The 55,916-nt window shown below is 72.0% G+C and carries 50 protein-coding genes (2 of these 50 cut by a window edge); 14 read left to right on the top strand and 36 right to left on the bottom strand.

All coding sequences use genetic code 11. The features are described from left to right. Nucleotides 1–39: the 5' portion of a hypothetical protein gene (locus IE109_RS02295; protein ID WP_189548692.1), read on the bottom strand. It extends 168 nt beyond the left edge of the window; only the first 39 of its 207 coding nucleotides appear in the window; it begins with the start codon at nucleotides 37–39; its stop codon lies beyond the left edge, outside the window. A gap of 91 nt (nucleotides 40–130) precedes the next feature. Continuing rightward, nucleotides 131–1,114, bottom strand: a complete 984-nt coding sequence (dapD, locus tag IE109_RS02290; RefSeq protein ID WP_189548691.1) for a 2,3,4,5-tetrahydropyridine-2,6-dicarboxylate N-succinyltransferase — start codon at nucleotides 1,112–1,114, stop codon at nucleotides 131–133. A gap of 448 nt (nucleotides 1,115–1,562) precedes the next feature. On the opposite strand from dapD, the gene IE109_RS02285 reads away from it, so the two are divergent. Continuing rightward, on the top strand, nucleotides 1,563–2,675 hold the full coding sequence (locus IE109_RS02285; RefSeq protein WP_189548690.1) for a DUF7847 domain-containing protein: 1,113 nt from the start codon (nucleotides 1,563–1,565) through the stop codon (nucleotides 2,673–2,675). Here IE109_RS02285 and IE109_RS02280 read toward each other — a convergent pair. The 9 genes from IE109_RS02280 to IE109_RS02240 all read right to left on the bottom strand — a co-directional run bounded on the left by IE109_RS02280 (nucleotide 2,665) and on the right by IE109_RS02240 (nucleotide 9,732). Next, complete coding sequence (locus tag IE109_RS02280) at nucleotides 2,665–3,030, bottom strand: VOC family protein (RefSeq protein ID WP_189548689.1); 366 nt, start codon at nucleotides 3,028–3,030, stop codon at nucleotides 2,665–2,667. The genes IE109_RS02285 and IE109_RS02280 overlap by 11 nt on opposite strands. An 82-nt stretch (nucleotides 3,031–3,112) precedes the next feature. Then, a complete protein-coding gene (locus IE109_RS02275) occupies nucleotides 3,113–3,451 on the bottom strand; it encodes a metal-sulfur cluster assembly factor (protein WP_189548688.1) in 339 nt (112 codons plus the stop codon). Next, nucleotides 3,448–3,912 (bottom strand): Fe-S cluster assembly sulfur transfer protein SufU, encoded by a 465-nt coding sequence (gene sufU, locus IE109_RS02270; RefSeq protein ID WP_189548687.1) that lies wholly within the window; start codon nucleotides 3,910–3,912, stop codon nucleotides 3,448–3,450. Before sufU ends, IE109_RS02275 begins: the two co-directional genes overlap by 4 nt. An 8-nt stretch (nucleotides 3,913–3,920) precedes the next feature. Next, nucleotides 3,921–5,177, bottom strand: coding sequence for a cysteine desulfurase (locus IE109_RS02265; protein WP_189548686.1), 1,257 nt, complete (start codon nucleotides 5,175–5,177; stop codon nucleotides 3,921–3,923). Then, nucleotides 5,174–5,938, bottom strand: a complete 765-nt coding sequence (sufC, locus tag IE109_RS02260) for a Fe-S cluster assembly ATPase SufC (protein WP_189548685.1) — start codon at nucleotides 5,936–5,938, stop codon at nucleotides 5,174–5,176. The genes IE109_RS02265 and sufC overlap by 4 nt, the downstream gene beginning before the upstream one ends. A 7-nt stretch (nucleotides 5,939–5,945) precedes the next feature. Next, entirely contained in the window at nucleotides 5,946–6,263 is a 318-nt protein-coding gene (locus IE109_RS02255) for a non-heme iron oxygenase ferredoxin subunit (protein ID WP_064073103.1), read from the bottom strand. Next, nucleotides 6,263–7,444, bottom strand: a complete 1,182-nt coding sequence (sufD, locus tag IE109_RS02250) for a Fe-S cluster assembly protein SufD (RefSeq protein ID WP_189548684.1) — start codon at nucleotides 7,442–7,444, stop codon at nucleotides 6,263–6,265. The genes IE109_RS02255 and sufD overlap by 1 nt, the downstream gene beginning before the upstream one ends. Before the next feature lie 141 nt (nucleotides 7,445–7,585). After that, a complete protein-coding gene (gene sufB, locus IE109_RS02245; protein ID WP_189548683.1) occupies nucleotides 7,586–9,001 on the bottom strand; it encodes a Fe-S cluster assembly protein SufB in 1,416 nt (471 codons plus the stop codon). Next, nucleotides 8,998–9,732 carry a helix-turn-helix transcriptional regulator gene (locus IE109_RS02240; protein WP_189548682.1) on the bottom strand — a complete coding sequence of 245 codons (735 nt, stop codon included), beginning with the start codon at nucleotides 9,730–9,732 and terminating at the stop codon, nucleotides 8,998–9,000. The genes sufB and IE109_RS02240 overlap by 4 nt, the downstream gene beginning before the upstream one ends. 293 nt (nucleotides 9,733–10,025) lie before the next feature. On the opposite strand from IE109_RS02240, the gene IE109_RS02235 reads away from it, so the two are divergent. From IE109_RS02235 to IE109_RS02225, 3 genes are read left to right on the top strand one after another with little or no spacing between them, the layout of a single operon-like run. After that, the gene (locus IE109_RS02235; protein WP_189548681.1) at nucleotides 10,026–10,952 is read left to right on the top strand and encodes an ABC transporter ATP-binding protein; all 927 of its coding nucleotides are present in this window, start codon (nucleotides 10,026–10,028) and stop codon (nucleotides 10,950–10,952) included. Then, entirely contained in the window at nucleotides 10,949–11,716 is a 768-nt protein-coding gene (locus IE109_RS02230) for an ABC transporter permease (protein ID WP_189548680.1), read from the top strand. The genes IE109_RS02235 and IE109_RS02230 overlap by 4 nt, the downstream gene beginning before the upstream one ends. 43 nt (nucleotides 11,717–11,759) lie before the next feature. Further along, complete coding sequence (locus IE109_RS02225; RefSeq protein ID WP_229890451.1) at nucleotides 11,760–12,740, top strand: COX15/CtaA family protein; 981 nt, start codon at nucleotides 11,760–11,762, stop codon at nucleotides 12,738–12,740. A gap of 89 nt (nucleotides 12,741–12,829) precedes the next feature. On the opposite strand, the gene IE109_RS02220 is transcribed toward IE109_RS02225, so the two are convergent. The 3 genes from IE109_RS02220 to IE109_RS02210 all read right to left on the bottom strand — a co-directional run bounded on the left by IE109_RS02220 (nucleotide 12,830) and on the right by IE109_RS02210 (nucleotide 15,377). Next, complete coding sequence (locus IE109_RS02220) at nucleotides 12,830–13,909, bottom strand: amidohydrolase family protein (RefSeq protein WP_189548678.1); 1,080 nt, start codon at nucleotides 13,907–13,909, stop codon at nucleotides 12,830–12,832. 69 nt (nucleotides 13,910–13,978) lie between these two features. Beyond that, nucleotides 13,979–14,341 (bottom strand): hypothetical protein, encoded by a 363-nt coding sequence (locus IE109_RS02215; RefSeq protein WP_189548677.1) that lies wholly within the window; start codon nucleotides 14,339–14,341, stop codon nucleotides 13,979–13,981. 94 nt (nucleotides 14,342–14,435) lie between these two features. Continuing rightward, a complete protein-coding gene (locus IE109_RS02210) occupies nucleotides 14,436–15,377 on the bottom strand; it encodes a heme o synthase (protein WP_189548676.1) in 942 nt (313 codons plus the stop codon). Between the two features lie 356 nt (nucleotides 15,378–15,733). Here IE109_RS02210 and tkt point away from each other — a divergent pair, with 356 nt between their 5' ends. Genes tkt through pgl form a run of 5 tightly spaced genes read left to right on the top strand, consistent with a single transcriptional unit; the run spans nucleotide 15,734 to nucleotide 22,363 of the window. Continuing rightward, complete coding sequence (gene tkt, locus IE109_RS02205) at nucleotides 15,734–17,821, top strand: transketolase (RefSeq protein ID WP_189548675.1); 2,088 nt, start codon at nucleotides 15,734–15,736, stop codon at nucleotides 17,819–17,821. A gap of 35 nt (nucleotides 17,822–17,856) precedes the next feature. After that, nucleotides 17,857–18,975 carry a transaldolase gene (gene tal, locus IE109_RS02200; protein WP_189548674.1) on the top strand — a complete coding sequence of 373 codons (1,119 nt, stop codon included), beginning with the start codon at nucleotides 17,857–17,859 and terminating at the stop codon, nucleotides 18,973–18,975. A 3-nt stretch (nucleotides 18,976–18,978) separates the two neighbouring features. Then, nucleotides 18,979–20,511: a glucose-6-phosphate dehydrogenase gene (zwf, locus tag IE109_RS02195; RefSeq protein WP_189548673.1), complete on the top strand. Its 1,533-nt coding sequence runs from the start codon at nucleotides 18,979–18,981 to the stop codon at nucleotides 20,509–20,511. Further along, nucleotides 20,508–21,584, top strand: a complete 1,077-nt coding sequence (gene opcA / locus IE109_RS02190; protein ID WP_189548672.1) for a glucose-6-phosphate dehydrogenase assembly protein OpcA — start codon at nucleotides 20,508–20,510, stop codon at nucleotides 21,582–21,584. Before zwf ends, opcA begins: the two co-directional genes overlap by 4 nt. Beyond that, a complete protein-coding gene (gene pgl, locus IE109_RS02185; RefSeq protein WP_189548671.1) occupies nucleotides 21,581–22,363 on the top strand; it encodes a 6-phosphogluconolactonase in 783 nt (260 codons plus the stop codon). Before opcA ends, pgl begins: the two co-directional genes overlap by 4 nt. A gap of 32 nt (nucleotides 22,364–22,395) precedes the next feature. Here pgl and IE109_RS02180 read toward each other — a convergent pair whose 3' ends face one another. From IE109_RS02180 to IE109_RS02110, 15 genes are all read right to left on the bottom strand, one after another. Continuing rightward, complete coding sequence (locus IE109_RS02180) at nucleotides 22,396–24,051, bottom strand: PH domain-containing protein (protein ID WP_189548670.1); 1,656 nt, start codon at nucleotides 24,049–24,051, stop codon at nucleotides 22,396–22,398. Next, nucleotides 24,048–24,506 (bottom strand): PH domain-containing protein, encoded by a 459-nt coding sequence (locus IE109_RS02175; RefSeq protein ID WP_189548840.1) that lies wholly within the window; start codon nucleotides 24,504–24,506, stop codon nucleotides 24,048–24,050. The genes IE109_RS02180 and IE109_RS02175 overlap by 4 nt, the downstream gene beginning before the upstream one ends. A gap of 46 nt (nucleotides 24,507–24,552) precedes the next feature. Continuing rightward, nucleotides 24,553–26,205, bottom strand: a complete 1,653-nt coding sequence (gene pgi / locus IE109_RS02170; protein ID WP_189548839.1) for a glucose-6-phosphate isomerase — start codon at nucleotides 26,203–26,205, stop codon at nucleotides 24,553–24,555. A 171-nt stretch (nucleotides 26,206–26,376) separates the two neighbouring features. Continuing rightward, a complete protein-coding gene (locus IE109_RS02165) occupies nucleotides 26,377–26,712 on the bottom strand; it encodes an RNA polymerase-binding protein RbpA (protein ID WP_003957010.1) in 336 nt (111 codons plus the stop codon). 110 nt (nucleotides 26,713–26,822) lie between these two features. Beyond that, nucleotides 26,823–27,053, bottom strand: coding sequence for a preprotein translocase subunit SecG (gene secG / locus IE109_RS02160; RefSeq protein ID WP_064073089.1), 231 nt, complete (start codon nucleotides 27,051–27,053; stop codon nucleotides 26,823–26,825). A 158-nt stretch (nucleotides 27,054–27,211) separates the two neighbouring features. Then, nucleotides 27,212–27,988 carry a triose-phosphate isomerase gene (tpiA, locus tag IE109_RS02155; RefSeq protein WP_189548669.1) on the bottom strand — a complete coding sequence of 259 codons (777 nt, stop codon included), beginning with the start codon at nucleotides 27,986–27,988 and terminating at the stop codon, nucleotides 27,212–27,214. A gap of 7 nt (nucleotides 27,989–27,995) precedes the next feature. After that, nucleotides 27,996–29,207 (bottom strand): phosphoglycerate kinase, encoded by a 1,212-nt coding sequence (locus tag IE109_RS02150; RefSeq protein ID WP_189548668.1) that lies wholly within the window; start codon nucleotides 29,205–29,207, stop codon nucleotides 27,996–27,998. Between the two features lie 121 nt (nucleotides 29,208–29,328). After that, nucleotides 29,329–30,333, bottom strand: a complete 1,005-nt coding sequence (gene gap, locus IE109_RS02145; RefSeq protein ID WP_189548667.1) for a type I glyceraldehyde-3-phosphate dehydrogenase — start codon at nucleotides 30,331–30,333, stop codon at nucleotides 29,329–29,331. 233 nt (nucleotides 30,334–30,566) lie between these two features. Next, a complete protein-coding gene (locus IE109_RS02140) occupies nucleotides 30,567–33,527 on the bottom strand; it encodes a M14 family metallopeptidase (RefSeq protein WP_189548666.1) in 2,961 nt (986 codons plus the stop codon). Between the two features lie 308 nt (nucleotides 33,528–33,835). After that, nucleotides 33,836–34,825, bottom strand: coding sequence for a DNA-binding protein WhiA (gene whiA, locus IE109_RS02135; RefSeq protein WP_064073084.1), 990 nt, complete (start codon nucleotides 34,823–34,825; stop codon nucleotides 33,836–33,838). After that, nucleotides 34,816–35,835 (bottom strand): gluconeogenesis factor YvcK family protein, encoded by a 1,020-nt coding sequence (locus IE109_RS02130; RefSeq protein WP_189548665.1) that lies wholly within the window; start codon nucleotides 35,833–35,835, stop codon nucleotides 34,816–34,818. The genes whiA and IE109_RS02130 overlap by 10 nt, the downstream gene beginning before the upstream one ends. After that, nucleotides 35,832–36,800 carry an RNase adapter RapZ gene (gene rapZ, locus IE109_RS02125; RefSeq protein ID WP_189548664.1) on the bottom strand — a complete coding sequence of 323 codons (969 nt, stop codon included), beginning with the start codon at nucleotides 36,798–36,800 and terminating at the stop codon, nucleotides 35,832–35,834. The genes IE109_RS02130 and rapZ overlap by 4 nt, the downstream gene beginning before the upstream one ends. Beyond that, complete coding sequence (uvrC, locus tag IE109_RS02120; RefSeq protein ID WP_189548663.1) at nucleotides 36,793–38,790, bottom strand: excinuclease ABC subunit UvrC; 1,998 nt, start codon at nucleotides 38,788–38,790, stop codon at nucleotides 36,793–36,795. The genes rapZ and uvrC overlap by 8 nt, the downstream gene beginning before the upstream one ends. Nucleotides 38,791–39,126: 336 nt before the next feature. After that, nucleotides 39,127–39,948 carry a hypothetical protein gene (locus IE109_RS02115; RefSeq protein ID WP_189548662.1) on the bottom strand — a complete coding sequence of 274 codons (822 nt, stop codon included), beginning with the start codon at nucleotides 39,946–39,948 and terminating at the stop codon, nucleotides 39,127–39,129. A gap of 5 nt (nucleotides 39,949–39,953) precedes the next feature. Continuing rightward, complete coding sequence (locus IE109_RS02110; RefSeq protein ID WP_189548661.1) at nucleotides 39,954–40,574, bottom strand: papain-like cysteine protease family protein; 621 nt, start codon at nucleotides 40,572–40,574, stop codon at nucleotides 39,954–39,956. Between the two features lie 222 nt (nucleotides 40,575–40,796). Between IE109_RS02110 and IE109_RS02105 the strand changes: the two genes are divergently transcribed. Beyond that, nucleotides 40,797–41,726, top strand: a complete 930-nt coding sequence (locus tag IE109_RS02105) for a hypothetical protein (RefSeq protein WP_189548660.1) — start codon at nucleotides 40,797–40,799, stop codon at nucleotides 41,724–41,726. A 281-nt stretch (nucleotides 41,727–42,007) separates the two neighbouring features. Here the strand turns inward: IE109_RS02105 and IE109_RS02100 are convergent, their stop codons facing one another. Then, on the bottom strand, nucleotides 42,008–42,436 hold the full coding sequence (locus IE109_RS02100) for a Rieske (2Fe-2S) protein (RefSeq protein WP_189548659.1): 429 nt from the start codon (nucleotides 42,434–42,436) through the stop codon (nucleotides 42,008–42,010). A gap of 122 nt (nucleotides 42,437–42,558) precedes the next feature. Between IE109_RS02100 and IE109_RS02095 the strand changes: the two genes are divergently transcribed. Then, nucleotides 42,559–43,824, top strand: a complete 1,266-nt coding sequence (locus IE109_RS02095; protein WP_189548658.1) for a PfkB family carbohydrate kinase — start codon at nucleotides 42,559–42,561, stop codon at nucleotides 43,822–43,824. 184 nt (nucleotides 43,825–44,008) lie between these two features. On the opposite strand, the gene uvrA is transcribed toward IE109_RS02095, so the two are convergent. Further along, nucleotides 44,009–46,999, bottom strand: a complete 2,991-nt coding sequence (uvrA, locus tag IE109_RS02090) for an excinuclease ABC subunit UvrA (protein ID WP_189548657.1) — start codon at nucleotides 46,997–46,999, stop codon at nucleotides 44,009–44,011. Between the two features lie 191 nt (nucleotides 47,000–47,190). On the opposite strand from uvrA, the gene IE109_RS02085 reads away from it, so the two are divergent. The 3 genes from IE109_RS02085 to IE109_RS02075 all read left to right on the top strand — a co-directional run bounded on the left by IE109_RS02085 (nucleotide 47,191) and on the right by IE109_RS02075 (nucleotide 49,972). Further along, nucleotides 47,191–47,874, top strand: coding sequence for a maleylpyruvate isomerase family mycothiol-dependent enzyme (locus tag IE109_RS02085; protein ID WP_189548656.1), 684 nt, complete (start codon nucleotides 47,191–47,193; stop codon nucleotides 47,872–47,874). Nucleotides 47,875–47,883: 9 nt separating this feature from the next. Continuing rightward, nucleotides 47,884–48,540: an MBL fold metallo-hydrolase gene (locus tag IE109_RS02080; protein ID WP_189548655.1), complete on the top strand. Its 657-nt coding sequence runs from the start codon at nucleotides 47,884–47,886 to the stop codon at nucleotides 48,538–48,540. A gap of 145 nt (nucleotides 48,541–48,685) precedes the next feature. After that, nucleotides 48,686–49,972, top strand: a complete 1,287-nt coding sequence (locus IE109_RS02075) for an MFS transporter (RefSeq protein ID WP_189548654.1) — start codon at nucleotides 48,686–48,688, stop codon at nucleotides 49,970–49,972. A gap of 13 nt (nucleotides 49,973–49,985) precedes the next feature. Here the strand turns inward: IE109_RS02075 and IE109_RS02070 are convergent, their stop codons facing one another. From IE109_RS02070 to uvrB, 5 genes are all read right to left on the bottom strand, one after another. After that, nucleotides 49,986–50,288 (bottom strand): hypothetical protein, encoded by a 303-nt coding sequence (locus IE109_RS02070; RefSeq protein WP_189548653.1) that lies wholly within the window; start codon nucleotides 50,286–50,288, stop codon nucleotides 49,986–49,988. 131 nt (nucleotides 50,289–50,419) lie between these two features. Beyond that, on the bottom strand, nucleotides 50,420–51,418 hold the full coding sequence (locus IE109_RS02065) for a TerC family protein (protein ID WP_189548652.1): 999 nt from the start codon (nucleotides 51,416–51,418) through the stop codon (nucleotides 50,420–50,422). Between the two features lie 245 nt (nucleotides 51,419–51,663). Beyond that, nucleotides 51,664–53,646, bottom strand: a complete 1,983-nt coding sequence (locus IE109_RS02060; protein WP_189548651.1) for a TerD family protein — start codon at nucleotides 53,644–53,646, stop codon at nucleotides 51,664–51,666. Nucleotides 53,647–53,744: 98 nt separating this feature from the next. Beyond that, the gene (locus IE109_RS02055) at nucleotides 53,745–54,323 is read right to left on the bottom strand and encodes a TerD family protein (RefSeq protein ID WP_189548650.1); all 579 of its coding nucleotides are present in this window, start codon (nucleotides 54,321–54,323) and stop codon (nucleotides 53,745–53,747) included. A 136-nt stretch (nucleotides 54,324–54,459) separates the two neighbouring features. Next, nucleotides 54,460–55,916, bottom strand: the 3' portion of a protein-coding gene (uvrB, locus tag IE109_RS02050) for an excinuclease ABC subunit UvrB (protein ID WP_189548649.1). The gene runs 682 nt beyond the window's last position; only the last 1,457 of its 2,139 coding nucleotides appear in the window; the start codon falls outside the window, past its right edge; its stop codon occupies nucleotides 54,460–54,462.

Below are 55,916 nucleotides of genomic sequence, written 5' to 3'. Positions count from 1 at the left end.
CGCGAGGAGGCCCGGGATGATGAGCCTGCCGATTTTCATATGATCCGTCCCTCGCCTCGCCGATTCGTACGATCGTGTGCGCCCTGCTTATCCACCCGAGTGGCGGAAAGGTTACGCACCCTCACACGATTCAGTTGTGGCTGTGGAGGATGTCGTTGAGTCCGCCCCACACCGCGTTGTTGGGGCGGGCCTCCACGGTGCCGGTGACCGAGTTGCGGCGGAAGAGGATGTTCGACGCGCCGGACAGCTCGCGCGCCTTGACGATCTGACCGTCCGGCATCGTCACGCGCGTTCCGGCGGTGATGTAGAGGCCGGCCTCGACGACGCACTCGTCGCCGAGCGCGATGCCGACGCCCGCCTCGGCACCGATCAGGCAGCGCTCGCCGACGGAGATGACGACGTTGCCGCCGCCGGACAGGGTGCCCATGGTGGAGGCCCCGCCGCCGATGTCGCTGCCGTCGCCGATGACGACGCCCGCGGAGATGCGGCCCTCGACCATCGAGGTGCCGAGCGTGCCGGCGTTGAAGTTGACGAAGCCCTCGTGCATGACGGTCGTCCCGGCGGCCAGGTGCGCGCCGAGCCGGACGCGGTCGGCGTCGGCGATGCGGACACCCTTGGGCGCGACGTAGTCCGTCATGCGCGGGAACTTGTCGACGCTGGTGACCTGGAGGTGCAGGCCCTCGGCGCGGGCGTTCAGCCGGACCTTCTCCACGTCGTCGACCGCCACGGGCCCCAGCGAGGTCCAGGCGACGTTGGCGAGCAGCCCGAAGACGCCGTCCAGGTTCTGCCCGTGCGGCTTGACCAGCCGGTGGCTGAGCAGGTGCAGGCGCAGGTAGGCGTCGTGGGCGTCCAGCGGCTTGTCGTCGAGCGAGGCGATGACGGTACGGACGGCGACGACCTCGACGCCGCGCCGCGCGTCGACGCCGAGGGCCTTGGCGGCGCCCTCGCCGAGGAGGTTCACGGCCTGGTCGGAGGTGAGCCGCTCGGTCCCCGCGGGTCCCGGCTCGGCGACGAGCTCGGGGGCCGGGAACCAGGTGTCGAGAACGGTGCCGTCGCCGGCGATGGTGGCGAGGCCGGCGGCGACGGCGCCGGTGGTACGGGGTGCAGAAGTCATGCCAGAAACCTAACCGGCGCCCCGCCGCCCGGGCGAACCGGTCTCATCTCCCGGTCGCCCGCCCCGCGCCCCCGTACCGGAGCGGGCCGGGCGAGGAGGGTTCCGGCGGTGATGTCGTCGGCGACCGTGTCCCCGAGGCGCCGGGTGGCGTACCGGTGGATGCCGGCGCGTACCGGTGGTACGGCTCGGCGAATGCCTCCGGGCGGTTCGGGGACGCGGCGCTGACACCGGCGTCGTTGTCCGGCGGGCCGGTCACGGGATCTCCGTCTCTGGCGGGTGTGGTCACACCCCTGTTCCCCGCGGGGTCCCGCCGGGTTCACGGCGATCGGCCGGCCCGCGTCCCGGGGCGTACTCCGCGCCGTCGGGACCGCGTGCGCGCCGAGCGCACTCACCCGGCGGCTACCGTGTGCACGGCAGTCACACACCAGTACGAGGGGAACGGGGACGCATGTCGCAGCACACGGGGTGGGGGCCGCCGGCCGGACCGCCCGCCGGACCGCCGCCGGGACCGCCCGCCGGACCGCCGCCCGGCGGCCCCTACGGCTGGGGCGGCGGCTGGACGCCCCCTCCCCCGCCGCCCGAGCCGGGCGTCGTCCCTCTCGCCCCGCTCTCCGTCTCCGACCTCCTCAGCGGCGCGCTCGCCACGCTCGGACGCCACTGGAAGCAGCTGCTCGGCCTGGCCTTCGCGGCCTACGGCACGGCCACCGTGGTCCTCGGCGGCGGCCTGGTCCTCGCCTTCCTGGCGCTCCGGGACCGGCTGGAGGACGCGGGGCGGGACGACCTACCGACGCTGCTGGGCGCCTTCGGCGGCCTGTACGCCCTCGGCACGCTGCTCCTGCTGACTGCCAACGCGGTGGTCTACGCGAGCTGCCCCGCCGTCCTCCAGGACGCCGTCCTGGGCCGCCCCACGACCATCGGCACCGTGTGGCGCCGGGTGCGGTCCCGGCTGGGGGCGGTGCTGGGCACGGTGCTGCTGACGGGCCTGATAGCGGCGGTCCCGCTCCTGCTGATGGCCCTCGCGCTGGTCGGGATGTTCGTGGCGCTCCTGGCCCCGCCCCAGGAATATCCGGGCGCCGGCTGGTGGGCGCTGGCGGGGGTGGTCGGCGTGCTGGTCACCGGTCCGCCGGCGATCTGGCTGTGGGTGCGCTTCAGCTTCGCCCCGGCCGCCGCCGTCTTCGAGGGGCGGGGGGCGGTCGCCGCGCTGCGGCGCTCCTCGCGGCTGGTGCGGGGCGCCTGGTGGCGGACGTTCGGGATCACACTGCTGGCGTCGCTCATGGCGGCCGTGACCGGATACCTCATCCAGCTGCCGTTCCAGTTCCTGAGCGCCCTGCCCGGCGCGGGCCTGTCGGACGCCTCGCCCGACACCACCCTGGTCGTGACCCTGCTGGTCACCACGCTCGCCTTCGCCCTGCTCGCCCAGCTCGTCGCGCAGATCGTCACGGCCGCCTTCCCCCAGCTGGTCACGGCCCTGCTGTACGTCGACCGGCGCATCCGCGAGGAGAACCTGGCGCCCGCGCTGGCCGAGGCCGCCGGCGTGCGGCCGGGCGGCCTCACCCCGTGAGGGACTTCTTCGGCCGCAGGACGCAGAACTCGTTGCCCTCGGGGTCCGCCAGGACCACCCAGGTCACGTCGTCGCCCTGCCCGACGTCCACCCGCCGGGCCCCGAGGCCGATGATCCGCTCCACCTCGGCGTCCTGGTCGTCGGGCGTCAGGTCCAGGTGCAGCCGGTTCTTGACCGTCTTCCCCTCGGGTACGGGGAGGAGGACGATGCCCGGCATCGCGTGCTCGTCCGCCCCGATGACGACCTCCTCGTCGTCCTCGTAGAGGACCCGCCAGTCCAGGACCCCGGTCCAGAACCGGGCGAGGGCCGGGGCGTCGTGGGCGTCGATGGCGATCTGGTACAGGGAAACGGCCATGCCCGCCAGTGTGCCTGGCGGGCATGGCCGTCGCAGCCGAAAAACCGGAGGTGCCGTGGTCCCGTGGGACCGGGCGCCTGGATCAGACGTTGAACCCGAGCGCGCGCAGCTGCTCGCGGCCGTCGTCCGTGATCTTGTCCGGGCCCCACGGCGGCATCCAGACCCAGTTGATCTTCAGTTCGTTGACGATGCCGTCCGTCGCGGCCTTCGCCTGGTCCTCGATCACGTCGGTCAGCGGACAGGCCGCCGACGTCAGCGTCATGTCCAGCGTCGCGATGTTGGAGTCGTCGATGTGGATGCCGTAGATGAGGCCGAGGTTGACGACGTCGATGCCCAGCTCGGGGTCGACGACGTCGTACAGCGCCTCGCGGACCTCCTCCTCGGACGCCGGCTTCATCTCGGCCGTCTGGTTCTCGCTCATGCCGTCTTCCTCTCCGCGCCGTCGCCCATCGCCTGGGCGGTCGCGTCCTTCCAGGCCATCCAGCTCAGCAGGGCGCACTTGACCCGGGCCGGGTACTTGGAGACGCCGGCGAACGCGACCGCGTCCTCCAGCACCTCCTCCATCGCGTCGTCGGGCTCGACCTTGCCCTTGGACTGCATCAGCTCCAGGAACGTGGCCTGGATACGCTGCGCCTCGGCGAGCTCCTTGCCCACGAGGAGTTCGTTCAGGACGGAGGCGGACGCCTGGCTGATGGAACAGCCCTGGCCCTCGTACGACACGTCCGCGATCCGCGAACCGTCGTACTTCACGCGCAGCGTGATCTCGTCGCCGCACGTCGGGTTGACGTGGTGCACCTCGGCGTCGCCGTCCCGCAAGCCCCGCCCGTGCGGATGCTTGTAGTGATCCAGGATGACGTCCTGGTACATCGAATCCAGCTTCACACCCGCTCCTAGCCGAAGAAGTTCCGGACGTGCTCCAGTCCCTCGACCAGGGCGTCGACCTCGGCCGGAGTGGAGTACAGATAGAACGACGCCCGCGTGGTCGCAGGAATTCCGTACCGCAGGCAGACCGGCCGGGCGCAGTGGTGGCCGACCCGGACGGCGATGCCCTGCTCGTCGAGGACCTGGCCGACGTCGTGCGGGTGGATGTCGCCGAGGACGAAGGAGATCGCCGCGCCGCGGTCCTCGGCCGTCACCGGGCCGATGATCCGCAGGTCCGGGACCTCCTGGAGGCGGCGGACCGCGTACTCGGTGATCGCGTGCTCGTGGCGCGCGACGTTCTCCATGCCGATCGAGGTGAGGTAGTCCACCGCCGCGCCGAGACCCACGGCCTGCGCGATCGGGGGCGTGCCCGCCTCGAACTTGTGCGGTGCCGGGGCGTAGGTCGACGAACTCATGGAGACGGTCTCGATCATCTCGCCGCCACCGAGGAACGGCGGGAGGTCCTCCAGCAGCTCCTGGCGGCCCCACAGCACGCCGATGCCGGTCGGACCGCACATCTTGTGGCCGGTGAAGGCGACGAAGTCGGCCTGGAGGGCCTGCACGTCCAGCGGCATGTGCGGCGCGGCCTGCGAGGCGTCGATCAGCACCAGGGCGCCGACGTCCTGGGCGCGGCGCACTATCGCCTCGACCGGGTTGACGGTGCCCATGATGTTCGAGACCAGCGTGAAGGAGACGATCTTCGTCTTCTCGGTGATGATCTCGTCGATGTTCGACAGGTCGAGACGGCCGTCGTCGGTCAGCCCGAACCACTTCAGCTTCGCGCCGGTGCGCTGCGAGAGCAGCTGCCACGGAACGATGTTGGAGTGGTGCTCCATCTCCGTGATGACGATCTCGGTCTCACGGTCGACGCGGTAGGGCTCGTCGGCCCAGCCCAGCATGTTGGCGACGAGGTTGAGCGACTCCGAGGCGTTCTTGGTGAAGATCACCTCGTCCCGGCTGGGCGCGTTGATGAAGGCGGCGACCTTGTCGCGCGCTCCCTCGTACAGCGCCGTGGCCTCCTCGGCCAGCACGTGCACGCCGCGGTGCACGTTGGCGTTGTGCCGCTCGTAGTACTCGCTGACGGCGTCGATGACCTGGCGCGGCGTCTGCGAGGTCGCCGCGTTGTCCAGGTACACGAGCTTCTTGCCGTCGTGGAGCACCCGGTCGAGGATCGGGAAGTCCTTGCGGAGCGCCTCGGTGTCGAGGAGGCCCGGCAGCTGTGTCACGCGGATGCGCCACCCTTCGTGTAGGACTCGTAGCCCTCCGCCTCCAGCTTGTCGGCGAGCTCGGGGCCGCCCGACTCGACGATCCGGCCGCCTGCGAAGACGTGGACGTGGTCCGGCTTGATGTAGCGCAGGATGCGCGTGTAGTGGGTGATCAGCAGGGTGCCGACGTCGCCGGACTCGCGGACGCGGTTGACGCCCTCGGAGACGATGCGCAGCGCGTCGACGTCGAGGCCGGAGTCCGTCTCGTCGAGGATGGCGATCTTCGGCCGGAGGAGCTCCAGCTGGAGGATCTCGTGGCGCTTCTTCTCACCGCCGGAGAAGCCCTCGTTGACGTTGCGCTCGGCGAAGGCCGGGTCCATGTTGAGGCGCTGCATGGCCTCCTTGACCTCCTTCACCCAGGTGCGCAGCTTGGGGGCCTCGCCGCGGACGGCGGTGGCGGAGGTGCGCAGGAAGTTGCTCACCGAGACGCCGGGGATCTCCACCGGGTACTGCATGGCGAGGAAGAGGCCGGCGCGGGCGCGCTCGTCGACGGACATCTCCAGGACGTCCTCGCCGTCGAGGGTGACGGTGCCGCCGGTGATCGTGTACTTGGGGTGACCGGCGAGGGAGTACGCGAGCGTCGACTTGCCGGAGCCGTTGGGGCCCATGATGGCGTGGGTCTCGCCCTGCTTCACGGTCAGGTCGACGCCCTTGAGGATCTCCTTCGTGGCGTTGTCGGCCTCGACGGAGACGTGCAGGTCGCGGATTTCAAGCGTTGCCATGGGTGACTCAGGACTCCTGGGTGACGGAGACGAGCACATCGTCCCCTTCGATCTTTACGGGGTATACGGGGACGGGGCGCGTCGCGGGAAGGCCGGACGGCTTGCCGGTGCGGAGGTCGAAGGCGGATCCGTGCAGCCAGCACTCGATCTGGCAGTCCTCGACCTCGCCCTCCGACAGCGAGACGTTCGCGTGCGAGCAGATGTCGTGGATCGCGAACACCTCGCCCTCGGTCCGGACGACGGAGACGGGCGTGCCGTCGAGTTCCACCCGCTTCGGGGTGTCCTCCTCCAGCTCGCTCAGCCCGCAGGCTCGGACGAAGGGCATCAGAGGGACGCCTCCAGCTCGGCCTCGATCTTGGTGATCAGGCGCTCCTCGACGTCCGGCAGACCGATCTGCTGGACGAGCTCGGCGAAGAAGCCGCGGACGACGAGGCGGCGCGCCTCGATCTCCGGGATGCCGCGAGCCATCAGGTAGAAGAGCTGCTCGTCGTCGAAGCGGCCGGTGGCCGAGGCGTGACCGGCGCCGGCGATCTCGCCGGTCTCGATCTCCAGGTTCGGCACCGAGTCGACGCGGGCGCCGTCGGTGAGAACCAGGTTGCGGTTCATCTCGTACGTGTCGGTGCCCTCGGCCGCGGCCTGGATGAGCACGTCACCGATCCACACCGCGTGGGCCTGGTCGCCCTGGAGCGCGCCCTTGTAGGCGACGTTCGACTTGCAGTGCGGCGTGTTGTGGTCGACGAGGAGGCGGTGCTCCTGGTGCTGGCCCTTGTCGGTGAAGTACAGGCCGAACAGCTCGGCCTCGCCGCCGGTGGCGGCGTACGTCACGCGGGGATGGAGGCGTACGACGTCCCCGCCGAAGGTGACGACGACCGACTTGAAGGAGGCGTCCCGGCCGATCAGCGCGTTGTGCTGGGCGACGTGGACGGCCTTCTCGTCCCAGTCCTGGATGGAGACGACGGTGAGCTTGGCGCCGTCCCCGAGGACGTAGTCGACGTTGGCGGCGAGGACCGCGTCACCGGTGTGGTCGATGACCACGACGGCCTCGGCGAACGCGCCGAGTTCCACGACCTGGTGGCCGAAGGCGGTGCCGCCCTGGCCGTGCACGGAGATCCGGATCGGCTCGGTGAGCGCGGTCTCCTTGGGCACGGTGACGACCGAGGCCTTCTCGAAGGAGGAGTACGCCTGGGCGGCGACCCGGTCCACCGGAGTGCCGGCCCTGCCGAGCCGCTCGTCGTCACGGCCGACGGTCTCGACGGTGACGCCCTCGGGCGCCTCCACGTCGACGCGCACACCGTCGCCGGTGGCGATCGCGGTGCCGTCGTGCAGACCGCGGAGCCGCTCCAGCGGCGTGAACCGCCACTCCTCCTCGCGGCCGTGCGGGACGGGGAAGTCCGCGACGTCGAAGGACGGGGGGGCGCTCATGCGGGTCGCGACGGTGGACTCGGCGGCCACCGCGATGGAACCGGCGGTGGTGGAGCCCGCCGGGAGATTCTGAGCCTCAGCCATGGCTGTCGGTCTGCTCGCTTTCTGCGTTCGGTGCGGTCGCCGCCCGCGGGGCGGACCGGCCGGGGCCGGTCGCCCCGTGGGCGGCTCCAGCGGGCTCACACCGGGTGAGCCCGGGGACGTGATCGATACGGCCGGGGGCTGCTAGCCCACCGAGCCTTCCATCTGCAGCTCGATCAGCCGGTTGAGCTCGAGCGCGTACTCCATGGGCAGCTCCTTGGCGATCGGCTCGACGAAGCCGCGCACGATCATCGCCATGGCCTCGTCCTCCGACAGGCCGCGGCTCATCAGGTAGAAGAGCTGGTCCTCGGAGACCTTGGAGACGGTCGCCTCGTGGCCCATGGACACGTCGTCCTCGCGGACGTCGACGTACGGGTACGTGTCCGAGCGGGAGATCGTGTCGACGAGCAGGGCGTCGCACAGCACGTTCGACTTGGAGCCCGGGGCGCCCTCGCCGATCTCGATGAGACCGCGGTAGGAGGTCCGGCCGCCGCCTCGCGCCACCGACTTGGAGACGATGTTGGAGGAGGTGTTCGGGGCCATGTGGACCATCTTGGCGCCGGCGTCCTGGTGCTGGCCCTCGCCCGCGAAGGCGATGGACAGCGTCTCGCCCTTGGCGTGCTCGCCCATCAGGTAGACGGCCGGGTACTTCATCGTCACCTTGGAGCCGATGTTGCCGTCGACCCACTCCATGGTCGCGCCCTCGTAGGCCACCGCACGCTTGGTGACCAGGTTGTAGACGTTGTTCGACCAGTTCTGGATCGTCGTGTAGCGGCAGCGGCCGCCCTTCTTGACGATGATCTCGACGACGGCGCTGTGCAGCGAGTCCGAGGAGTAGATCGGGGCGGTGCAGCCCTCGACGTAGTGGACGTAGGCGTCCTCGTCGACGATGATCAGCGTCCGCTCGAACTGGCCCATGTTCTCCGTGTTGATGCGGAAGTAGGCCTGGAGCGGGATCTCGACGTGCACGCCCTTGGGGACGTAGATGAACGAGCCGCCGGACCACACCGCGGTGTTCAGCGACGCGAACTTGTTGTCGCCGACCGGGATGACCGTGCCGAAGTACTCCTGGAAGAGCTCCGGGTGCTCCTTGAGCGCGGTGTCGGTGTCGAGGAAGAGGACGCCCTGCTCCTCCAGGTCCTCGCGGATCTGGTGGTAGACGACCTCGGACTCGTACTGCGCCGCGACACCGGCGACGAGGCGCTGCTTCTCCGCCTCGGGGATGCCGAGCTTGTCGTACGTGTTCTTGATGTCCTCGGGCAGGTCCTCCCAGGAGGCGGCCTGCTTCTCGGTGGAGCGGACGAAGTACTTGATGTTGTCGAAGTCGATGCCCGACAGGTCGGAGCCCCAGTTCGGCATGGGCTTCTTGTCGAAGAGGCGCAGACCCTTCAGCCGCAGCTTCAGCATCCACTCCGGCTCGTTCTTCTTCGCGGAGATGTCGCGGACGACGTCCTCGGAGAGACCGCGCTTGGCGGCGGCACCGGCCGCGTCCGAGTCGGCCCAGCCGTACTCGTACCGACCCAGGCCCTCGAGCTCGGGGTGGCTGATCTCGGTGGTCATGCGGGGTTCCTCCCGGCCGTGCTTGCGGATGCTGTTGATGTGGTGTGCGGGATGTACGTCGTGCAGACCCCGTCGCCGTGCGCGATGGTCGCCAGTCGTTGCACGTGGGTGCCGAGCAGACGGCTGAAGATCTCCGTCTCAGCCTCGCACAGCTGCGGGTACCGCTCGGCGACGTGGGCGACCGGGCAGTGGTGCTGGCAGAGCTGCTGTCCGACCGGCGCGTTGCGCGCCGTGGCAGCGTACCCGTCCGCGCTCAGGGCCCTCGCGAGCGCCTCGGCGCGCTTCTCGGGCGGCGCCGCCTCGACCGCCTCGCGGTACGCCTCGGCCTGGGACTCGATCCGGTCCCGGGCGAACGCGGCGACCGCGGCCTCGCCGGCGGCACCTCCGCCGGCGGTGCGCTCGATCCAGCGCAGGGCGTCGACGGCGAGCGAGTCGTAGGACTGGTCGAAGGCGTCCCGGCCGCAGTCGGTCAGGGCGAACACCTTCGCCGGGCGGCCTCGCGTGCGCGCGCCGTAGACGCGCTGCTCGCGGGCGGCGACGACGTCGTCGGCGACCAGGGCGTCGAGATGCCGGCGGACGGCGGCCTGGGTGAGGCCGAGCCGCTTGGCGAGCTCGGCCACGGTGGACGGGCCGTGATCCAGGATGGACCGCGCGACCCGGTTGCGCGTCGAGCGCTCCCCGGTCGCGAGTTCCTCCGCTGGAGCCGCGGGAGCCTCACCGACGTTTTTCACAACGCCATTGTTGCGTAATTCCTCAAGACCTGACAAGCGACGTCCCGACCGGCGGACGGTGCCGTACATCACTAAGGGAAACCTAACCTGACCTGCGGAAACGATCAGGTCCGAAGGTGGGACGAACCCGCCGACCCGGCCCTGACCTGCCCGTTTTGCCCGGTCGCGGGCGTGGGCGCCGTCCCGCGGAGGGCCGCGCCGGGGGCTCGGGGGGCCGCCCGCGCGGGGCTTCCCCCGATCCCGGCTCCACCCGCCGGACGGGTCGACCCGAGCCGCTCTCTAGACTTCCGCCCATGCGAAACGAGTCCGTCGTCCAGGTCCGTGGCCTGGTCAAGCGGTACGGGACCACGACAGCGGTGAACGGCCTCGACCTCGACGTCCGGGCGGGCACCGTCACCGCCGTCCTGGGACCCAACGGGGCCGGCAAGACCACCACCGTCGAGACCTGCGAGGGCTACCGCCGCCCCGACGCCGGTACCGTCCGCGTCCTGGGCCTCGACCCGGTCGCCGACGCCGCCCGGCTCCGGCCCCGCGTCGGCGTGATGCTCCAGTCCGGCGGCGTCTACTCCGGCGCCCGCGCCGGCGAGATGCTCCGCCACACGGCGAGGCTCCACGCCCACCCCCTCGACGTGGACGCGCTGATCGAGCGCCTCGGCCTCGGGTCCTGCGGCCGGACGGCCTACCGGCGGCTCTCCGGCGGCCAGCAGCAGCGCCTGGCGCTCGCCATGGCCGTCGTCGGGCGGCCCGAGCTGGTCTTCCTCGACGAGCCGACCGCCGGCCTCGACCCGCAGGCCCGTCGCTCCACCTGGGACCTGGTCCGCGAGCTGCGCGCCGACGGCGTCACCACCGTGCTCACCACCCACTTCATGGACGAGGCCGAGGAGCTCGCCGACGACGTGGCCATCATCGACGGCGGCCGGGTCGTCGCCCAGGGCAGCCCCGAGGAGCTGTGCCGGGGCGGCGCCGAGAACACCCTCCGCTTCACCGGCCGGCCCGGCCTCGACCTCGGCTCGCTGCTCAAGGCGCTGCCGGACGGCACCGCGGCCGCCGAGCTGACGCCGGGCGCGTACCGCATCAGCGGCACCGTCGACCCGCAGCTGCTCGCCACGGTCGCCTCCTGGTGCGCGCAGCACGGCGTGATGGCCGACGGCATCGCGGTCGAGCGGCACACCCTCGAAGACGTCTTCCTCGAACTGACCGGCAAGGAGCTGCGTTCATGAGCGGCGGGACCTACACGCCCCGGCCGGGAGCCGCGCCGGCCGGGCGGATGATCGTCGCGCAGGCCGCCTTCGAGACGAAGATGCTGCTGCGCAACGGCGAGCAGCTGCTGCTCACCGTGGTCATCCCCTCGCTGGTGCTCGTCCTGTTCTCGGCGGTCGACGTCGTCGACACGGGCGAGGGCAGGGCCGTGGACTTCCTGGCACCCGGCGTCCTCGCGCTCGCCGTGATGTCGACGGCCTTCACCGGCCAGGCCATCGCGACCGGATTCGAGCGGCGGTACGGGGTGCTCAAACGGCTCGGCGCGTCACCGCTGCCGCGGTGGGCGCTGATGACGGCCAAGACCGCCTCGGTGCTGGTGACCGAGGTCCTCCAAGTCGCGCTGCTGACGGTGATCGCGCTGGCGCTGGGCTGGTCCCCGCACGGCAGTCCGGCGGCGGTGTTCCTGCTCCTGCTGCTCGGCACGGCGGCCTTCTCCGGGCTCGGGCTGCTGATGGCCGGGACCCTGCGGGCGGAGGCGACGCTGGCCGCCGCGAACCTGGTGTTCCTGCTGCTCCTGGTGGGCGGCGGGGTGATCGTGCCGCTGGAGAGGTTCCCCGGTGCGGTGCGCGCGGTGCTGGAGCTGCTGCCCATCTCCGCCCTGTCGGACGGGCTGCGGGACGTGCTCCAGGGCGGGGCGTCGATGCCGTGGGGCGCGGCGGGGATCCTGGCGGTCTGGGCGGTGCTGGGGCTGGGCGCGGCGGCGGCGTTCTTCCGCTGGGAGTGACGGGAGGGGGGTTCGTGAATCGATGCACAAGCGGACGCCTACGATGGTGTCCGTGTTGACCCCCCTCGCCTTTATCGCCCAGCGCTGGACACCCTCCCCCAGAACGGTCCGGCGTGCCGCTCTCTCCGCCGTCGTCATGACGGTGGTCATCATCGTGACGGGCGGCGCCGTCCGGCTGACGGGTTCCGGCCTCGGCTGCGACACCTGGCCCAAGTGCACGGACGACAGCCTCTTCACCACGTCCGAACAGGGGCTCCACGGAGCCATCGAGTTCGGCAACCGGCTGCTGACGTACGTGGTGTCGGCTGCCGTGGGCTGGTTCATCGTGGCGGCCCGGTGCGCCGAGCCGCGGCGGCGGCGGCTGAGCCGGCTGGGCTGGCTCCAGTTCTGGATCGTGGCGCTCAACGCCGTCATCGGCGGCATCACGGTGCGGCTGGAGCTCAACCCGTGGACCGTCGCCGTCCACTTCCTCGCCGCCAACGCGCTGCTGACGGTGACCACCGTCAGCTGGCTGCGCGCCGGGGAGGGCGACGGCCCGGCGCGGCCCCGCGTACCGGGGCCGGTGCGCAAGCTGGGCTGGACGCTGGTGGTGGTGGCCGGTCTGCTCGTCGCGGCGGGCACCACGGTGACCGGCTCCGGCAAGCACGCGGGGGACAGCAGCGACGTGCCGCGCATGCCCTTCGACTACACCTCGGTCGCCCAGGTCCACGCGCTGTTCGCCTGGGCGGTGTGCGCTCTCGCGCTCGCCGTCTTCTTCGTCCTGCGCGTGGTGGACGCCCCCGACGACACCCGGGCGCGCGCCCGTGACCTGCTGCTGGTGCTGCTGGCGCAGGGTGGCATCGGGTACGTGCAGTACTTCACCGGAGTGCCGGAGGTCCTGGTCGGCCTGCACATGCTGGGGTCGTCGCTGATGTGGATCGCGGTGCTGCGCCTGGCGCTGAGCCTGCGTGAGCGGCCGGCCCAGGCGCCGGCCACCGCGATCCCCGCGCAGGCTCCGGACGCGGCGCTGAGCCCCACCGCCTGACCGGGTCCGGCCGCCGGCGTGGCCGCCCCGCCGGACCGGGCCGCCCGTCGCCCTGTCGGAGACCCGCCGGCCGGGGCGGGGCCCGTCGCCTAGCCGAGCCGGTACACCCGCCGGGCGTTCCCCGACGCGATCATGCCGGCCACCCGCTGGGCGTCGGCGCCGGACCACGCGCCGTCCCGGACCCAGTCGGCCAGCACCCGGGTGAGCGCCTCGCGGAACACCCGCGCCCCCACCACGTGCAGTTCGGGCAGCCCCCGCGCGCCGCTGGAGAACAGCAGCTTGCCGAACGGCGCCAGCTCCAGCGTCTCGGCCAGCACGGCCGCCGCCCGGGCGCCCGTCCGCGCCAGCGCCGGGCCCAGGTCGGCGTACACGTGCGGGAACACGCTCGTCAGGTGCGCGGCCTGCCGGTGGTGGGGGTAGCCGTGCAGCAGCACCAGGTCGGTGCCCAGCCCGGCGGTGGCCGCCGCGAAGTCGCCGAGGGTCATGGGGTCGTCGTCACCCAGGTGCAGCTGCAGCGGCCGCCCCGACGAGACGGCGATCCACAGCAGGTGCCGCAGCAGCACCGGGTCGGTGAGCGCCCCGCCCGCCTCGCGGCGGGCCAGCCAGCGCCCGGCGGCGCCCCGCACCTCGCCGGGGCCCGGGGGCTCGGGGGCGGCGGCGAGCCCGTGCCGTACCGCCGCGACGGAGGTGAAGGCGACGGCGGTGAGGGCCGCCCCGTGGACCGCCCGGGCGAGGTTGGCGAGCAGCGCGTCGACGGTGCCGGAGGTGTCGGCGACCTGCTCGGCGAGCAGTTCGAGGCGGACGATCTCATGGGCGCCGGCGGCACCGGCGGCGGCCAGCTCGTCGGGGCCGGTCAGGTCGCCGGGCGGGCCGGTCTCGACCAGGTAGGTGGAGATCCCGGTGGCGCGGAGCAGCCGGCGCCCCGATTCCAGGACCCCGAGCTCGCGGCGGCGGGCCAGGTAGCGCGCGGGCGGGCAGTGCGGCTCCAGCCCGAGCAGGGGCGGGCACCAGCGCCGTACCGCGAAGCCGGTCTGGGTGTCGAAGAAGGTGGTGCCGGCCGCGGGCGGACCGGCGGACCGGCCGAGCAGGGCCTCGAAGGTGCCGAGGCCCAGCTCCGTGCGGAGCACCCCGTGGCAGTACTGGTCCACCAGCGTCGGGGTGTCGATCATTGCGGGGGCTCCCTGCGATGGCTGAACCGTCACAGGTCCTAACGGGTGACCCCCGCCCGAGGTGTTGCCTCAGTCGTTCGAGGGGCCGCCGACCTGGATGCCCGCCATGCGGGTCCACTCGTACGGGCCGGTGCGGACCTTCGCCGCGAAGTCGCCGTCGAAGGACTCGTGGAGCGTGAGATTCGCCTTCTCGGCGGCGATCCTGGCGACCTCGTGGCTCGGCGCGACGAGGTCGCCCCAGCCGCCGTCCTCGCCGACGAGGACGATCCGGGTGCCCATCCGGCCGATATAGGCGAGCTGGCCCTCGGCGCCGCCGTGCTCCTTGGAGAACGTCTCGATCCGCTTGGCGAGCTTCGAGGCCGCGCGCTCGGCCCGGGCCCGCGCGGCTCCGGGCCCCGCCTGCGTGGTGTCGCCCTGCTTGGTGTCTGCCATGGACAGGATGCTACTCGCGGGTAGATCGACTGGCGACGGGCGGGCCACGTGGCCTTGGCCACGCGACCCGCCCGTCGGCGGAACAGGTCCGCGGTTACCGCAGGAAGGGGTCCACGGCGACCGCCACGAACAGCAGCGACACATAGGTGATGGACCAGTGGAACAGCCGCATCTCCTTCAGCTTGCCGCCCGTCTCCCCCGCCTTGGCGCGGTTCTGCAGGCCGTGGGCCTCCCACAGCCACCAGCCGCCGGTGGCCAGCGCCACCGACGTGTAGAACCAGCCGGTGTAGCCGAGCGGCATCAACAGCAGGGAGACCGCGACCATCACCCAGCTGTAGAGGACGATCTGCCGGGCCACCACCTTGTTGGACGCGATGACCGGCAGCATGGGCACGCCCACGCGCGCGTAGTCCTCCTTCACCTTCATCGACAGCGGCCAGTAGTGCGGCGGCGTCCAGAAGAAGATGACGAGGAACAGGATGACGGCGGCCCAGGACAGCGAATTCGTGACCGAGGACCAGCCGATCAGGACCGGCATGCAGCCGGCGATACCGCCCCACACGATGTTCTGCGCGGTGCGGCGCTTGAGGATCATCGTGTAGACGACGACGTAGAAGAGGAGCGCGCCCAGCGACAGCCAGGCGGACAGCCAGTTGACGAGCAGCCCGAACCAGAGCGTGGAGACGACCGCGAGGGTGAGGCCGAAGACGAGCCCCTCGCGCGGCGAGACCATGCCGGTGACCAGCGGCCGCTGAGACGTGCGGTCCATCAGGGCGTCGATGTCGCGGTCGATGTACATGTTCAGGGCGTTCGCGCCGCCTGCCGACAGGTAGCCGCCGAGGCAGGTGGCGAGCACCAGCCACAGGTCGGGCACGCCCTGTTCGGCCAGGAACATCACGGGGACCGTGGTGATCAGGAGCAGCTCGATGATCCGCGGCTTGGTCAGCGCCACGAAGGCCTTGACGCGGGCCCCGAATGGCCGCTTCCCCGTGCTCCTGTCGAGCACACCCGCCGGACGGGATTCGACGGCCGTCACGCACACCCCTGACAGAGACATCCCAGCGAGTCGACTCCTGGGCGTGAAGGCCCGGTAAAGACTCGCGCGTACCACGCCACTCTAGACGTTGCCCATACCTCGCTCTTCGCGGGGGTGGGTCGTGTTGGAGAGGGCACCGCAAAGGGTGGTTTCCACGCTCGGATGAGCGATCGGATGAGCGCCTCCGTATTCACTTGCCGAACGCCGTAGGGCCCAGTCAGGAGGCGGATCCCGGCCGATCCCGGCAGTCTGGAATGACTCGAAAAATTGCACGTTCTCACGGGGGTAGGCTCGACAACGGCCGGTGGGATCTACGTCACCGGCATTCGACATGTGGAGAGGAGCCCTGACCCAGGGTGAGCACCAAGCCGACCACCACAGACCTCGAGTGGACCGAGTTGGACCAGCGGGCCGTCGACACCGCCCGCATCCTGGCCGCCGATGCCGTACAGAAGGTCGGCAACGGCCATCCCGGTACGGCCATGAGCCTGGCCCCGGCCGCGTACACCCTCTTCCAGAAGGTGATGCGGCACGACCCGGCGGACGCCGACTGGACCGGGCGCGACCGTTTCGTGCTGTCCGCCGGACACTCGTCCCTGACGCTCTACACCCAGCTCTACCTGGCCGGCTTCGGCCTGGAGCTGGACGACCTGAAGGCCTTCCGTACCTGGGGCTCGAAGACCCCGGGCCACCCGGAGTACGGGCACACGGTCGGTGTCGAGACGACGACCGGGCCGCTGGGCCAGGGTGTCGCCAACGCCGTGGGCATGGCCATGGCCGCCCGCTACGAGCGCGGCCTGTTCGACCCGGAGGCCGCTCCCGGCACCTCGCCGTTCGACCACTTCGTCTTCTGCGTCGCCGGTGACGGCTGCCTCCAGGAGGGCATCTCCGCGGAGGCGTCCTCGACGGCCGGCCACCAGAAGCTCGGCAACCTGATCCTGCTGTGGGACGACAACCACATCTCGATCGAGGGCGACACCGAGACCGCCGTCTCCGAAGACACGATGAAGCGCTACGAGGCGTACGGCTGGCACGTCCAGCGCGTGGAGCCCAAGGAGAACGGCGACCTCGATCCCGAGGCCCTCTTCCGCGCCCTCCAGGCCGCCAAGGCGGAGACCTCGCGCCCGTCGTTCATCGCGATGCGCTCGATCATCGCCTGGCCCGCGCCCCACGCGCAGAACACCGAGGCCGCCCACGGCTCGGCGCTCGGCGACGAGGAGGTGGCGGCCACCAAGCGCGTTCTGGGCTTCGACCCCGAGAAGTCTTTCGAGGTTTCGGACGAAGTCATCGGCCACACCCGCCAGGCCCTCGACCGCGGCCGTGAGGCCCGCGCGAAGTGGGAGAAGCAGTTCCAGGAGTGGCGCGCCGCCAACCCGGAGCGGGCGGCCGAGTTCGACCGCGTCGCCGCGGGCGAGCTGCCCACCGGCTGGGAGGAGAAGCTCCCGGTCTTCGAGACCGGCAAGGGCGTCGCCACCCGCGCCGCCTCCGGCAAGGTGCTCCAGGCGCTGGGCGCCGTCATCCCCGAGCTGTGGGGCGGCTCCGCCGACCTGGCCGGCTCGAACAACACGACGATCGACAAGACGTCGTCCTTCCTCCCCGTGGGCAACCCGCTGCCGGAGGCCGACCCGTACGGCCGGACGATCCACTTCGGCATCCGTGAGCACGCCATGGCCGCGGAGATGAACGGCATCGCGCTGCACGGCAACACCCGCATCTTCGGCGGCACCTTCCTGGTGTTCTCCGACTACATGCGCAACGCCGTCCGGCTCTCCGCGCTCATGCACCTGCCGGTGACGTACGTGTGGACGCACGACTCCATCGGTCTCGGCGAGGACGGCCCGACGCACCAGCCGGTCGAGCACCTGGCCTCGCTGCGCGCCATCCCGGGCCTGAACGTCGTCCGTCCGGCCGACGCCAACGAGACGGCGATCGCCTGGCGCGAGATCCTGCGCCGCTGGACCAAGGAGTTCGGCAAGGGCGCCCCGCACGGTCTGGCGCTCACCCGCCAGGGCGTGCCGACGTACGAGTGGAACGACGACGCGGCCCGCGGTGGCTACGTGCTGTTCGACGCGGACGGCGGCGAGCCGCAGGCCGTGCTGATCGCCACGGGCTCCGAGGTGCACCTGGCCGTCGAGGCCCGCGAGCAGCTCCAGGCCGCCGGCGTTCCGACCCGGGTCGTGTCGATGCCGTGCGTCGAGTGGTTCGAGCAGCAGGACCAGGGGTACCGGGATGCCGTGCTGCCGCCGTCGGTGAAGGCACGCGTCGCGGTCGAGGCCGGGATCGGTCTCACCTGGCACCGGTTCGTCGGTGACGCGGGTCGCATCGTGTCGCTGGAGCACTTCGGTGCCTCGGCCGACGGCAAGGTGCTCTTCCGGGAGTTCGGCTTCACCGCGGAGGCGGTCGCCGCCGCCGCCAGGGAATCCATCGAAGCCGCTGCGCGCTGACGCCGATACACGAACTAGTAGGAGATGCAATTCTCATGACAGACGCACTCAAGCGCCTCTCCGACGAAGGCGTCGCGATCTGGCTGGACGACCTGTCCCGCAAGCGGATCACGTCCGGGAACCTCGCCGAGCTGGTCGACCAGCAGCACGTGGTGGGTGTGACCACCAACCCGTCGATCTTCCAGAAGGCGATCTCGCAGGGTGACGGCTACGACCAGCAGCTCACGGACCTCGCCGCCCGCGAGGTCACGGTCGAGGAAGCCATCCGCATGATCACCACGGCGGACGTGCGGGACGCGGCCGACATCCTGCGCCCGGTCTTCGACGCCACGCAGGGCCAGGACGGCCGGGTGTCGATCGAGGTGGACCCGCGCCTGGCGCACAACACCCGGGCGACGGTCGCCGAGGCCAAGCAGCTGGCGTGGCTGGTCGACCGGCCGAACACGCTGATCAAGATTCCCGCCACCGAGGCCGGCCTGCCGGCCATCGCGGAGGTCATCGGCCTGGGCATCAGCGTCAACGTCACGCTGATCTTCTCGCTGGAGCGCTACCGCCGGGTGATGGAGGCCTACCTCATCGGCCTGGAGAAGGCCAAGGAGCGCGGCCTGGACCTGTCGAAGATCCACTCGGTGGCCTCGTTCTTCGTGTCCCGCGTGGACACCGAGATCGACAAGCGGCTGGACTCCATCGGCACCGACGAGGCCAAGGCCCTGCGCGGCAAGGCCGCCCTCGCCAACGCGCGGCTGGCCTACGAGGCGTACGAGGAGGTCTTCTCCTCCGACCGCTGGGCGGCGCTGGACAAGGCGCAGGCCAACAGGCAGCGTCCGCTGTGGGCCTCCACCGGCGTCAAGGACCCGGCGTACAAGGACACGCTGTACGTCGACGACCTGGTCGCGCCGGGCACGGTGAACACCATGCCCGAGGCCACCCTGGAGGCCACGGCCGACCACGGTTCGATCACCGGGAACACCATCGCCGGTACGTACGACCAGGCGCGCGCCGACCTCGCGGCCCTCGAGAAGCTCGGCATCGGCTACGACGAGGTCGTGCAGCTGCTGGAGGACGAGGGCGTCGACAAGTTCGAGGCGGCCTGGAACGACCTGCTCAAGTCGACCGAGGCGGAGCTCAAGCGCCTCGCCCCTTCGGAGGCGTAAACCTTGAACGCAGTTCATGGAGCGAATCCGCTCCGTGACGCCGCAGACCGACGGCTCCCGCGCATCGCGGGGCCGTCGGGCCTGGTGATCTTCGGCGTTACGGGCGATTTGTCCCGGAAAAAGCTGATGCCTGCCGTGTACGACCTCGCCAACCGGGGGCTGCTCCCACCGGGCTTCTCGCTGATCGGGTTCGCCCGTCGCGAGTGGCAGGACGAGGACTTCGCGGACGAGGTGTACCAGGCCGTCAAGCAGCACGCCCGCACGCCCTTCCGTGAGGAGGTGTGGCAGCAGCTCAGCCAGGGGATGCGCTTCGTCCAGGGCAACTTCGACGACGACGAGGCGTTCGAGACCCTGAAGAAGACGATGGACGAGCTGGACCAGGCCCAGGGCACCGGCGGCAACTTCGCCTTCTACCTCTCCGTTCCCCCCAAGTTCTTCCCCGTCGTGGTCCAGCAGCTGAAGAAGCACGGGCTGGCCGACGAGAAGGGCGACTCCTGGCGGCGCGCGGTCATCGAGAAGCCGTTCGGGCACGACCTGGCCTCGGCCAAGGACCTCAACGGAATCGTCCACGAGGTCTTCTCGCCCGACCAGGTCTTCCGCATCGACCACTACCTGGGCAAGGAGACCGTCCAGAACATCCTGGCGCTCCGCTTCGCCAACACGCTCTTCGAGCCGATCTGGAACCGGTCGTACGTCGACCACGTGCAGATCACCATGGCCGAGGACATCGGCATCGGCGGTCGCGCCGGGTACTACGACGGCATCGGCGCCGCCCGGGACGTCATCCAGAACCACCTCCTCCAGCTGCTCGCGCTGACCGCGATGGAGGAGCCCGCCTCCTTCGACGCGGACGCGCTCGCCGCCGAGAAGACCAAGGTGCTCGGCGCGGTGAAGCTGCCCAGGGACCTCGGCGAGTCCACCGTGCGCGCGCAGTACGCGGCCGGGTGGCAGGGCGGCGCAAGGGCCGTCGGCTACCTGGAGGAGGACGGCATCGACCCGCAGTCGAAGACCGACACCTACGCCGCGATCAAGCTGGAGATCGACAACCGCCGCTGGGCGGGCGTCCCCTTCTACCTGCGCACCGGCAAGCGGCTCGGCCGCCGGGTCACCGAGATCGCGGTCGTCTTCCAGCGCGCCCCGCACTCCCCCTTCGACCACACGGCGACGGAGGAGCTCGGGCAGAACGCCCTGGTCATCCGGGTCCAGCCGGACGAGGGCGTGACGCTGCGGTTCGGCTCGAAGGTGCCGGGCACCTCCATGGAGGTCCGGGACGTCTCGATGGACTTCGCCTACGGCGAGTCCTTCACGGAGTCCAGCCCCGAGGCGTACGAGCGGCTCATCCTGGACGTCCTGCTCGGTGACGCCAACCTCTTCCCGCGCACGGAGGAGGTCGAGCTGTCCTGGAAGATCCTCGACCCGATCGAGCAGTACTGGGACCGCCACGGCAAGCCCGCGCAGTACGAGTCCGGGACCTGGGGTCCGGTCGAGGCGGACGAGATGCTCGCACGAGACGGACGGAGCTGGCGCCGGCCATGAAGACCGACCTTACGGACACCACATCCAGCAAGATCAACAAGGCGCTGGTGCTGGGGCGCAGGGCCATCGGGACACCGGCCATAGGCATGGTGCTCACCCTGGTCATCGTCACCGACGAGGAGAACGCCTACGACGCCCTGAAGGCGGCCAACGAGGCGTCCCGCGAGCACCCGTCGCGGACCCTGGTCGTCATCAAGCGCCCCTCGCGGTCGCCCCGCGACCGGGCCAACGCGCGCCTGGACGCCGAGGTGCGGCTGGGCGCGGACGCCTCGACCGGCGAGACGGTCGTGCTGCGGCTGTACGGCGAGGTCATCGACCACGCCCAGTCGGTCGTCCTGCCGCTGCTGCTGCCCGACGCCCCCGTGGTGGTCTGGTGGCCGGTGGCCGCGCCGACGGACCCGGCCAACGACCCGCTGGGCGCCCTCGGGCAGCGCCGGGTCACCGACTCCTACGCCTCCGAGCACCCGGTGCGGGACCTCGCCGCCCGTGCCGCCGCCTACACGCCGGGCGACACGGACCTGTCCTGGACCCGGATCACGCCGTGGCGTTCGATGCTGGCGGCGGCCCTGGACCAGGTCACGTGCGAGGTCACGTCGGCCGAGGTGGAGGGCGAGGAGTTCAACCCGAGCGTCGAGCTGCTGGCCATGTGGCTGGCTGACCGCCTGAAGATCCCGGTGAAGCGCGCGACCTCGTCGGGCCCCGGCCTGACGGCGGTGCGGATGGAGACCACCTGCGGCCCCATCGTGCTGCACCGGCCGGACGCCTCGCTCGCCACGCTGTGCATCGAGGGCCAGCCGGACCGCGCGGTGGCGCTCAAGCGCCGCGAGACGTCCGAGCTGATCGCCGAGGAGCTGCGGCGACTGGACCCGGACGACACGTACGCGTCCGTGCTGCGGTACGGGGTGGAGCGGCTGGGCGAGGACGCCCGGCCGGCCGAGGGCGGACGCGAGTCCGCGGAGACCTCGGCCGGGCAGTCGGCCGAAGCGCCGGCCGATGAGGAGCCCGCCGCTCGGAAGGCCGCGGCGAAGAAGACCACGGCCAAGTCGTCGGCCAAGAAGGCGGCGGCCACGTGAGCGATCCCGAGCTCGTCGTCCACCGCGACAAGGAGCTGATGGCCCAGGCCGTGGCGGCCCGGCTGATCACCGCGATCGTGGACGCCCAGGCCGCCCGGGGCGTCGCCTCGGTGGTCCTGACCGGCGGCCGCAACGGAAACGCCCTGCTGGCCGGCCTGCGCGCGTCCCCCGCCCGGGACGCGATCGACTGGTCGCGCCTCGACCTGTGGTGGGGCGACGAGCGGTTCCTGCCGAAGGGCGACCCCGACCGCAACGACACCCAGGCCCGCGAGGCGCTGCTCGACGGCGTGCCGCTGGACCCGGCACGGGTGCACACCATGCCGGTGGCGGGCGGTGCTTACGGCGACGACGCGGACGCCGCCGCCGCGGCGTACGCGGAGGAGCTGGCCGCCGCCGCGGGGCCGGACGACGACGGCCCGGTGCCGACGTTCGACGTGCTGATGCTGGGCGTCGGGCCGGACACCCACGTCGCCTCGCTCTTCCCGGAGCTTCCGGCGGTCCGGGAAACCGAGCGCACGGTGGTGGGCGTGCACGGCGCGCCCAAGCCGCCGGCGACCCGCGTCTCGCTGACGCTCCCGGCGATCCGGGCGGCGCGCGAGGTGTGGCTGCTGGCCGCGGGCGAGGACAAGGCGCAGGCGGTGGCGATCGCCCTGTCGGGCGCCGGCGAGATGCAGGCCCCGGCGGCCGGCGCGTACGGCAGGTCGCGGACGCTGTGGCTGCTGGACCAGGCGGCGGCCGCGCGTCTGCCCGGGGCCCTGGAGCCGCCGGCGGGCGTCTGACGACCGGTCACCGCACCGCGATGAGGCCCGGTTCACCCCCGCGGGTGGGCCGGGCCTCCGTCGTCGACGGCGCGCCCGGGGCCCGGCCCCGGGTCCGGCTTCGGTTCCCGGTCCGGGTCCGGGTCCGGGTCCGGTTCCGGGTCCGGCTTCGGGGCGGGCTCCAGGAAGGGTTCCAGGAGGCCTGGGACGGCGGCCCGCGCGAAGGCCAGGCCCTCGGACCGGTCCGCGTCATGGACGTGGTACGCGCCGGCTCCCGCCGCCGTCGTCGCGGTCAGCGTGACGAGGCCGGCCCGGCGCTGGAAGTACGACTGCCCGATCGTCCACCCGATGACGCCGCCCCGGTGGAGGGCGACGGTGGCGCGGAGGACGGTACCCGAACGGGTGACCAGGTAGGCGCCGCTGATGCCGTGGCCGAGGCCGCGGTACGCGTCCAGGGCGGCCAGAACCGCGAGGGGCGGCAGTACCAGGGCGCATCCCACCGCCACCACCGACACCGCCTCGGCCGGCTCACCGGTGAGGACGACACCGAGCACGGCGAGCACCAGGAGCGGCAGGAGCGCGGCCCCCGCGCCCCACCGCAGCCGCCGGGCGCGGGCCGCCCGGGGATGGGCGGTCAGCGGCGTCCCGGTCGGCGCCACCGCCTCCCGCAGCACCCGCGCCGCCACCTCGTGCGCGAGGTGGCGGGGAACGGGGGGCAGCAGCGTCTTGTGGTCGGCGTGCCGGTCGTCCCCGGGCTCGGCGATACCGGTGGCGACCGCGTCGACCCGGGCCGCGCCGGCCAGCCGGGCGCCCAGCGGCTCGACCACCTCCACGCCGCGCAGGCGCCGCTCCTCGACGGAGATCGAGCGGGTGGTCAGCAGCCCCCTGCGCACCCGGAGGGTGCCGCCGGGCTCGCGCTCCAGGCGGTGGTTCCACCACATCTCGACCCACAGGCCGAGCGCGCCGACGACGCCCGCGAGGAGGGCCGCCGTGCCGAGCGCCAGGACGACCCACCCGACGCTCGTGTCCCGGAACCGGTCGCCCACCCAGGTGATCACCTCGTCCTGGGCGCCGAACCACTCGCCGACCTGCATCACGCCGCCCGCCGCGGCGCCCCCGAGCAGCGGGGCGACGAACGACAGGGGGGCGTACCGGATCCAGCGGGGGTCCAGGGCGGCCAGCAGGCCGTTCCGGTGCCCGTCACCGGCCGGCGCGGCGGGACGGGCGAGCAGTTCGCGGCGGAGCCGTTCGCCCTCCGCGCGGCTCACCGGGTGGAGTTCGAGCGTGGAGTCGCCCCCGGTGTGCTCGCCGGTGCCTATCCGGACCTTCACCAGACCGAGGACGCGCAGCAGCGGATGCGCCGTCAGGTCGACGCTGCGGATGCGGGAGCGGGCCAGCGACCGGCGCTTGACCAGCAGGAGCCCGCTGTGGAGCTCGGCCCGCTCGGGCCCGATGCGGTAACGGGTGCGGCTCCAGCGCACGTACTCCACCGCCGCCCCTCCGAGCACCGGCACCACGGCCGCGGCGAGCAGCGGGAGGACGCCGCCGCGCCGCGGCCCGTCACCGAACAGGGCGCCGCCGCCGAGGCCCAGCAGGACCGGTGCGCAGACGCCGGCGGCGAGCCCGGCCATGACCAGGGCGGTCACCAGGACGGCCCGCTTGTCGAGCCGCTGCCACCCGTCGGGGCCGGCGCCGTCCCCCGGGCTCATGTGGCGTCCCCGGGCGTGGCCCCGGTGATCCGGGTCAGCCGCCCGGCGAGCTCCGCCGCCAGTTCGTGGTCGAGGCCCCGGATCCGGATGGCGCCCTTGGCGGACGCGGTCGTCACGGTGACCGTGGCGAGCCGGAACACCTGCTCCAGCGGCCCGCGCACGGTGTCGACGGTCTGGATCCGGGACATCGGCGCGATGCGCCACTCCTGCCGGAAGGCACCGGTGCGGACGTAGACGGCGTCGTCGGTGACCTCCCAGCGGTGGAACCGGAACCACCAGCGGGGGAAGAACGCGGCGCAGCCGAGACCGGCCGCGGCCAGGATCCCGGCGGCGGGCCACAGCCACCAGCGGGCCGGGCCGATCAGGGCGCCGAGTACGGCCGAGGCCAGTACGGGTGCCCCGGTCAGGAGCAGCCAGCGGGCGCGCCACCAGCCGATGGCCCGCTCGTCGAGCATGCCGGCCGGCGGCCGCAGCCGCACCGCGTCTCCCCCCGTCACGGGATCACCGGCCGCGCAGGGTCCGGTAGCGCTCGGCCAGCGCGGCGGTCGAGCTGTCCAGCCGCTCGCCGCCCTCGCCCCCGGTCAGGACGGGCTCGATCCGCTTGGCCAGCACCTTGCCGAGTTCGACGCCCCACTGGTCGAAGGAGTCGATGTTCCAGATGGCGCCCTGGACGAACACCTTGTGCTCGTACAGCGCGATCAGCTGCCCCAGGACGGACGGCGACAGCTCGTCCGCGAGGACGGTGGTGGTCGGGTGGTTGCCGCGGAAGGTCTTGTGCGGCACCAGTTCCTCGGCCACGCCCTCGGCGCGGACCTCGTCGGGCGTCTTGCCGAAGGCGAGTGCCTGGGTCTGGGCGAAGAAGTTGGCCATCAGCAGGTCGTGCTGCGGGACCAGGCCGGACTCCAGGTCGGCGACCGGCTTGGCGAAGCCGATGAAGTCGGCCGGGATGACCTTGGTGCCCTGGTGGATCAACTGGTAGTAGGCGTGCTGTCCGTTCGTGCCCGGGGTGCCCCAGACCACGGGGCCGGTCTGCCAGTCGACCGGGTTGCCGTCACGGTCGACGGACTTGCCGTTGGACTCCATGTCGAGCTGCTGGAGGTACGCCGTGAACTTCGACAGGTAGTGGCTGTACGGCAGGACGGCGTGCGACTGGGCGTCGAAGAACGCCCCGTACCACAGGCCCAGCAGGCCGAGGAGCAGCGGCGCGTTCTCCTCGGGCGGGGCGGTGCGGAAGTGCTCGTCGACCAGGTGGAAGCCGTCGAGCATCTCCCGGAACCGGTCCGGTCCGATGGCGATCATCAGGGAGAGGCCGATGGCGGAGTCGTAGGAGTACCGGCCGCCGACCCAGTCCCAGAACTCGAACATGTTGGCCGTGTCGATGCCGAACTGCTCGACCTTGCCCGCGTTGGTCGACAGGGCCACGAAGTGCTTCGCCACGGCCTCCTGGCCGGCCCTCAGGCCGGTGAGGAGCCAGTCGCGGGCGGAGGTGGCGTTGGTGATGGTCTCGATGGTGGTGAACGTCTTCGACGCGACGATGAAGAGCGTCTCGGCGGGATCCAGGTCCCGGATCGCCTCGTGCAGGTCGGCGCCGTCCACGTTGGAGACGAAACGGAACGTCAGGTCGCGGCGCGTCCACGAGCGCAGCGCCTCGTACGCCATCGCCGGACCGAGGTCGGAGCCGCCGATGCCGATGTTGACGATGTTCTTGATGGGCCTGCCGGTGTGGCCGGTCCACTCGCCCGAGCGGATCCGCTCCGAGAAGGCGGCCATCCTGTCGAGCACGGCGTGCACGCCGGGCACCACGTTCTCGCCGTCGACCTCGATCACAGCGTCGCGCGGGGCGCGGAGCGCCGTGTGCAGGACCGCCCGGTTCTCCGTGGTGTTGATCCGCTCCCCGCGGAACATGGCGTCCCGCAGGTCGGCCACGCCGGTCGCGGCGGCCAGCTCGCGCAGCAGCCGCAGCGTCTCGTCGGTGACCAGGTGCTTGGAGTAGTCCAGATAGAGGTCGCCGACCCGCAGTGTGTAGGCGGTGCCGCGCGTCGGGTCGGCGGCGAACAGTTCACGCAGATGCGTCTGCCCCAGCTGCTCCCGGTGCTTTCCGAGGGCGGTCCACTCGGGCATCCGGTTGAGCCTCGTGCGGCTTTCTGCATTCATCTCGGACATCAGCCCACTTTCTCGTACCTGCCTGCTTGCCCCGCTGCCCCTCCAACCTAATTGATCTGCGCCGCCGACGAGGCGGCGGCGACCACGAGCGGGTCCGGCCGGCGCCCGGACACACAAAAGCGGGCCCTGTCGGTGTCATCCACCCACAGGGCCCTCGGCCGCTCAGATCTCGCCTCGGAGTTTCGCCAGTGCCTCGGCCAGGATCGCCTCGCCGTCCGCGTCGCTGCGCCGCTCCCGTACGTACGCGAGGTGCGTCTTGTACGGCTCGGTGCGCGGCGGGTCCGGCGGGTTGTCCCGGTCCTGGCCGGCGGGGAACCCGCACCGCGGGCAGTCCCAGGTGTCGGGGACCTGCGCGTCACTCGCGAAGCTCGGCTGCGTCTCGTGCCCGTTCGAGCACCAGAAGGAGATGCGGAGCCGCGGAGCGGACTCGCCCCGCTCGGCCTCCCCCATCGGCCCCGCGCCGACCCGGCTTCCCCGGATCGCGTTGCCACTTGCCACGGTTGTAACTCCCTGCGTGATGGTGCTCGAAGATGCCCCAGTCTACGTAAGGCCCAACGCGCGTCCAGTGATTGGAGTTACACCCCTCCCCGGGACGCGGAACCGAGACGTCAGTTGTCCAGCTTGATCAGGAGAGCAAGTACGACAATGCACGCGAACCACAGCAGACCGACGACGACGGTGATGCGGTCCAGGTTGCGCTCGGCGACCGAGGAGCCACCGACGGACGACTGCATGCCGCCACCGAACATGTCGGAGAGGCCGCCGCCCTTCCCCTTGTGCATCAGCACCAGCAGCATCAGCAGCGCGCTGAAGACGATGAGGGCGATCGAGAACCCCATAACCACGGCTGGACCCTACTTCCTGGCAATTCTCGGATTACACGGACTGTCGGACGTCTACGGACGACGGGGGCCCAGGCTCCGATGAAAGAGCCTCGGCCCCCGCAAGGGTACGACGATTCCGCCCTACCGCATACTCACCGGCTGGGGGACCCCACTCACTGGTCGCGGAACCGGACGATCTTGACGAACTCGTCCGCGTCGAGTGCCGCGCCGCCCACCAGGGCGCCGTCCACATCGGGCTGGGCCATGATCGCGGCCACGTTCGACGCCTTCACGGAGCCGCCGTACTGGATGCGGACCTTGTCGGCCAGCTCCTTGGAGTACAGCTCGGCGAGGCGCCCGCGGATCGCCCCGCAGACCTCCTGCGCGTCCTCGGGCGTGGCGACCTCGCCGGTGCCGATGGCCCACACCGGCTCGTAGGCGATCACGATCGTCTCGGCCTGCTCGGCCGGGACGTCCTTCAGGCCGCCGGCGAGCTGGGCGAGCGTGTGGGGAACCTGCTCGCCGGCCTTGCGGACGTCGAGGCCCTCGCCGACGCAGAGGATCGGGGTGAGCCCGTGCTGGAAGGCGGCCTTGACCTTGGTGTTGCAGAGCTCGTCGCTCTCGCCGTGGTACTGGCGGCGCTCGCTGTGGCCGACGGCCACGTACGTGCACTTCAGCTTGGCGAGCATGGAGCCGGAGATCTCACCGGTGTACGCGCCGGACTCGTGCGCCGAGATGTCCTGGGCGCCGTACTTGATCTTCAGCTTGTCGCCGTCGACCAGGGTCTGGACCGACCGCAGGTCGGTGAAGGGCGGCAGGACCGCGACCTCGACGTGGTCGTAGTCCTTGTCGTTCAGCGCGAAGGCGAGCTTCTGGACGTGGGCGATGGCCTCGAGGTGGTTGAGGTTCATCTTCCAGTTGCCCGCCATCAGCGGGGTGCGGGTACTCATAAAAGGCTCAGTCCTCCAGTGCGGCGAGGCCGGGAAGCGTCTTGCCCTCGAGGTACTCGAGGCTGGCGCCGCCACCGGTCGAAATGTGTCCGAAAGCGTTCTCGTCGAAGCCCAGGGTGCGCACGGCGGCGGCCGAGTCGCCACCGCCGACGACGGTGAATCCGTCGCAGTCCAACAGGGCCCGGGCCACGGCCTTGGTGCCGCCCGCGTAGTCGGGGTGCTCGAAGACCCCCATCGGTCCGTTCCAGAACACCGTGCCGGCGTCGGCGAGCTTCGAGGCGTACAGCTCGCGCGTCTTCGGGCCGATGTCCAGGCCCTCCTGGTCGGCCGGGATGGCGTCCGCGGCGACGGTCTGCGGGTGGGCGGGCGCCTTGGTCTTCAGGTCCGGGAAGTCGGGCGAGACCAGGACGTCGACCGGGAGCACGAACTCCACGCCGCGCTTCTCGGCGCGGGCGAGGTAGTCCAGGACGACCGGGATCTGGTCCTCCTGGAGCAGGGAGATGCCGACCTCGTGCCCCTTGGCCTTGAGGAAGGTGTACGCCATGCCGCCGCCGACGAGGATGCGGTCGGCCTTCTCCAGCAGGTGGTCGATCACGCCGAGCTTGTCGGAGACCTTGGCACCGCCGAGGACGACCACGTACGGACGCTTGACGTCGTCGGTGAGCTTCCTGAGGACGCCGACCTCGGTGGCGATCAGGTACCCGGCGTAGGCGGGCAGCAGCCGGGGCAGGTCGTACACGGAGGCGTGCCCGCGGTGCACGGCGCCGAAGCCGTCGCCGACGTACACGTCCGCGAGGGCGGCGAGGCGGGCGGCGAACTCGGCGCGCTCGGCGTCGTCCTTGGACGTCTCGCCGGCGTTGAAGCGCAGGTTCTCCAGGACGGCGACCTGGCCGTTCTCCAGGCCGGCGACGGCGGAGTGGGCCTCGGAGCCGATGGTGTCACCGGCGAAGGCGACGGGGCGGCCGAGCAGTTCACCGAGCCGGGAGGCGGCGAACCGCAGGGTGAAGGCGGGGTCCGGCGCGCCCTTGGGGCGGCCGAGGTGCGAGGCCACGACGACCTTGGCACCGGCTTCGGCCAGCGCCTTGACGGTGGGCAGGACCGCGCGGATGCGGCCGTCGTCGGTGATGGTGGTGCCGTCCTGCGGCACGTTGAGGTCGGCGCGGACGAATACCCGCTTGCCCTCGACCCCTTGGCGGAGAAGCTCGTCGATCGTCTTCATCTGTCCCTGTAGCTCCGTACTCCTTGGAATATCGGCGCAAGCGTCAGGGCTCGTACAGCGCGGCGTTGCGCTGCCCGAGCCCTGCGCTCACATCGAAGTGCCTGCCCTGGTACCCGGTTTCTTAGAGCTGGCCGCCGACGAAGACGGTGAGGTCGACGAGGCGGTTGGAGTAGCCCCACTCGTTGTCGTACCAGCCGACGACCTTGACCTGCTTGCCCTGGACCATCGTGAGCAGCGAGTCGAAGGTGCAGGAGGCCGGCCAGTTGACGATGTCGGAGGAGACGATCGGGTCCTCGGTGTACTCGAGAATGCCCTTCAGCTGGCCCTCGGCGGCCTTCTGGAAGGCGGTGTTGATCTCGTCCCTGGTGACCTCGCGGTCCAGCTCCAGGACCAGGTCGGTGACCGAGCCGGTGGGGACCGGGACGCGCATGGCGATGCCGTCCAGCTTGCCCTTCAGCTGCGGGAGGACCAGGGCGGTGGCCTTGGCGGCACCCGTCGAGGTCGGAATGATGTTCTCCGCGGCGGCGCGGGCGCGGCGGAGGTCCTTGTGCGGGAAGTCCAGGATGCGCTGGTCGTTGGTGTACGCGTGGACCGTCGTCATCATGCCCTTGACGATGCCGAAGTTCTCGTCGAGGACCTTGGCCATCGGCGCCACACAGTTGGTGGTGCAGGAGGCGTTGGAGATGACGTGGTGGTTGGCCGCGTCGTACTTGTCCTGGTTGACGCCCATGACGATGGTGATGTCCTCGCCGGTGGCCGGAGCCGAGATGAGGACCTTCTTCGCGCCACCGGCGATGTGCTTCTCGGCGTCGGCCTTCTTGGTGAAGATGCCGGTCGACTCGATGACGATGTCGACGCCCAGCTCGCCCCACGGGATGTCGGCCGGGTTGCGCTCGGAGAGCACCTTGATGGTGTGGCCGTCGACCGTGATCGTGTCGGCGGTGTGGGTCACCTCGGCCTTGAGGCGGCCCAGGATGGTGTCGTACTTCAGCAGGTGGGCCGTGGTCGCAGTGTCACCCAGGTCGTTGACAGCCACGATCTCGATGTCTGCACCCTGCTCCAGCAGCGCGCGGAAGTAGTTACGACCGATGCGGCCAAAGCCGTTGATGCCTACGCGGATCGTCACGAACCGATCTCCTCGTTAGGTACGCCGGTTTTCGACGCCGGCGAGTTTCCATTTGGGATGTCCCCGACCGCTTACGACCCTACCTCCCTCCAGGCGGCGGAGTGACATCCAGCGCACCCGGACGAGCCCGGTGGACCGGAACTCCGTCCTACTGGACAGTACGGTCCACCGGGGCGTTCGTCCGGCTACCGAGCGTCAGCGCCGGACCGCTCGTCGGCGCGGGGGTGCGCTCGTCAGCGCGCGAGCGCTCCGAGCGCCCTGCCCAGCAGCCGCTTGCGCTGGGACGGATCGGGTACGTGCTCCAGACCGAACCCGAGCAGGACGGTGTCACGGGTGGTGATCGCCGCCCGGGAGTGGAACAGCGCGGGTGAGCGCGCCCAGTCGGACGCGTTGCCCGGGCTGCCGGCCGGCGGGCCGGGGACGCTCCAGGCGCCGAGCGACGTCTCGAAGCCCTCGCTCTCGCCGGCACCGCTCCCGGTCACCAGTCGTGTGTCGTCGACGAAGACGCCGGTCCCGCCGGTGCCGGGGTCGGAGACGTACGAGACGGACAGCTCGACCCGCTTGCCGGCGTAGGCGCTCAGGTCGACGGACACCGGCTGCCAGCCGCCCGAGGTGCCGGTGAAGGAGTGCCAGGCGCCGCTGGTGCCGGTGGCGGTGCAGCCGTCCCGGCCGAGGGTGAGGTAGTGCGCCAGGAAGGGGTGCCCGGCGAGGTAGTAGCCCTCGCCGCAGTCGGCCGGCACGGCGGTGGAGGAGCGGCCCCCGGTGTCGGGCAGGGTCGTCCAGTCGCCCTGGCCCACGGTGTGCGCCTCGACGATCACGTGGTCGTAGCCGGGTTCGGTGTCGTGGCTGAGCCGGAATCGGAGCGCCGGGGCGGCCGCCGCGTCCGTGCCCGTCAGGTCGACGGTCCGGGTGAGCCGCATCCAGGCGTTGTCGGCGTGCCGGGCGGCGGCGAAGGTCTCGCCCTCGTAGGGCTCGAAGGGGGTGCGCACGCCGGGGTAGTCACCCGCGGCGGTGCTGCGGAACTGCGGGAACCGCTTCGGGTCGAGCGTGTCGGAGGTGACGGTGTAGGCGCCGGCGCTGTCGAGCGGGTTGCCGGGCGCGTCGGCGAGGGGGGCGCGGGTGCCGGCGAAGCGGCCCGTGCCCTGGAAGGAGCCGGGGTCCGCCATGCCGGAGCGGCGGTAGGCGCCGAGGTAGTACTGGGCGAAGTCGTCGGAGTCGGCGCGGCCGATGTCGACGGGTCCGCCCGCCTGCTCGCCGGCCTCGACCAGCTTGCCGCCCTCGTTGAGGTACTCCCGCACGGCGAGGGTGGTGTCCCCGGAGGGGCGTGCGGCGCCGGTGTACCGGACCACGGTGCCGAAGTGGCCGAGGACGCCCAGCGGGTGCGGGACGCCCTGGGTGGCGACGTCCCAGACGGCGGCCCGGCGGCCGGTGCCCCTCAGCGCCTCGGTGTACGTGGCGGCGTGCCGCGCCGGGGCGGTGCCGCCCTCCTCCGCGAGCACCAGGACGTCTCCGCGGGGCCGCTCGGCGATGGTGTAGGTGAAGGGGGCGGACGAGACGCGTTTCCCGTCGCGGGTGCGGCCGGTGAACCAGACCTCGACGGTGTCGCCGGGTTCGCCGTCCTGGACCTCGGCGCGGTACTCGTCGTAGTAGAGGTTGTCCTCTCCGCCGTACGTCTCGCCGCCCTCCCAGGCGTCGAGTCGCTGGTCGTGGGTACGGCCGCCGTTGACGCGGTACTTGAGCTCCTTGTCCCGCAGGGACTTGCGGGCGGTGACGGCGACCTCCTGGTCGGCGCCGTCGTACGCGTAGGAGGTGGTGAAGGTGTCGGGCACGAAGGCGGGGGCGGCGGTGCCTACCGGGGAGACCGGGTCGTCGGGGCGGGCGGCCGACTCGGCGACGGCGAGGGCGAACGGGACGTTCTTGGCGAACTCCTGCTGGATCAGCCTCTCGTCGTCGGGGAAGGTGAAGACGGACGCGCAGTCGGCCGGTTCCCAGGCGTCGTTCGGGTCGACGCGGGAGGCGGTGGCGCAGGTGGACATCTCCGGGGTGAACATCTGCATGCCGTTGACGTTGGCGGCGTGTCCGTCGGCCTCGCCGTTGGTGGTGTACAGCTCGGAGGAGACCTGCGGGCGGTAGCCGGGGACCGCGGACCTGGCGGGCGTCCCGGCCAGGGCCTTGAGGGGGACGTCGTCGGGGGTGTCGGTGGCGACCTGCCAGCCGACGCCGTACAGGAGCAGCTGGGCGGCGGAGTGGTAGTTGATGCCGTACTGGAAGCCGATCCGCTTCTGGAACGCGTCGATGGCCTTCGTCTCGGGTTCGGACATCGGGCCGGTGCCGCGGTAGGTCTCGTCGGCCGGGTCGGGTGACGAGCCCTCGTCGTCGTAACCCCATTTGTAGGAGAAGTTGCGGTTGAGGTCGACGCCGTCACCGGGTGCGATGCGGCCGTCGCCGTTGTTGTCGCGGAGGTTCTTGCGCCACTGGCGGTTGGCCGGGTCGGCGTGGGTGTGGTCGTAGCCGTCGGGGTTGGCCGACAGCACGAACCACAGTTCGGTGGTGTCGACGATCCTCGTGACGCGCGGGTCCTTGCCGTAGCCGGCGAGGTAGTGGTGGAGCAGCCGCCGGTTCATCTCGGGCGTGATCCACTCGCGGGCGTGCTGGTTGGAGAGGTACAGGGTGGCGGGCTTGGAGCCGTCCTTGTGCTTCCTGGCGCCCTTGCTGAGCTTGAGGGCGAGGATGTCCTGGCCCCTGACGGTCCTGCCGATGCTGACGACCTTGGTGAGGGCCGGGTGGGCCCGTGCGGTCGCCAGGATCTCCTCCTTGAGGCCGCCCTTGCCTCCGTAGGGGCGGAAGACGCCGTCGCCCGCTGCCGCGAGGCGCTTCTCGGTGGCCTTGGCGAGGTCGTGCCCGGTGACGGCGACGCCCTTGTCGCGGAGCGCCGCGGCCTGCCGTTCGGTGAGGTACAGCTCGACGGTGGCGGTGCCCTTGTCCGGTACCTGTTCGGTCAGTTCGTGGCCGTCGGTACCCGCGTCGAGCAGGAGCGGGACCTGCTCCCTGGTCACCTTCGCGTGCCATACGGAGAGGCTGCCGCCTCCGCCGGTCCCCTCGTCCTGCTGCTGCGCACCGGCGACGGGTGCCGCCGCCAGCCCGGCCACCAGCAGTGAAGCCGCGGCGAGGATCGATCTCGCTCTGCGTCCCATGTGCCCCCCTTGCTGTTGTCTGCCACGGAAGTGGACAGGCGCCAGGCTCATGACTCTTCATGATCATGTCAATAGCGCCTCGGGGTGCCCGGCCGGGTCCCGCCGCCGCTCCGGGTGGGGCGGCGGCGGGCGGCGCGGCGACGGCCGGCGGGACGAAGGGGCCGGCGAGGCCCGGGGCCGCGGGCGGGGCGGCCGGGAGCCGGTGGCCGGAAGCCGGCGGTCACCGTCGGGCCCGGGCGCCGGCGGTCGGGACCGGCTGCCGGGTGCCGGGTGCCGGCGGTCGGCGGTCGGCGGTGGCGGGAGGGTCGTCAGCCGACGAGGCCGTCGGCCATCTCCTCCGTCAGGTTCGACTCCGTGCCGGGGATGCCCAGGTCCTGGGCCCGCTTGTCGGCCATGGCCAGCAGGCGGCGGATCCGGCCGGCGACCGCGTCCTTGGTCAGCGGCGGGTCGGCGAGGGCGCCGAGCTCCTCCAGGGATGCCTGCTTGTGCTCCATGCGCAGCCGGCCGGCCGCCGCCAGGTGCTCGGGGACCTCCTCGCCGAGGATCTCCAGGGCGCGCTGCACCCGGGCACCGGCCGCGACCGCGGCACGGGCCGAACGGCGCAGGTTGGCGTCGTCGAAGTTGGCCAGCCGGTTGGCGGTGGCGCGGACCTCACGGCGCATCCGCCGCTCCTCCCAGGCCAGCACCGACTCGTGCGCCCCGAGCCGGGTCAGCAGCGCGCCGATCGCGTCCCCGTCCCGTACCACCACGCGGTCCACGCCCCGCACCTCGCGGGCCTTGGCCGCGATGGAGAGCCGCCGTGCCGCGCCGACCAGCGCGAGCGCCGCCTCCGGGCCCGGGCAGGTCACCTCCAGGGACGACGAGCGGCCCGGCTCGGTCAGCGAGCCGTGCGCCAGGAACGCGCCGCGCCAGGCGGCCTCGGCATCGCACGTGGCACCCGAGACGACCTGCGGCGGCAGGCCCCGGATCGGGCGGCCCCGGCCGTCCACCAGCCCGGTCTGCCGGGCCAGCTGGTCACCGCCCGCCACCACTCGGACGACGAAGCGCGAGCCGCGCCGCAACCCGCCCGGTGCCATCACGATCAGCTCGGAGCCGTGCCCGAAGATCTCCGCGATGTCCCGTTTCAGGCGGCGTGCCGCCATCGCGGTGTCCAGCTCCGCCTCGATCACGATGCGCCCGCTCACCAGGTGCAGCCCACCGGCGAACCGCAGGATCGACGAGACCTCCGCCTTTCTGCAGCAGGTCCGGGTGACGGGGAGCCGGGAGATCTCGTCCTTCACCGCTGCCGTCATCGCCATGGGCCGATCCTTCCATGCATCCGAAAAATACGGTCGTACGCGGCGGCCAACAGCTCCGGGTCGTGCTTCGGCGAGCCGTCCTTCCTCGCCACCGGGGCCAGCTCGACCGCGGCACCGAGCCGCTTGGCGGCCTCTGCGAGGGACTCGCGGTCGGGCACGGCGGCCTCGTCGGCCAGCACCACGTCCAGGGCGAGTTTAGGGGCGTGTCGTCCCAAAACCTCCAAATGACGCTGCGGAGAGAAGCCCTCGGTTTCTCCGGGCTGCGGCGCGAGGTTCAACGAGAGCACCCGGCGCGCCTTGGTCTCGACGAGCGCCTCCAGCAGCTCCGGCACCAGGAGGTGCGGGATCACCGAGGAGAACCACGACCCCGGGCCCAGCACCACCCAGTCCGCGTCGAGCACGGCCGCGACCGCCTCCGGCACGGCGGGCGGGTCGTTCGGCACCAGGTGCACGGACTGCACCTCGCCGGGGGTGAGCGCCACGGTCGCCTGGCCCCGGACGGTGTCCACGTCGTCCGGGCGGTCGGGGTCATGGCCCTTGACCAGCGCCTGGAGCTCCAGCGGTACCGCCGACATGGGCAGCACCCGTCCGTGCGCGCCGAGCAGGCGGCCCACCAGGTCCAGCGCCTGCACGTGGTCGCCGAGCTGCTCCCACAGGGCGACGATCAGCAGGTTGCCGACCGCGTGCTCGTGGAGGTCGCCCTTGGACTGGAACCGGTGCTGGATGACGCGGGACCACGTCTGGCCCCAGTCGTCGTCGCCGCACAGCGCCGCCAGGGCCTTGCGCAGGTCCCCGGGCGGCAGCACGCCGAGCTCCTCCCGGAGCCGGCCGCTCGACCCGCCGTCGTCGGCGACCGTGACCACGGCGGTCAGGTCACCGGTGATGCGGCGCAGCGCGGCGAGGGACGCGGACAGGCCCATGCCGCCGCCGAGGGCCACGACCTTGGGCTGGGTGCCGCGCCTGCGGAGCGTACGGACGGACAGCGTCGTACGCCGACGGTACTGCTTCACTCGCGCCCCATGTCCCGGTGGACGACGACGGTCTCGACCCCTTCCGAGGCGAGCCGGGCGGCGAGCTTCTCGGACATGGCGACGGAGCGGTGCTTGCCGCCCGTGCAGCCGACGGCGATCGTCACGTACCGCTTGCCCTCGCGGCGGTAGCCGGTGGAGACCAGCTGGAGCAGCTCGGTGTACCGGTCGAGGAACTCCTTGGCGCCGGGCTGATTGAAGACGTAGCCGGACACCTCCTCGTTCAGGCCCGTGAACGGGCGCAGCTCCGGCACCCAGTGCGGGTTGGGCAGGAAGCGGCAGTCCACGACCAGGTCCGCGTCGACCGGCAGGCCGTACTTGTAGCCGAACGACATGACCGTGGCGCGCAGCTCCGGCTCCTGGTCGCTCGCGAACTGGGCGTCCATCTTGGCGCGCAGTTCGTGGACGTTCAGGCTGGAGGTGTCGATCACCAGGTCGGCGTCACCGCGCAGCTCGCGCAGCAGGTCGCGCTCGGCGGCGATGCCGTCGACGATCCGGCCGTCGCCCTGGAGCGGGTGCGGGCGGCGCACCGACTCGAAGCGGCGGACCAGCGCCTCGTCGGACGACTCCAGGAAGACGATGCGGCGGGTGACCTGCTTGGCGTCGAGGAGCGCGAGGGACTCGCGGAGGCTCTCGAAGAACTGGCGGCCCCGCACGTCGACGACGACGGCGATGCGCGCCACGTTTCCCTGGGAACGGGCGCCGAGCTCCACCATGGTGGGGATCAGCGCGGGCGGCAGGTTGTCGACGACGAACCAGCCGAGGTCCTCCAGGCACTTGGCGGCGGTGCTGCGGCCGGCGCCGGACATACCGGAGATGATCACCAGCTCGGGGATGGCCGCCTCGGCGGCCTCTCCGGCCTCGATCGTCGTGCCCGTACTCACGTGTGCTGCTCCGTCTTCTCGCTCTGTCGGCTCTGGCTCCGCCGTGGGGTGGTGCTCAGACATGTCCGTGTCCCCCGTCGTCGTCTTCCATGATCTCTCCTGTCGCCGTGTTCACGGCGGGGGCGGCCGGAGCCGCTTGCGCGAGGGCCACGGCCACGGCTTCGGCGGTCTTCCGGCCGAACCCCGGCACCTCGCAGATCTGCTCGATTGTCGCCTGCCTCAGGCGCTTCACCGAGCCGAAGTACTTGATCAGCGCCTGCTTGCGCGCGTCACCGAGACCCGGGACGGCGTCGAGCGGGCTGGTCCGTATCCGCTTGTGGCGCTTGGTGCGCTGGTACCGGATGGCGAAGTCGTGCGCCGTGTCACGGACCCGCTGGAGGAGGTACAGCCCCTCGCTGGAGCGCGGCAGCACGACCGGGTCGTCCTCGCCGGGCAGCCAGACCTCCTCCAGGCGCTTGGCGAGGCCGCACACGGCCACGTCGTCGATGCCCAGCTCGTCGAGCGCCCGCTGGGCGGCGGCCACCTGCGGCTGCCCGCCGTCGACGACGACGAGCTGCGGCGGGTACGCGAACTTCCTCGGCCGCCCGTCCTCCTCCGGTGCCTGGGCGGGGACCTCGCCGTCGGTCTCCTCCAGGGCCCATTCGCCGGTTTTCTCCTTCTCGGCGAGGTACCGCCGGAAGCGGCGGGTGATCACCTCGTGCATCGAGCGGACGTCGTCCTGGCCCTCGAAGCCCTTGATCTGGAAGCGGCGGTACTCGCTCTTGCGGGGCAGGCCGTCCTCGAACACGACCATGGACGCGACGACGTCCTCGCCCTGGAGGTGGGAGATGTCGAAGCACTCGATGCGCAGCGGCACCGTCTCCAGGTCCAGCGCCCCGGCGATCTCCTCCAGAGCGCGCGAGCGGGTGGTCAGGTCACTGGCCCGCTTCGTCTTGTGCAGGACGAGGGCCTGCTGGGCGTTGCGGCCGACGGTCTCCATCAGCGCCTTCTTGTCGCCGCGCTGCGGGATGCGCAGGGAGACCTGCGAGCCGCGGCGGCCGGACAGCCACTGCGTCACCGCGTCCAGATCCTCGGGGAGGGCCGGGACCAGGACCTCCTTGGGGACGGCGTCGCCGGTCTCCTCGCCGTACAGCTGCTGGAGCGCGTGCTCGACGAGGCCGGCGGTGTCGACGGCCTCGACCTTGTCGGTGACCCAGCCGCGCTGACCGCGCACCCGGCCGCCGCGGACGTGGAAGATCTGCACGGCAGCCTCCAGCTCGTCCTCGGCGACGGCGATCAGGTCGGCGTCGGTGGCGTCGGCGAGGACGACCGCGCTCTTCTCCATGGCCCGCTTGAGGGCCCCTATGTCGTCGCGGAGCCGGGCGGCCTTCTCGTACTCCATGTCCTCGGCCGCCAGCATCATGTCCTTCTCCAGGCGGCGGATGTAGGTGCCGGTACGGCCGGCCATGAAGTCGCAGAACTCCTCGGCCAGATCCCGGTGTTCCTGCGGGTCCACCCGGCCGACGCACGGCGCCGCGCACTTGCCGATGTACCCGAGGAGGCACGGGCGGCCGGTGCGCTCGGCGTTCCTGAACACGCCGGCGGAGCACGTGCGCACGGGGAACACGCGCAGGAGCAGGTCGACCGTGTCGCGGATGGCCCAGGCGTGGCTGTACGGGCCGAAGTACCGCACGCCCTTCTTCTTCTGGCCGCGCATGACCTGGACGCGCGGGAAGTCCTCATTGAGGGTGACGGCCAGGTACGGATAGCTCTTGTCGTCCCGGTACTTGACGTTGAACCGGGGGTCGAACTCCTTGATCCAGGAGTACTCCAGCTGGAGCGCCTCGACCTCGGTGGACACGACGGTCCACTCGACGGAGGCGGCCGTCGTGACCATGGTGCGGGTGCGCGGGTGCAGACCCGCCAGGTCCTGGAAGTAGCTGGCGAGCCGCTGGCGCAGGGACTTCGCCTTCCCGACGTAGATCACCCGGCGGTGCTCGTCGCGGAACTTGTAGACCCCCGGCGAGTCGGGGATCTGTCCCGGCTTGGGGCGGTAGCTGGAGGGGTCTGCCATGCCTCACACCCTACTGGCGTCCACTGACACCCCGGGCGCCACCGGCCCGGCCGGCGGGGCCGGTGAATTGGTGGGGACGCCGGTCGGAGGGGGCGCGGGGGACGGCGGTGGCGGGGCGCGGGGGACGGGGCGGCGGGGGTGGAGTGCGGGGCGGGGTGACGGGTGTCCGCGGGGCGCCTGCGGTGGGGGCGGAGGCACCCCGCGGGGCTCACGGGACCGGCGGCCGGGCGGCGCCGGCCGTGGACCGGGGTGCGGGCCGGCCGGTGGGTCACGCGCGGGGCGTGACCTGCCGGCCGGCCCGCGGGTCGGGACCGGGGCCCGAGGGACCGGCGGGGCTCAGCCCCGGCGGCGGCGCAGCCGCAGGGCGCCGGTCAGCGCGAGGGCCGAGGCCGCGAGGGCGGCCGCCCAGGCGGTACCGGCGGCCCCCGGCGGCCGGGCGGAGGCCGTTTCCCGGGTGGGCACCCGGCCGGCGGGGGCGGGGGCCTCCGGGGCCGGGCCGGCGGGGGCCGCGTAGCCGCCCGCGCTCCCCCGGCGGGCGTACGCCGTGCCGGGCAGCTTGTCCCCGTACGCCGCCGCGACCCGGTCCCGGTAGGCGGCCGGCGTCATGCCTCGGGCCCCCACCGCGCGTACCGCGTCCTCGTCGAGCGGGAGCACCCTGCTGCCCCGGTGGACGTACCAGGCGTCGACCTGGGGTTCACGGAAGACCGTTCCGCCGGGCAGGCGCCGGGCGCCCTCCCGCGCGTACCGGACCTCGTCGTCACCCGTCGCGATGTTCACCACCTGCCAGCCCTTCGCGCCCTGGCGGACGACCCATACGGACGCCTTCCGCCCGTCGGGCGCGACCGCCTTCGCCGCGTGGAACTCGACGCGGGCGACCGGCGCCCCCGGCCTGCCCGCCACGAAGTCCGGCGACAGGACGCGCACGGGGACGGCGGACCCCTCGATACGGGGGTGTGCCGCGGCCCGCGCCGGGGCGCCGTCCCGGGCGAAGAACCGGGAGAGGGTGTCGAGCGTGGCGGGGGCCGTGACCGCCGCGTCCGGGGAGTCCGCGCCGGTCGCGGCGGGGACAGCGGTCGCGGCGGGGACCGCGAGGACCGTGAACGCGCCGGTCAGCGCGCCCGTCAGCGCGACCGCCGTGATGAGACGCCGTGGAGTCATCGTTCTCACGTCCCTGTCCGGTAGAGCGAGTGGGTCCAGGAGAAGGAGCCGTTGTCGACGTACCAGGCGTGCGACGCCCAGTTGTAGCGGTCGCTGGAGGGCCAGGGGTCGCCCCAGTACACCCAGCCGTTCGCGTCGTCGTAGCCGTAGATCACATGCATGTGGCCACCGCCGCTGGCCCACTGGATGCGGGTCTCGACGGGCCGGTCGGCGTTGATCTCGGTCTGGACGGTGGAGTAGCGCAGCCAGCCGTCGACGTACGAGCCGGGACCGATGCCGGCCCAGCGCAGCCCGTTCTGCACATTGCCCAATGTCGCCTGCCAGTTGGGGCAGTCGGACCCCTGCTGCCGGTTGAAGGCGGCGTTGCAGAACTGGTTCTGGGTGTGGGAGCGGCCGAACCAGGTGGCGATGGTGTTGCCACCGGCCGCCCAGCACCAGTTGGTCTTCAGCTGCGCCTGCATGGTGATGTCCAGGCGCTTGGCGGCGAGCGTGGTCGTGGAGCCGTCCTCGGCGGTGGCGGCGGACACCGGACCGAGGAGGGTGGTCGTGGCGGCGAGGAGCACCGCGAGCAGGAGCCGTATCGCTCCGCCGGCGGACTCCCCCGGGGTGATGCCTGGTTGGCGCATCGCGTTCCTCCGTGGGGATGTGGGGAGGGAGGATCGCGTCCGGACGCTGAGGGGAGCATCGGGCGTTGTCGGGGACAGGTCAACACGCTTCAATGCGGGGAGACGCCGCACTGTGAACGCCGCTGGTTGACGAGTGAACGGATCCCCGCTCCCACCTGCCCGCCCGTCTCCACCGGCCGCGGAGTCGCGCCGCCCCGTCGTGAACGTTCACCGAGGACTCCCATGGCACACACCGAGACCGAACTGGCGCAGATCCTGCGGTCGGGCCCGTTCCACCTGGCGCTGCGCACAGCGCTGGCGGTGCGCGGGCTGCCGCTCCAGCGGGTGCAGCACCATCTCGCGCACCGCGGCATCAAGGTGGGGGTGACCAGCCTGTGCTACTGGCAGCAGGGCGCCCGCCGCCCGCAGCGGCCCGAGTCGCTGAAGGCCGTGCGGGCGCTGGAGGAACTGCTCCGGCTGCCCGGGGAGTCACTGATCCGGCTGCTCGGCGAGCCGGCCGGGGACGGGGCGGGGCCGGTGAGGCCCGCGGCCCGCCCGTACCGCTCGCTGCTGGAGGTCTCCGGAGCGGTGGAGCAGCTGATCGCGGAGCTGGAGGCTCCGGCGGACGGCGGGCTGCACACGGTGGGACACCAGGAGCGGGTACGGATCGGGGCGGGACGGGAGCTGGTCGGCCGGGAGTCGCAGCAGGTGGTGCGGGCCCACCGCGACGGCGTGGACCGTTACCTGGCCATCCACCACGGGGACCCCGGATGCGACCCGGCGCGGGTGGTGGTGCGGGCGGGCGAGAACTGCCGTACGGGGCGGGTGAGGCGGCACGGGGACACCGGGGTGGTGGTCGCGGAGCTGCTCTTCGACGCGCGGCTGCGGGCCGGGGACACGTACCTCTTCGGGTACCGCTTCGAGGACGGCACCGGCGGGGTGAGCGGCGAGTACGTGCGCGGGTTCAGCTTCGCGGGCGGGCAGTACGTCCTCCAGGTGCGGTTCCACGAGGACGCCCTGCCGGTACGGTGCCGGCGCTTCGCCCGGTCCGCGGCCGGCGCGCCGCGCGCCGGCCGCGGCGACCTGACGCTGAGCGGGCGGCACCGCACCGTCCACTTCGTGGAGCCGGAGGTCAGGCCCGGGATCCTGGGGATCGACTGGGACTGGGAGTGAGCCCGCCCGGAAGGACCCGACCTGGAGCGGTCCCGACCGGAGACCGGAAGGGACCCCGGCTCGGGTGAGCCCGGCCCGCAGGTGTCCCCTGGCGCCCGCCCCGGTGCCGGCCGGGGGGCGCGGCGCCCCGGCCTACCGGGGGGCGCGGGCGGGTGGGCGCGGGCGGGTGGGCGCGGGCGGGTGGGCGCGGGCGGGGCCGGGGGGCGGGCGCCCGGAAGGCGGGCGGACATGACCGGGAGGCGGGCCGGACGTGAGCCCGCGGAGCGGGGGCGTCGTCCCGGTCACGCCTCCGGGCCGGCGACCAGCTTCCCGCCGGTCACCCGCACCGGGACCTCGGGCAGTGCCGCCGTGGCGGGGCCGCGGAGGGGCTTTCCGGTGGTGACGTCGAAGCGGCTGCCGTGGCAGGGGCAGTTGCCCTCGGTGCCCTCCACCTTGTCGAAGACGCAGCCCGCGTGGGTGCACTGGGCGCTGAACGCCTTGTACTGCCCCTTGGCGGGGCAGCTCACCACCAGCCGCTGCTCGCGGTAGAGCTTGGCGCCGCCGACCGGTACCGCGTCGGCCGTGCCCAGGTCCACCGGCGCGGTGGGGGTGGGGACCTGCGCGTGCCCCAGCTTCGACTCGGTGGAGCAGGCGGCCGCGCCCACCCCGGCGGCCCCGGCGAGAGCGGCGCCTTTCAGCACGGTACGGCGGGCGGGCGGCTGGCCGGGCATGGGGGCTCCACGGTGGCTGGGGGTCCTCGGTGACGGAACCGACGATACCGGGGTAGATCGGTGGCCCTTCGCGGGGGTTCCGGGGCTGTCGGGGGCGGTGCCGATGGGTTACGTTCGGGCGCGTGATCGTCGCCGCCGGAGAGTCCCTGATCGACCTCGTCCCCGACGGGTCCGGGCCCCTGCCGGCCCTGGTGCCCCGGCGGGGCGGAGGCCCGTACAACACCGCGGTGGCCCTGGGCCGGCTCGGCGCCGAGGCCGCCTTCTGCTCCCGGGTCTCCACCGACGCGTTCGGCGACGCGCTGCTCGACGGGCTGCGCGCGGCGGGCGTCGCGACCGGGCTCGTCCAGCGCGGGCCGGAGCCGACGACGCTGGCGGTCGCGTCGGTCGCGGCGGACGGCTCGGCCGGGTACTCCTTCTACGCCGAGGGCACGGCCGACCGGCTCTTCGAGCTGCCGGAGCGGCTGCCGGACGCGGTCCGGGCGGTGGCCTTCGGTACGTGCTCGCTGGTCCTGGAGCCGGGCGCCGGGGCGTACGACGCGCTGCTGCGGCGGGAGGCGGGGCGGGGGGTGCTCACCCTGCTGGACCCGAACGTCCGGCCCGGTCTGATCTCCGACGGGGACGCCCACCGGAGGCGGTTCCTGGAGCGGCTCCCGCATGTGTCGCTGCTGAAGCTGTCCGAGGAGGACGCGCGGTGGCTGGGCGGTTCGCCCGGGGAGTGGCTGGCGCGGGGGCCGTCGGCGGTGGTGCTGACCCGGGGCGCCCGGGGGCTGACGGTGTTCACGGACGGACCGGCCGTGTCGGTGCCCGCCGTCCCGGTCGTGGTCGCCGACACCATCGGCGCGGGCGACACGGTGAACGCGGCGCTGCTGCACGGTCTGGGATCCCGCTCGCCGGCCGCGCTGGACGCCGGAGAGTGGACGGAGCTGCTGTCCTTCGCGGCCCGCGCGGCGGCGGTCACCTGCTCCCGCCCGGGCGCCGAGCCGCCGTACGCCGCCGAGCTCGTGACGTCCGACACCGTGCTGCCGCTGCACGGCGTCCCCGCGCTGGTCTGCGCCCCCGGCGGTCCGCCTCTGACCGGCCGGCGGGCCGCCCTGGAGCTGCTCGGCGACGCGCTGGGGCGGGGGGCGGAACTGGTCGTCGTGCCGGTGGAGCGGCTGGGCGGCGACTTCTTCCAGCCGCGCGGCGGCCCGGCGGGCGAGGTGGTCCCGCTGTTCACCGGGCACGGGCTGCGGCTGGCCGTCGTGGGGGAGGTCCCCTCGCGGGTGACGTCCGGCTCGTGGCCGCACCATCCCGGTGGCGGGGCCGACCTCGACGCCCCGGTCCGGTTCGCGGACTCGATCCCGGCGCTCATGGCCGGCCTGGCGCCCCGCCCGGGCCCCTGCCCCTGACCCGGCCGGTCCGGGGCGGTCGCTGAGCCCGCGGCGCCTCTGCTCCCCGCCCCCACTCCGCCTGTGGCTCCGGACGGCCGAAGCGTGCGGCCCGGCCTGCCGGGCCGGGCCTTGGCGGGAAGCCCGGTGCCGGCCACCGTCCGGTGCCGAGAGCCCCGCCCTCGGGGGGCGGGGCCCCGCACCGTCAGGACGTGGACCGGGTCGCCCGCTTCCTGGGCTGGGGCGTCTTGGCGGTGGCCGTCTTGCGGGCCGCGCCGTCCGCCGCCGCGACCGTCTTCTTGGCCGCCCGCTTGCGCGCCGCCGGGACCGCCGGGGCCGCGTCGCTGATGCGGTCGGCGCCGAGGATGTCACGGAGGAACTTGCCGGTGTGGCTGGCCGGGACGGCCGCGACCTGCTCGGGCGTACCTTCGGCGACCACCAGGCCACCGCCGCTGCCGCCCTCCGGGCCCATGTCCACGACCCAGTCGGCCGTCTTGATGACGTCCAGGTTGTGCTCGATGACGATCACCGAGTTGCCCTTGTCGACCAGGTTGGACAGCACCTTGATCAGCTTCGAGATGTCCTCGAAGTGCAGACCCGTGGTCGGCTCGTCCAGCACGTACACGGTGCGTCCGGTCGACCGCTTCTGGAGCTCGGAGGCCAGCTTCACGCGCTGTGCCTCACCCCCGGAGAGCGTCGGCGCGGACTGGCCGAGGCGGACGTACCCGAGGCCGACCTCGGTGAGGGTGCGCAGGTGGCGCGAGATCGTCGGGACGGCCTCGAAGAACTCCAGGGCCTCCTCGATCGGCATGTCCAGCACCTCGGCGATGGACTTGCCCTTGTAGTGGACGTCCAGGGTCTCGCGGTTGTAGCGCGCCCCGTGGCAGACCTCGCACGGGACGTACACGTCCGGGAGGAAGTTCATCTCGATCTTGATGGTGCCGTCACCGGCGCAGTTCTCGCACCGGCCGCCCTTGACGTTGAAGGAGAACCGGCCCGGCAGGTAGCCCCGGACCTTCGCCTCCATCGTCTCGGCGAACAGCCTGCGGACGTGGTCGAAGACCCCGGTGTACGTCGCCGGGTTGGACCTCGGCGTCCGGCCGATGGGCGACTGGTCGACGTGGACGACCTTGTCGACCAGGTCGTCGCCGTCCACGCGCGTGTGCCGCCCGGGCACGGACTTGGCGCCGTTCAGTTCGCGCGCGAGGTGGGTGTACAGGATGTCGTTGACCAGCGTCGACTTGCCGGAGCCCGAGACGCCGGTGACGGCCGTCAGCACGCCCAGCGGGAACGACACGTCGATGTCCCGCAGGTTGTTCTCCCGCGCGCCGTGCACGGTCAGCCGGCGTGCCGGGTCCACCGGGCGCCGGACGTCGGGGGTGGGGATGGAGCGCTTGCCCGCCAGGTACTGGCCGGTCATGGACTCGTCGTTGGCCAGCAGCTGCTTCAACGGGCCGGAGTGGACGACCTTGCCGCCGTGCTCGCCCGCGCCGGGGCCGATGTCGACGACCCAGTCGGCCACCTTGATGGTGTCCTCGTCGTGCTCCACGACGATGAGGGTGTTGCCCATGTCACGCAGCCGGACCAGGGTCTCGATCAGCCGGTGGTTGTCCCGCTGGTGCAGGCCGATGGACGGCTCGTCCAGCACGTACAGCACGCCGACCAGGCCGGAGCCGATCTGGGTGGCGAGCCGGATGCGCTGGGCCTCGCCGCCGGAGAGCGTGCCGGCCGCCCGGTTCAGCGAGAGGTAGTCCAGGCCCACGTCGACCAGGAAACGGAGCCGCTCGTTGACCTCCTTGAGCACCCGCTCGGCGATCTTCTTGTCGCGGGCGTTCAGCCTGAGCCGGCCGAGGAAGTCGGCGCACTCGCTGATCGACATCGCGGAGACCTCCGCGATGGACTTCTCCATCACCGTGACCGCGAGGACGATCGGCTTGAGGCGCGTGCCCTCACAGGTGGGGCAGGGCACCTCGCGCATGTAGCCCTCGAAGCGCTCCCTGCTGGAGTCGCTCTCGGCCTCGCTGTGCCGCCGCTTGACGAAGGAGACGGCGCCTTCGAAGGCGGGCGTGGTGTATGCCCTCTCCCGGCCGTACCGGTTGCGGTAGCGGACCTCGACCTGGGTCCTGTGCCCGTAGAGAAGCGCCTTCCTGGCGCGGGCGGGCAGCCCGGCCCAGGGGATGTCCGTGCGGAAACCGAGGGCCTGGGACAGGCCGCCGATCAGCCGCCCGAAGTACTCCTTGGTGTGGCCGTGCGACCAGGGGTGGATCGCCCCCTCGTCGAGGGACCGCTCCTCGTCGGGGACGACCAGCTCGGGGTCGACCTCCATGCGCGTACCGATGCCGGTGCAGTCCGGGCAGGCGCCGAAGGGCGAGTTGAAGGAGAAGGAGCGGGGCTCCAGCTCCTCGAAGGACAGGTCGTCGTACGGGCAGTACAGGTGCTCCGAGTACATCCGCTCGCGCTCGGGGTCGTCCTCGGGGAGGTCGACGAAGTCGAGCACGACCATGCCGCCGGACAGGCCGAGCGCGGTCTCGACCGAGTCGGTCAGCCGGCGCTTGGCGCTCTCCTTGACCGTGAGGCGGTCGACGACCACCTCGATGGTGTGCTTCTCCTGCTTCTTCAGGGTCGGCGGCTCGGAGAGCTGGATGGTCTGCCCGTCCACCCGCGCCCGGCTGTAGCCCTTGGTCTGGAGGTCGGCGAACAGGTCGACGAACTCGCCCTTGCGCTCGCGCACCAGCGGCGACAGCACCTGGAAGCGGCTGCCCTCGGGCAGCTCCAGCACCTTGTCGACGATGGCCTGCGGTGACTGGCGGGAGATGGGCCGGCGGCACTCGGGGCAGTGCGGCTTGCCGATGCGGGCGAAGAGCAGCCTGAGGTAGTCGTAGACCTCGGTGATGGTGCCGACCGTGGAGCGCGGGTTGCGCGAGGTCGACTTCTGGTCGATCGAGACGGCCGGGGAGAGGCCCTCGATGAAGTCGACGTCCGGCTTGTCCATCTGGCCGAGGAACTGCCGGGCATAGGAGGAGAGCGACTCGACGTACCGGCGCTGCCCCTCGGCGAAGATCGTGTCGAACGCGAGGGAGGACTTGCCCGACCCGGAGAGCCCGGTGAAGACGATGAGGGAGTCACGCGGGAGGTCGAGCGAGACGTTCTTCAGATTGTGCTCGCGCGCGCCACGGACGATGAGACGGTCGGCCACGCCGGTCCGCACCTTTCTTGAGAGAAGCGGGGGCACAGCCCCCGTCCCAGACTTTTCCAGCCTACGGGGGGCCGCCAAATGGATGTCTGCCATTCAAGGATGCCTCCACCGAGCGTATAGCACGCGCATTCGATTTCCGGCCATGCTCTGCCACCTTCACCCGATCGAGTGGCGGCGCTAGGGTCAGCAGCATGATCGACCACGCGCATGACCTGACCTCCGTACGCGAGGCGACCGACCGGCTGCTCGGCGCCGCCGCCGGACTCGACGACGACGCCGTCGCCGCGCCGTCCCGGCTGCCGGGGTGGACCCGCGGCCACGTACTGGCCCACCTCTCACGTAACGCCGACGCCCTCGTGAATGTTCTCCGGGGTCGCCCGATGTACGTCAGCGCCGAGGCGCGCGACGCCGACATCGAGCGCGACGCCCCCCGCCCCCTGGCCGTCCAGCTCGGCGACGTACGCGACAGCGCCGCCCGCTTCCAGGCGGAGAGCGAGGTGCCGGCGGACTGGGACCGCCGGGTGGAGCTGCGCAACGGGGTGACCGACCGCGCGGCGCGGCTGCCGTTCCGTCGCCTCGTGGAGGTGGAGCTGCACCACGTCGACCTGGGCATCGGCTACGAGCTGGAGGACCTGCCGAAGGACTTCACGGACCGGGAGATCGCGTTCCTCGCCGACCGCTTCACCGGCCACCCCACCGTCCCCCCGACCCGCCTCGTGACCCCGGGCGGGGAGTGGCGCACGGGCGGTGGCGAGGGCGATGAGGTGACCGTCTCGGGCCCGGCGCCCGACCTCCTCGGCTGGCTGGCGGGCCGCCGCGACGGCGCGGCCCTGGAGGTCACCGGCGGCCCCCTTCCCGTACTGCCCCCGCTATAGGCTGGCTCCATGACGTACAGCGGAGCGGTGAAGGTGGGCGGGCCCGCCGATGTGCACGAGCTGACGGACCTGATGATCTCCAAGGTCGCCGTCGGACCGATGGACAACAACGCGTACCTGCTGCGCTGCCGGGCCACCGGAGAGCAGCTCCTGATCGACGCGGCGAGCGAGCCCGCGACCCTGCTCCGGCTGATCGGTGACGACGGCATCGCGGCCGTCGTCACCACCCACCGCCACCGCGACCACTGGGACGCGCTGGCCGAGGTCGTGACGGCGACCGGCGCCCGGACGTACGCCGGGAGGTACGACGCCGAGGGCATCGACGTCACCACGGACGTCCCCGTCGAGGACGGGGACACCATCCGGGTCGGCCGGGTGGAGCTCACCGCCCGCCGCATGGTGGGGCACACACCGGGTTCCATCGTGCTGGTCTACGACGACCCGCACGGCCACCCCCACGTGTTCACCGGCGACTGCCTCTTCCCCGGCGGCGTCGGCAACACCGGCAAGGACCCCGACGCCTTCGCCAGCCTGATCCTCGACGTCGAGACCAAGCTCTTCGACGCCCTGCCGGACGAGACGTGGGTCTACCCCGGTCACGGCAAGGACACCACGCTGGGCGAGGAGCGTCCGAAGCTCCCGGAGTGGCGCGAGCGCGGCTGGTAGTCGCTCCCCGCGCCTCCCCCGCGCCCCGTAACCCGGGGGCGCCACGGGTAGTTGGCGCGACATGCGCCACAGTCATCGTCCGTGTACGCCCCCGCCTGCACCTCCGCGTACGTCCCCGTCCACGCCTCCCGGGACGCCTCCCTCCATGGTGCGGCTCGCCGCCGCCTCCCTCGCCGGCACCGCCATCGAGTTCTACGACTTCTTCGTCTACGGGACGGCGGCCGCCCTGGTCCTGGGGCCGCTGTTCTTCCCGACGTTCTCGCCGGTCGCGGGGACGCTGGCGGCCTTCGGTACGTTCGCGGTCGGCTTCCTCGCGCGTCCCCTCGGTTCCGTCCTCTTCGGGCACATCGGCGACCGGCACGGACGGCGTCCGGTCATGTTCGCCTCGCTGATGCTCACCGGCGCGTCGACCGTCGCCGTGGGGTTCGTCCCCTCGTACGCCACGCTCGGTGTGACCGCTCCGGTGCTGCTGCTGGTCCTGCGGTTCCTCCAGGGTCTGGGGCTCGGCGGGGAATGGGGCGGCGCGGTGCTGCTGACGGTGGAGCACGCGCCCGAGGGGCGGCGCGCGCTGTGGGCGAGCTTCCCGCAGGTCGGTCCCGCGGTGGGGTTCCTGCTGGCGAACGGGGTGATGCTCGGGCTCTCGGCGGGGCTGAGCGACGCCCAGTTCCGGGACTGGGGCTGGCGTGTGCCGTTCTGGGCGGCGGGGCTCCTGGCGGCCGGCGGGCTGCTGCTGCGCACCTCGCTGACGGAGACGCCGCAGTTCCGGGAGCTGGCCGAGAGCGGCCGGCGCGCGAGCGCCCCGCTGGTGGAGGTGGCACGCGGCCACTGGCGGCTCGTGCTCCTGACGGCCGGCGCCCTGGCGGTCGGGTACGCGATCTTCTACGCGGTGTCCACGTGGGCGCTGGCCTACGGCACCGAGCGGCTCGGCGTGAGCCGGACGGTGATGCTGGTGTGCGTCATGGCGGCGGTGGCGGTCAAGGGCGTGGCGACGCCGTTCGCCGCGATGCTGGGCGACCGGGTGGGGCGGCGGCCGATGTGCCTGGCCGGCTGCGCGGCCGCCGCCCTGTGGATGTTCCCGATGGTGGGCCTGCTGCACACGGCGCGGCCGGTGCTGATGTTCCTCGGGTTCACCGGGGCTCTTCTGGCGTTCATCATGATGTTCGCCGTGGTGGCCGCGTACCTGCCGGAGCTGTACGAGCCCAGGGTGCGCTGCACCGGTGCCGCCGTCGGCTACAACCTGGCGGGCGTCGTCGGCGGGGCCCTCACCCCGATCGTGGCGACGGCTTCGGCGGGCGGTTCGGGGCCGCCGTGGGGCGTGGCCGCGTACCTGACGGCGATCGCGCTGCTGAGCCTCGGCTGCTTCGCCCTGCTGCCGGAGACCCTGCCCTCCAAGTCGGTGACCGGCCCCGCCGTGGAGTCGGCGGCCGCCTGAAGGTCCCGCGGGATCAGCGGAAGTCGTCCTCGCTCACCAGGTCGCAGTCGGTGAACGACGGTGCGCGGGTGCAGAGGCCCGCGATCCGTTCGGCCAGCTCGGTGGTGGCGGGGTCCGCGCTGTTGCGCATCGCCTCCTCGTAGGAGCCGAACTCGACGACCACGAGGTAGCGGTCCGGATTGCCCCTGTCCCGCAGCAGGAGGCGCCGGGCCGGACCGCCGGCCCGGCCGGACATGGCGTCCCTCCGCTCCCGCATCAGCGCCTCCATGTCCTCGATGCGCTCGGTTTCGAAGTCGATGATCTGCGCGAACCGCATGACGTTCTCCGCGTGGGCCGGCCCCGGGGATCGAGGCGCTCACCGACGAGGCAAACACCGGCCGGACCGGCCCGCAATGCGGGCCGGCCCGGCCGGTGCCGTCGCTCCGGCGGTCTCGCGCCGGCCGTCCGTCAGGCCCCGACGCTGTCCTTCCGGACCTTGCCGGCCTCCTCGGCCGCCTCGCGCTCCGCCTGCCTCTTGGAGGCGATCAGGCTGGTGATCGTGGTGATGACCAGGACACCGCAGATGACCGCGAGCGAGACGGGGATGGAGATCTCGGGGACGTGCACCCCGGACTCGTGCAGGGCGTGCAGCACCAGCTTGACGCCGATGAACCCGAGGATGACCGACAGGCCGTAGCTCAGGTGGACCAGCTTCTTCAGCAGGCCGCCGATGAGGAAGTACAGCTGCCGCAGTCCCATCAGGGCGAAGGCGTTGGCGGTGAACACGATGTACGGGTCCTGGGTCAGACCGAAGATCGCGGGGATGGAGTCCAGCGCGAACAGGACGTCCGTGGTGCCGATGGCGAGCATGACGACCATCAGCGGGGTCAGCACGCGCTTGCCGTTGTTGCGGATGAAGAGCTTGGTGCCGTGGTACTTGTCGGCGACACCGAAGCGGCTCTCGATGGACTTCAGGAGGCGGTTCTCCTCGAACTCCTCCTCCGGCTCGTCGGCACGCGCCTCCTGGATGAGCTTCCAGGCGGTGTAGATCAGGAACGCGCCGAAGATGTAGAAGACCCACGAGAAGCTGGCGATGATGGCGGCACCGGCGGCGATGAATATCGCGCGCAGCACGAGGGCGATCAGCACACCGATCAGCAGCACGCGCTGCTGGAGGTGGGTCGGCACCGCGAACTTCGCCATGATCAGGACGAAGACGAAGAGGTTGTCGACACTGAGCGACTTCTCGGTGATGAAGCCGGCGAAGAACTCGCCGGACGCCTGGGACTCACCGAAGAGCAACAGGCCGACACCGAACATCGCGGCGAGGACGATCCAGACGACCGTCCAGATCCCGGCTTCCTTGACCGACACGTCATGGGGCTTGCGCCCGATGAAGAAGTCGACCGCGATCAGGGCGGACAGACCAAGAATGGTCGCCACCCACAGACCCATTGAAACGTCCATTGCGCCTCCGGCGTCGTACGGCTACTGATCAGCGTCGTCGCTGCCGGAGGTCTCTTCCACCCGGGGCCGGCCGGCACAGGTCGCCGGTCGCACCTCGGGCCGGCGCCCCGGGACCGGTCTCATGTCCGACCGTCCGTATTGACGGGCACGCCGCGCACGGGAGTACTCCCCTCCGCTCCAAGAACGTTACCGCAAAGACCAAAGAAAGGTAAAGGGGAGGGTAAAAGAAGAACCAAGTCCGCAGGTCAGCGCCACCGGTGAGGACGGGCGCCGACCACCTGGGACAGGACCTTCCCCAGGACGCCACTGCCCGCCGGCAGCCGGGGCGGCTCGTACGTCCAGGCGTGCCCCACCCAGGGATCGGCGAGGTGGTCGTCCGGGACCGGTGTGAGGCGCAGCAGCGACCGCCAGAGGGGGTCGAGCACCGGCCCGAAGGCACTGGCGTCCTCGCGGTCGGCGATCAGCAGCAGATGCACACCGACCGCGGGGCCCTCGTCCGCCAGGTAGCGCAACTGGGTGACGGCCCGGTCGTCGAAGCCGTGCGGGAAGTCGTTCACGATCAAGAGCTGGTCGGCGGTGTCGAGGTCGGGCGGGAGCGCGTCGGTCGCGCCACTGCCGACGGCCATCCGCACCAGCTCCACGCGCCGGGTGAGGTGGGCGAGGACGGACGACACCCCCTGCGCCCCGGACGCCGGCGGGGCGGCGAGGACCCCGCAGTCCACCAGCGGGGCGAACGAAGCGGCCGCCGCTCCCGCCGGGTCGACCGCATGGACGGCGTACTGCCCGGGCGGGTGGACCGCGAGCAGCCGCGCGGCGTGCAGGACGGCCGTGTCCACCGCCAGCCGGCGCAGCTCGCCGTCGTCCGTCGCCATGGCCGCCTCCGATCCGGACCGGCCGCTGTCGACCCACAGGCCCCGCTCCAGCGGGAGCCGCATCAGCATGGGGATGCGCAGGCCGGGTTGCTCGGGCAGGTGGAGATCGCCCAGGCGCAGCGCCATCGGGGTCTCGCCGGGAACGCGGTAGCCGTGCCAGACCGGGTTGTCCCAGTCCGCGTACGCCACGGGCAGAGCCGGCTCGACGACCTCGGACTCGGCGATGAGCTGCGCGAGGTCGCGGTCGAGGGCCTCCCGGGCCCGGTCGGTCAGCTCGTCGCACTTCGCGCGGGCGGCGGCGCGGGCCGCGTCCCCGGCGGTGCCGATGCGGCTGCGCGGGTCGGACAGGACGCGGTCGAGCTCCTGGTCCATGCGGGACTCGGCGAAGTCGACGGCGCTGCGGTACGCCGCGATGGCGCGGGCCAGGTCCTCGAACATGCCCCAGACCTGGTTGTAGAGCCGCTCGTCCATGGACCACCCGGTGGCGTCACCGGCGACCGGCCGGCCGGGCGGTCCCTGCGGTGCCGGGTGGCCGGGCGGCGCCGGAGGCGCGGCGGCGGCCCCGTCCCGCGGCGCCGGGGGGGCGGTGGCGCGGCGGGGGTGGGCGTAGCTGATGGGCCCGTCCGCGACGGGCTCGGCAGGGGCCCCGGCGGTGGGCGCGGGTCCCGCGGTGGGCGTCGGTCCCGCGGGCGGTCCGGCGGGCGGCGCCGTGTCGCCGGGCGCCGCGGACGCGGTGAGCGAGGCGCCGTGCCGGGCGCAGTCGCCCTCGGCGGTACGCGGGGGCGGGGCCGCGACCGACCGGGTCATCCCGCGGGCGACCGCCCCGTGAATGGTGGCCGCGAGTTCGGCGGCCCGGTCGAGGCCCTGGTCGGCGAGCATCGCGACGAGCCCGCCCGCGTACCCCTGGCCGACGGCGCGCATCTTCCAGGCGCCCTGCCGGCGGTAGAGCTCCAGGGCGACGACGGCGGATTCCGTGTCCAGGCCCGTGATGGTGTACCCGGCGACCTCGGTGCCGTCCAGCGCGGTGACCGCGGCGAACGGCGCGGCGACGGCGCCGAACCGGCCGGGGCCGCCGGCCCCCTCGGGCAGGGCGAGGAGCACCGTCACCCGGTGGGCCGCCTCGGGGAGCGCCCCGAGATCCACGGCGAGCCGGTGGTCGGCGGCCGCCTGCCGGGAGACCTCGATCCCGGGGAGCGCGGGCGAGCCGGGGTGCACGACCCACTCGGGGCCCGGCACCCGGCCGTTGTCGTCGGTGAGCGTGGCGCCGGCGATGACCGGCGCGCCGGCCGACACCCTGATCTCGAGTCGGGTGTGGGGCAGGGGGTGGTTCTGCCCCCGGACCAGCTCGGCCGTCATGCCTCTGTCCCCTCGCTGCTGCGGTGCCTCGGTGTGAACCACAGCTCCCGGCGGCCTGGCCTCCGGGAGCTGCGGGTGGGTACGTGCGGGAGCCGCGTCTACAGGTGCGGCAGGATCGACGGCATCAGGTCCTGGAACGTACGGCCGTTGGCCGGGTTGCCCAGAGCGGTCATCTGCCAGCCGGAACCGGCGCGGTGCACCTTGGCCATGATCTGCGCGGTGTACTGGCCGCCGCCGTCCAGGGTGTAGCGCGCGAGCTCCTGGCCGTTCGTCTCGTCGACGATGCGGCAGAAGGCGTTCTGCACCTCCTGGAACGTCTGCCCGGTGAAGGAGTTCACCGTGAAGACGATCTGGTCGATGTGGACGGGGACCCGCTGCAGGTCGACGAGGATCGCCTCGTCGTCGCCGCCCTGCCCCACGCCGCCCACCAGGTTGTCACCCGTGTGGCGGACCGAGCCGTCGTCACTGACCAGGTGGCGGAAGAACACCACGTCCACGGGCTGCTTCTCGGCGAAGAGCACCGCCGAGGCGTCCAGGTCGACCTCCCGGGTGCGCGAGCCGAACAGACCGCGGCGCGGGGCCGCCTGCCAGCCGAGCCCCATCCGCACCGCGGTGAGAGTACCCCCGTCGCTCTTCTGCAGGCTGATGGCCTGGCCCTTGGTCATGTTGACCGTCACGCGCTGTCCCCTCTCGTTGCCTACCCCCGCGACCGTCTGAAGAGTGCGGTTGGCAGCACCCTACGCAGCGACCGCGGGGCGACAGCAGCCCAGGTCGCCTTTTGTGGCGGTGTTGCAACACAGTGGTGCCCCGGTGTCAGGCGATGCCCGCCTCCTTCATCTGCCGCAGCTCCTTCTTCAACTCGCCGACCTCGTCGCGCAACCGTGCCGCCACCTCGAACTGCAATTCGGCAGCGGCCGCGCGCATCCGCTCGGTCATCTCCTCGATGATGCCCGTCAGTTCGGCCGCCGGACGGTCGCTGACCAGCGCGCCCTTCCCAGCCGCCGCGCCCGCCTTGGCGCCGGTCCGGGTCGCCTTGCCGAGCGACGGAACGGGCGCCTTGGCCCCCTTGCCGTCCTTGGCCTGGCGGTAGCCCGTGCCGAGCAGTTGCTCGGTGTCGACCTCCTCGCGCGCGATGGTCGCGACGATGTCGTTGATCTTCTTCCGCAGCGGCTGCGGGTCGATGCCATGGGCCTTGTTGTACGCGACCTGCTTCTCGCGGCGGCGGTTGGTCTCGTCGATGGCCTTCGCCATGGCGGGGGTGATGGTGTCCGCGTACATGTGGACCTGGCCGGAGACATTGCGCGCCGCACGGCCGATGGTCTGGATCAGCGACGTGCCCGAGCGGAGGAAGCCCTGCTTGTCGGCGTCGAGGATGGCCACGAGGGACACCTCGGGGAGGTCGAGGCCCTCGCGGAGCAGGTTGATGCCGACCAGGACGTCGTACTCGCCGGCCCTCAGCTCCCGCAGCAGCTCGATGCGGCGCAGGGTGTCGACGTCGCTGTGCAGGTAGCGGACCTGGATGCCCAGCTCCAGGAAGTAGTCGGTGAGGTCCTCGGCCATCTTCTTGGTCAGGGTGGTGACCAGCACCCGCTCGTCCCGCTCGGTGCGCAGGCGGATCTCGTGGACCAGGTCGTCGATCTGGCCCTCGGTGGGCTTGACGACCACCTCCGGGTCGACGAGGCCGGTGGGTCGGATGATCTGCTCGACGAAGCCGTCGGAGCGGGAGAGCTCGTACTGTCCGGGCGTCGCCGACAGGTAGACGGTCTGGCCGATCCGCTCCTGGAACTCCTCCCACTTCAGCGGCCGGTTGTCCAGCGCGGACGGCAGCCGGAAGCCGTGGTCGACGAGGGTGCGCTTGCGGGAGGCGTCGCCCTCGTACATGGCGCCGATCTGCGGCACGGTGACGTGGGACTCGTCGATGACGAGCAGGAAGTCCTCGGGGAAGTAGTCGAGGAGGGTGTTGGGCGGGGAGCCCGGCTCCCGGTCGTCGAAGTGCATCGAGTAGTTCTCGATACCGGAGCAGGAGCCGATCTGGCGCATCATCTCGATGTCGTACGTGGTCCGCATCCGCAGCCGCTGGGCCTCCAGCAGCTTGCCCTGCTTCTCCAGCTCGGCCAAGCGCTGTTCGAGTTCCCGCTCGATGCCGTTGACCGCCTTCTCCATGCGCTCGGGTCCCGCCACGTAGTGGCTGGCCGGGAAGACGTAGAGCTCTCGGTCGTCACTGATGATCTCGCCGGTGAGCGGGTGGAGCGTGGACAGCGCCTCGATCT

Origin of the sequence: Streptomyces lavendofoliae (assembly GCF_014649735.1) — a bacterium.
GTDB lineage: Bacteria > Actinomycetota > Actinomycetes > Streptomycetales > Streptomycetaceae > Streptomyces > Streptomyces lavendofoliae.
Note: the sequence above shows the minus strand (reverse complement) of the source record. Positions and strands in the feature narration are given on the sequence as shown.

What these genes read in the sequence shown, in the direction of transcription:
- dapD (WP_189548691.1), bottom strand. Translation starts at nt 1,114, where the DNA reads ATGACTTCTGCACCCCGTACCACCGGCGCCGTCGCCGCCGGCCTCGCC.
- IE109_RS02285 (WP_189548690.1), top strand. Translation starts at nt 1,563, where the DNA reads ATGTCGCAGCACACGGGGTGGGGGCCGCCGGCCGGACCGCCCGCCGGA.
- IE109_RS02280 (WP_189548689.1), bottom strand. Translation starts at nt 3,030, where the DNA reads ATGGCCGTTTCCCTGTACCAGATCGCCATCGACGCCCACGACGCCCCG.
- IE109_RS02275 (WP_189548688.1), bottom strand. Translation starts at nt 3,451, where the DNA reads ATGAGCGAGAACCAGACGGCCGAGATGAAGCCGGCGTCCGAGGAGGAG.
- sufC (WP_189548685.1), bottom strand. Translation starts at nt 5,938, where the DNA reads ATGGCAACGCTTGAAATCCGCGACCTGCACGTCTCCGTCGAGGCCGAC.
- IE109_RS02255 (WP_064073103.1), bottom strand. Translation starts at nt 6,263, where the DNA reads ATGCCCTTCGTCCGAGCCTGCGGGCTGAGCGAGCTGGAGGAGGACACC.
- sufD (WP_189548684.1), bottom strand. Translation starts at nt 7,444, where the DNA reads ATGGCTGAGGCTCAGAATCTCCCGGCGGGCTCCACCACCGCCGGTTCC.
- sufB (WP_189548683.1), bottom strand. Translation starts at nt 9,001, where the DNA reads ATGACCACCGAGATCAGCCACCCCGAGCTCGAGGGCCTGGGTCGGTAC.
- IE109_RS02235 (WP_189548681.1), top strand. Translation starts at nt 10,026, where the DNA reads ATGCGAAACGAGTCCGTCGTCCAGGTCCGTGGCCTGGTCAAGCGGTAC.
- IE109_RS02230 (WP_189548680.1), top strand. Translation starts at nt 10,949, where the DNA reads ATGAGCGGCGGGACCTACACGCCCCGGCCGGGAGCCGCGCCGGCCGGG.
- IE109_RS02225 (WP_229890451.1), top strand. Translation starts at nt 11,760, where the DNA reads ATGGTGTCCGTGTTGACCCCCCTCGCCTTTATCGCCCAGCGCTGGACA.
- IE109_RS02220 (WP_189548678.1), bottom strand. Translation starts at nt 13,909, where the DNA reads ATGATCGACACCCCGACGCTGGTGGACCAGTACTGCCACGGGGTGCTC.
- IE109_RS02215 (WP_189548677.1), bottom strand. Translation starts at nt 14,341, where the DNA reads ATGGCAGACACCAAGCAGGGCGACACCACGCAGGCGGGGCCCGGAGCC.
- tal (WP_189548674.1), top strand. Translation starts at nt 17,857, where the DNA reads ATGACAGACGCACTCAAGCGCCTCTCCGACGAAGGCGTCGCGATCTGG.
- opcA (WP_189548672.1), top strand. Translation starts at nt 20,508, where the DNA reads ATGAAGACCGACCTTACGGACACCACATCCAGCAAGATCAACAAGGCG.
- IE109_RS02180 (WP_189548670.1), bottom strand. Translation starts at nt 24,051, where the DNA reads ATGAGCCCGGGGGACGGCGCCGGCCCCGACGGGTGGCAGCGGCTCGAC.
- IE109_RS02175 (WP_189548840.1), bottom strand. Translation starts at nt 24,506, where the DNA reads ATGCTCGACGAGCGGGCCATCGGCTGGTGGCGCGCCCGCTGGCTGCTC.
- pgi (WP_189548839.1), bottom strand. Translation starts at nt 26,205, where the DNA reads ATGAATGCAGAAAGCCGCACGAGGCTCAACCGGATGCCCGAGTGGACC.
- secG (WP_064073089.1), bottom strand. Translation starts at nt 27,053, where the DNA reads ATGGGGTTCTCGATCGCCCTCATCGTCTTCAGCGCGCTGCTGATGCTG.
- tpiA (WP_189548669.1), bottom strand. Translation starts at nt 27,988, where the DNA reads ATGAGTACCCGCACCCCGCTGATGGCGGGCAACTGGAAGATGAACCTC.
- IE109_RS02150 (WP_189548668.1), bottom strand. Translation starts at nt 29,207, where the DNA reads ATGAAGACGATCGACGAGCTTCTCCGCCAAGGGGTCGAGGGCAAGCGG.
- IE109_RS02140 (WP_189548666.1), bottom strand. Translation starts at nt 33,527, where the DNA reads ATGGGACGCAGAGCGAGATCGATCCTCGCCGCGGCTTCACTGCTGGTG.
- whiA (WP_064073084.1), bottom strand. Translation starts at nt 34,825, where the DNA reads ATGGCGATGACGGCAGCGGTGAAGGACGAGATCTCCCGGCTCCCCGTC.
- rapZ (WP_189548664.1), bottom strand. Translation starts at nt 36,800, where the DNA reads ATGTCTGAGCACCACCCCACGGCGGAGCCAGAGCCGACAGAGCGAGAA.
- uvrC (WP_189548663.1), bottom strand. Translation starts at nt 38,790, where the DNA reads ATGGCAGACCCCTCCAGCTACCGCCCCAAGCCGGGACAGATCCCCGAC.
- IE109_RS02115 (WP_189548662.1), bottom strand. Translation starts at nt 39,948, where the DNA reads ATGACTCCACGGCGTCTCATCACGGCGGTCGCGCTGACGGGCGCGCTG.
- IE109_RS02110 (WP_189548661.1), bottom strand. Translation starts at nt 40,574, where the DNA reads ATGCGCCAACCAGGCATCACCCCGGGGGAGTCCGCCGGCGGAGCGATA.
- IE109_RS02105 (WP_189548660.1), top strand. Translation starts at nt 40,797, where the DNA reads ATGGCACACACCGAGACCGAACTGGCGCAGATCCTGCGGTCGGGCCCG.
- IE109_RS02100 (WP_189548659.1), bottom strand. Translation starts at nt 42,436, where the DNA reads ATGCCCGGCCAGCCGCCCGCCCGCCGTACCGTGCTGAAAGGCGCCGCT.
- IE109_RS02085 (WP_189548656.1), top strand. Translation starts at nt 47,191, where the DNA reads ATGATCGACCACGCGCATGACCTGACCTCCGTACGCGAGGCGACCGAC.
- IE109_RS02080 (WP_189548655.1), top strand. Translation starts at nt 47,884, where the DNA reads ATGACGTACAGCGGAGCGGTGAAGGTGGGCGGGCCCGCCGATGTGCAC.
- IE109_RS02075 (WP_189548654.1), top strand. Translation starts at nt 48,686, where the DNA reads ATGGTGCGGCTCGCCGCCGCCTCCCTCGCCGGCACCGCCATCGAGTTC.
- IE109_RS02070 (WP_189548653.1), bottom strand. Translation starts at nt 50,288, where the DNA reads ATGCGGTTCGCGCAGATCATCGACTTCGAAACCGAGCGCATCGAGGAC.
- IE109_RS02065 (WP_189548652.1), bottom strand. Translation starts at nt 51,418, where the DNA reads ATGGACGTTTCAATGGGTCTGTGGGTGGCGACCATTCTTGGTCTGTCC.
- IE109_RS02060 (WP_189548651.1), bottom strand. Translation starts at nt 53,646, where the DNA reads ATGACGGCCGAGCTGGTCCGGGGGCAGAACCACCCCCTGCCCCACACC.